Source organism: Inquilinus sp. CA228, from assembly GCF_052078665.1.
GTDB lineage: Bacteria > Pseudomonadota > Alphaproteobacteria > DSM-16000 > Inquilinaceae > Inquilinus.
In genome coordinates this window covers 1-55,466 of record NZ_JBQJIK010000006.1, presented here as the reverse complement: position 1 = coordinate 55,466, position 55,466 = coordinate 1, and the positions used below count along the sequence as shown (strand labels likewise).

Genomic DNA, 55,466 nt, shown 5'->3' with positions numbered 1-55,466 from the left:
TGCCGGCCTTGGGTCTGATAGGATCATTCCGGGAACTGGCCGGGGGGACCGATCATGACCATCGATACGACTGGAAAATACTGGGTCGGCACGCACCCGCTGGACATCAAGGCCTATCTGCGGGCCTACGTCGAGGGCATGCCGATTTCGGCGTTCCGCCTGGCGCAATGTCCCTGCTCTTCGGTCGACTTCAGGGTGGAAGCCGATGCCGACGAAGGCTGCGTGCGGCGCAGCTGCGCGCGATGTTCGACCGCGCATTTCGTCTGCGACAGCGAAGAGTATTCGGCGGAGGCGGAGCTGAAACCGTGGCGCTGCAAATGCCGTTCCGATCAGGCCAATATCGGCGTCGGCTTCTCGCTGCATGACAGCGGAGACGTGCGCTGGCTCTATGTCGGGCTCCGGTGCCGCAAATGCGGCACGCTCGGCTGCATCGCCGATTGGCAGGTGAAGTACGCGCCGTCGGGCCATCTGCAGGACGCGGTCTGACGCCGCCTCGGCGCGACCGCCTTGCCGCGCCCTGCGCTTTCCGACAAGAAGGACGGATGCGGATCCTTCTGGTCGAAGACAATCCCGATCTCGGGGAGGCGGTGGAGAACCGGCTGCGCAAATCCGGCCATTCGGTCGAATGGGTGCGCGACGGGCTGGCGGCGGTCGAGGCCGCCGGCCACGATGCCTTCGACGCCGTGCTGCTGGACATCATGCTGCCCGGCCAGGACGGCTTCGCCGTGCTGCGCGACCTGCGCCGCCGCGGCGTCGACGCCCCGGTGCTGGTGGTCACCGCCCGGTCCGAGATCGACGACAAGGTCGGCATCCTCGACCTCGGCGCCGACGACTATCTGGTCAAGCCGTTCGACCTGCGCGAGCTGGAAGCGCGGCTGCGGGCCCTGCTGCGGCGGCCGGCGGGCCAGACCAGCAGCACCGTGGCGCATGGCAACGTCACCCTGGACCTGGCCGGGCGCGCCGTCACCGTCGCCGGCCAGCATGTCGAGTTCGGCCGCCGCGAGTTCCGCCTGCTGGAGATCCTGCTGACCCGCGCCGGCCAGGTCGCGGCCAAGGACAGGCTGATGATGCAGCTGTTCGGCGACGAGGCCGAGGTGTCGGTCAACGCGCTGGAGCTGCTGGTCTCGCGCGTCCGCCGCAAGCTGGAGGGCGCCGATATCGACATCGTCACCCTGCGCGGCACCGGCTATCGGGTGCAGCCGCGCGGAACCCGCGAGTGAGTGCGAAGGCCGGCCGCGCCTCGATCCGGCGGCGCATGCTGGCGCTGACCGTGCTGGCGCTGCTGCTGGCCGGCATTGGGCTGGTCGCCCTGATCCGCGACTATGCCCGCGGCGCCTCAGACAGCGCCTTCGACCGGCTGCTCGCCGCCTCGGCCTTCACCATCGCCGGCGCGGTGCAGATCGAGGACGGCGCGGTCACGGTCGAGCTGCCCACCGCCTCGCTGGCGATGCTCGACTTCTCCGACGACGACCGGGTGTTCTACGAGGTGGCGGCGCCGGACGGCGCCTTCGTCACCGGCTACCGCGACCTCGGCGCCGGGCTGCCGCAGGCGGCCTCGGCCACGCCCGGCTTCACCGAGGGCACCTATCACGGCGAGGCGGTGCGGATCGCGACGGTCGGCCGGCTGGTCTTCGTCGAGGGCAAGGCCGGCTGGGCCACCATCCGCGTCGCCGAGACCCGCGGCGCCCGCGCGGCGCTGGCGTCGGAGATCCTGGGCCAGGCCGCCCTGCCCCTCGCCGCCCTCGGCCTGGTCGCCATCGCCCTGGTCTGGTTCGGCATCCGCTATGCCTTCGCGCCGCTGGTGGTGATGGAGCGCGAGCTGCGCCGCCGCGCGCCGGAGGATCTGTCGCCGGTGCAGGTCCCGGTGCCGGTCGAGGTGCAGCAGCTGGCCGGGGCGCTGAACGACTTCATCGGCCGGCTGCGCAGCGTGATGGAGCGGGTCAGCGGCCTGGTCGCCGACGCCGCCCACCAGGTGCGCACGCCGCTGGCCTCGCTGCGCGCCCAGGCCGAGGTCGCGGTCGACGAGGAGGATCCCGCCAAGCTGCGCGACCGCGTCGTCCGCATCCACCAGAATGCGGTGCAGGCCAGCCATCTGGTCAACCAGCTGCTGATGGACGCGACCGTGCGCCACCGGCTGGAGGCGCGCGAGGCGACGGTCGTGGCGCTCGACGCCATCGTCGAGGATGTGCGCCAGCGCCTGGATTTCGAGGAGGCCGGCCGGCTGGCCGTGGCGCTGGCGCCGGAGGCGGCGCGGGCCGAGATCAGCGGCGACCGCGTGGCCCTGCGCGAGATGCTGTGGAACCTGGTGCACAACGCCCTGACCCACGCGCCGGGCGGCACGGTCGAGATCGAGGCGGCGGTCGAGCGCGGCCGGGCGGTGCTCCACGTCTCCGACCGGGGGCCGGGCATCCCGGCGGCGGAGAAGGACCTGGTGCTGGAGCGCTTCGCCCGCGGCGAGGGCAGCCGGGACCGCCCGGGATCGGGGCTGGGCCTGTCGATCGTCCGCACCGTGGCCGCGGCCCATGGCGGCACGCTGGCCCTGCTGGACCGGCCGGGCGGCGGGCTGCAGGTCGAGGTCGCATTGCCGATGGCGGAGCCGGCACGGCGGCGGCCGCACGGCCCGGCCGCGGCGGTGCTGCTGGCCGCGGCCCTGCTGGCGGGATCGGTCGAACCCGGCCGGGCCGCGCCCGGCACCACCGTCTACCCCGCCCCGGCCGGCGGCGAGCGGACGCTGACCATCCTCGGCGCCACCGACACCCCGCTCTTCGCCCGCTTCATCGCCGATTTCCAGGCGCTGCGGCCGGACATCCGGGTGGTGTACCAGGAGACCGACACGCTGCCGATGTACCAGGCGGCGTCGAGTGGGCAGTTGTCGCCCGTGCCCGACCTGATGATCAGCTCCGCCCCCGACCTGCAGGTGAAGCTGGCCAATGACGGCTTCGCCCAGGCCTATGCCTCGCCCTGGCTCGACCGGCTGCCGCACTGGGCGCAGTGGCGGGCCGAGGCGATCGGCTTCACCTTCGAGCCGGCGGTGATCGCCTACAACCCCGACCTGCTGGCCGAGGCCGAGGTGCCGCGGTCGCATGCCGAGCTGATCGCGCTGCTGGAGGCGCAGCCGGAGCGGTTCCGCGGCCGGGTCGCCACCTACGACATCGCGGTCAGCGGCATCGGCCACCTGCTGGCCAGCCAGGACGCGCTCATCTCCTCCAACTTCTGGCGGCTGGCCGCGGCCTTCGGCCGGGTCGACGCCAAGCTGAGCGGCAGCAGCCCGGAGATGCTGGACCGGATCGTCAGCGGCGAACTGATCCTCGGCTACAACCTGCTCGGCTCCTACGCCTTCGCGCGGCAGGCGGCGGGGCTGCGCCTGGGCGTGGTGGTGCCGGAGGACTATGCCCTGGTGATGACCCGGGTGGCGCTGATTCCCCGCGCTGCCCCGGATGCCGAGCTGGCCCGCGCCTTTGTCGACTACCTGCTGTCGCCGCGCGGCCAGGCCCTGGCGGCGGGCGTCACCGGCCTGGGCGCGATCATGCCCGACATCTCCGGCCCCTGGTCCGCCGGCAGCATCGCCGGCAAGACCGAGGGCGCGCTGCAGCCGATCCCGCTGGGGCCGTCGCTGCTGGTGGCGCTGGACGAGCGGCGCCGCGAGCGCTTCCTCGAGACGTGGCGGCGCCTGGTCTCCAACGGCGCCGAGCCGATGACAGGACGCTGACGCCCAAGCCATGGACACCGAGGCCCGCCGCCGCCATATTTCCAGCATGACGGACGAGCTCGACAACCTGATGCTGGTCTATCTCCGCCGCATCGACGAGAAGATCGATCGGGTGATCGAGACGCAGCAGGACCATGGCCGACGCCTGACCTCTCTGGAAACCCAGGTGGCCGGGCTGCACGCCGATTTCGCCGGCCAGTCCGCTCGCATCGACCGCATCGAAGCCCGGCTCGACCGGATCGAGAAGCGGCTCAATCTGATCGCGGCCTGACCCAATCCTCGCCACCTGGGACCTGACGTCGGGCACCGAGCCGATGACAGGACGCTGACAGGTTCGGCGGCTAGACTGATCCCTGCAACCGGGCCGATCGCGATGCCCGGGCAGAAGCAACAGGCCAGGGAGGTCCCGATGTCACCCGAGAGGCAAGAGCCCCGCGACCGGCGGCGGCCCATCCGAATTCCGTCCATCAGCAACGGCCGATAAGCGACCATCCTGTGCGCCGCGCGCACGGGGCGCTATGCTTTCGGCCAAAACCAGATCGACAAGGGGGAGGACACTCATGAAGACATTCGCGATCGCCGCATTGGCGGCCGTCCTGGCGCTGCCGCTGGCGGCCCGGGCCAACGACTACACCATCATCGCGCCGGCCGCGCCCGGCGGCGGCTGGGACCAGACCGCGCGGTCGATGCAGGCCGCGCTGCAGACCGAGGGCATCTCGCGCAGCGTCCAGGTCGTCAACGTGCCCGGCGCCGCCGGCACGATCGGCCTGGCCCAGTTCGTGAGCCAGAACAAGGGCGACCCCAAGGCCCTGATCGTCGGCGGCTACGTCATGGTCGGCGGCATCATCACCAACAAGTCGCAGGTCACCCTGGCCGACGTCACCCCGATCGCCCGCCTGACCGGCGAGTACGAGGCGATCGTGGTGCCCAAGGATTCGCCGCTGAAGACGGTGCAGGAGCTGGTCGAAGCCCTGAAGAAGGATCCGGGCGGCGTGACCTGGGCCGGCGGCTCGGCCGGCGGCACCGACCACATCGCGGTCGGGCTGATCGCCAAGGCGGCCGGGGTCGACCCGACCGAGATCAACTACATCGCCTATTCCGGCGGCGGTGAGGCCCTGGCGGCGGTGCTCAGCGGCCAGGTGACGGCCGGCATCTCCAGCTATGGCGAGTTCGACTCCCAGGTGAAGGCCGGGGCGCTGCGCGTCCTGGCGGTGTCCAGCGCCGAGCGGCTGCCGGGCGTCGAGGCCCCGACCCTGAAGGAATCCGGGCTCGACGTGGTGGTGCAGAACTGGCGCATGGTCGCCGCGGCGCCGGGGCTGAGCGCCGAGCAGAAGGCCGCCGTCGCCGCCGATATCGAGAAGCTGGCCAAGTCCAAGACCTGGCAGGACACGCTGAAGACCAAGGGCTGGATCGACACCTACCTGGCCGGCGACGCGTTCGACAAGCAGCTCGCCGCCGACATCGGCACCACCGGCCAGATCCTCAAAGACATCGGTCTGGCCGAATGAGCGCCGCCCCGGAACACGCCACGCCGAAACATGCTGAGGGGCGTCGGCCGGACTGGCCGGTCCTGGGGATCGCCGCGGCCCTGGCTGTCGCCGCCGTGGTGCTGTTCTGGGACGCCAGCCAGCTCAATGTGAGGGGATTCGCGGCCCGGTTCGGGCCCGCGATCTTCCCCCGCCTGATCGGCGGCCTGCTGCTGATCATGGCGGCGTGGACGGCGGTCGCCGCCTGGCGCGGCGACCCGCCGGCGCGCGAGAAGGACAACCTGCCGCCGATCATCTGGATCATCGGCGGCCTCGCCGCCCAGATGCTGCTGCTGAACACGGCCGGCTTCTCGATCGCCACCGGCCTCCTGTTCGCCGCGACCGTGAAGGCCTTCGGCCGCGGCCCGCTGTGGCGGACCATCCCGATCGGCATCGTTTTCGCCTTCGTGGTCTGGTTCATCTTCAGCACCGGGCTGGACCTGACCCTGCCGGCGGGCCCGCTGGAAAAGCTGTTCTCGTGATCGGGGCCTGACGCATGGACACTTTCGGCTTCCTCGCCCAGGGCTTCACCGTCGCCCTGCAGCCGGTCAACCTGCTGTACGCCCTGATCGGCGTCATCCTCGGCACCGCGGTCGGCGTGCTGCCCGGCATCGGCCCGGCCCTGACCGTGGCGCTGCTGCTGCCGGTGACCTACTCGCTCGACCCCGGGGGCTCGCTGATCATGTTCGCCGGCATCTACTACGGCGGCATGTATGGCGGGTCGACCACCTCGATCCTGCTCAACACCCCGGGCGAGAGCGCCTCGATCATCACGGCGCTGGAGGGCAACAAGATGGCCCGCGCCGGCCGCGGCGGCCCCGCCCTCGCCACGGCGGCGATCGGGTCCTTCGTGGCCGGCACGATCGCGACGGCGGGCCTGGCCTTCGTGGCGCCCGAGATCGCCAAGATCGCGATCTCCTTCGGCGAGCCGGAGAAGTTCGCGCTGATCATCCTGGCCTTCGTCACCGTCTCCGCCGCCTTCGGCGATTCGCCGATGCGCGGCCTGACCTCGCTGGCCATCGGCCTGGCCATCGGCCTGATCGGCCTGGACGAGCTGAGCGGCCGGGCACGGCTGACCTTCGGCAGCCCGGAGCTGCTGAGCGGCATCGGCGTCACCATCCTGGCGGTCGCCCTGTTCGCCATCGGCGAGGCGCTGTCGGTCGCCGGCAGCCAGGGCCGCACCGAGGAGCATATCGAGGCGATCCGCGGCTCGATCTGGATGAGCAAGTCGGACTGGAAGCGGTCCTGGAAGCCGTGGCTGCGCGGCACCCTGTTCGGCTTCCCGATCGGGGCGATGCCCGCCGGCGGCGCCGAGATCCCGACCTTCCTGTCCTATGCCACCGAGAAGAGGCTGTCGAAGCATCCCGAGGAGTTCGGCCATGGCGCCATCGAGGGCGTGGCCGGGCCGGAGGCGGCGAACAACGCCTCGGCCGCCGGCACGCTGGTGCCGCTCTTGACCCTCGGCCTGCCGACCTCGGCCACGGCGGCGATCATGCTGGCCGGGTTCCAGCAGTACAACATCCAGCCAGGCCCGCTGCTGTTCCAGAGCAATCCGGACCTGGTCTGGGGCCTGATCGCCAGCCTGTTCGTCGCCAACGCCATGCTGCTGGTGCTGAACCTGCCGCTGGTCGGGCTGTGGGTCCGGCTGCTGTCGATCCCCCGCCCCTGGCTGTATGGCGGCATCCTGGTGTTCGCCACGCTCGGCACGATCGGGTCCAACCCGTCGTCGTTCCAGCTGGGGCTGCTGCTGGCCTTCGGCCTGCTCGGCTACATGCTGCGCCGCTTCCACTACCCGATCGCGCCGGTGGTCGTCGGGTTCATCCTGGGGCCGATGGCGGAGCTGCCGCTGCGCCGGGCGCTGCAGAACAGCCGCGGCGACCCGATGATCCTGATCTCCTCGCCGATCTCGATCACCCTGCTGGCGATCACCGTCCTGGTCGTGGTTGTGCCGCTGGTGCTGCGCCAGATGGGCAAGGGCCGCATCCTGGCCCAGCTGGCGGCGGAGGAGGACTGAGAGACCGGCAGAACCGCCCGGGCCTTAGGACTGGGCGGCCAGGGCCTCGCCGATCGCATAGAAGTGACCGCCCGAGACATGGTGCAGGCTGCGCCATTCCGGTCCGGCGCTCTCGAAGTGCCATCGGCCGTCGCGGAACACGCGGGTGTCGGCCCAGGCGCCGACGACCTCGCCGATGAACAAATCGTAGGCCTGCTGGATATGCGGCTCTGGAATGAGCCGGCACGCCAGCCACGCCGAGCACCCCGCGACGAAGGGGAGATCGTGGCCGGCGAACTGGAACAGCTCGACGCCGATGCGCTCCAGCTTGTCCGGCTCGGCGGCCAGGCTCCGGGTGCCCGCCGCCCGCGTCAGCTCGAGCTGGGCGGCGGTCGGGACCTGGATGACGAAGGTGGCGCTCTCCTCGACCAGCACCCGCGTCCGGGCGATCTTGTCCAGCACCACGGTCAGCTTGGGCGGTGCGAAGTCGAGCGCGCAGGCCCAGGCCGCGGCCATCACATTGTCCACGCCGCCGGAGCGGGCGGAAACGAGCACCGTGGGGCCGTGGTTGATCAGCCTGGACGCCTTGTCGAGGGCGACAGGAGCGACGTGCGGGTCCATGCGCCGGATCACCCCTGCCCCGCCGCGATCCGCTGCCAGATCGCCAGCGGCGTCGCCGGCATGTCGATGTGGCGGATGCCCAGGCCGGAGAGCGCGTCGACCACGGCGTTCATCACCGCCGGCAGCGACCCGGCGCAGCCGGCCTCGCCGCAGCCCTTGGCGCCCAGCGGGTTGGTCGCGGTCGGCTGCGGCCGGCTCTCGAAGGTGAAGACCGGCGGGGCGTCGGCGGCGCGCGGCATCTGGTAGTCGACGAAGGAGCCGGTGGTCAGCTGGCCCTCTCCGTCATAGACCGTGCGCTCCATCAGCGCTTGGCCGACGCCCTGCATGACGCCGCCATGCAACTGGCCCTCGACCAGCAGCGGGTTCACCACCGTGCCGAAATCATTGACCATCACATAGCGCACCACCGAAGTGATGCCGGTGTCCGGATCGATCTCGACCTCGGCGACGTGGCAGCCATTCGGATAGGCCGATGGCGCCTGCTTGAAGATGTGGTCCACGTCGAGCGAGTCCGGCACGTCGGGCGGCAGCTGCAGCCCCGCGGTCAGCCGGCCGGCCAGTTCCATCAGGCCGATGCCGCGGTCAGTGCCGGCCACTGTGAAGCGGCCGTTGCGGAACTCGACGTCGAAGGCGCCGGCCTCCAGCAGGTGGCCGGCGATCTGCCTTCCCTTCTCGATCACCAGATCGCCCGCCTCCAGGATCGCGGCGCCGCTGGCCATGATCGATTTCGAGCCGCCGGTGCCGCCGCCCGCGATCAGGCGGTCGCTGTCGCCCTGGACCAGGCGGATGCGGTCGAGCGGGATGCCGAGCTTCGAATGCAGCACCTGGGCGAAGGGCGTCCAGTGGCCCTGGCCGTAGTCGAGCGTGCCGGTGACGATGGTGACGGTGCCGTCCGGCTCGAAATGCAGGCCGCCCATCTCGTTGGCCGGCGGCGCCGTGACCTCGAGATAGCAGCCGATGCCGCGGCCGCGCAGCTTGCCGCGGGCGGCGCTCTCCTCCCGGCGGGCGGCGAAGCCGTCCCAATCCGCGGCTTCGACGGCGCGGGTGAGCAGGCCCGGGAAGTCGCCGCTGTCATAGGCCGTACCCGCCGGGGTCTGCCAGGGCAGCTCGCCCGGCGCCACCATGTTGCGGCGGCGCAGCTCGACCCGGTCCATGCCGAGCTCGGCGGCGGCCGTGTCGATCAGCCGCTCCATGTAGTAGTTGCCCTCCGGCCGCCCGGCGCCGCGATAGGCGCCGATCGGCACGGTGTTGGTGACGGCGCAGATCGTGTTCACCTCGACCAGCGGGGTGCGGTACATGCCGATCGAGTTCTTGGCGATGTTGAGCGTGGTCATCATCGGGCCGACCGGCGAGACATAGGCGCCGAGGTTGCCGTAGCCGGTGAAGCGGGTGGCGAGGAAGCGCCCCTCGGCGTCGAGCGCCAGCTCGCCCACCACCTCCATGTCGCGGCCGTGATGGTCGGAGACGAAGCTGTCGGAGCGCTGGTCGGTCCATTTCACCGGCCGGCCGAGCGCGCGGGTGGCGTGCAGCAGGCAGACATATTCCGGGAACACCGCGCCCTTCATGCCGAAGGAGCCGCCGACATGGCCGGTGATCAGATGGATCCGGTCGGGCGGCAGGCCCATCGCCTCGGCCAGGTTGTTGCGCTTGCCGAACACGCCCTGGCTCGGCGCATGGACGGTGAAGCGGCCGGTTTCGGCATCAAAGGCGACCACGGCCGCGCGCGGCTCCATGGCGTTGACGACGATTCGGTTGTTCAGGATCTCCAGCCGGGTGACATGGGCCGCCTTGGCGAAGGCTTCGGTCACCTTTTCGGTGTCGCCGAAATGGTAGTCGAGCACCAGGTTGCCGGGCGCGTCGTCGTAGAGAAGCGGTGCGCCGGGCGCGACCGCCTCCGCGACGCGCGTCACCGCCGGCAGCGGGTCGATGTCGAGCGCGACGGCCTCGGCGGCGTCGCGCGCCTGATCGGCGGTCTCGGCGATCACCACCGCGACCGGGTCGCCGACGAAGCGCACCTTGCCCACGGCCAGCGCATGGCGCAGCGGCACCGCCATCGGCGAGCCGTCGCGATTCTGGAACGCGAACACGCATTTCAGCGGCCCGTAGCCCATCGGGGCGAGGTCGGAAGCGGTGTAGACCGCGAGCACGCCCGGCATAGCGCGGGCCGCCTCGGTGTCGATGCCGGCGATGACGCCATGGGCATGGGGGCTGCGCACGAAGGCGGCATAGGCTTGGCCGGGCAGGCTGACATCGTCGGTGTAGCGGCCTTCGCCCCGGAGCAGGACCGGGTCCTCCATCCGGGACACCGGCTGGCCGATGCCGAATTGCAGGGCGGCGGAATCCTCGGCCTTGAAGACGTCGTTCATCGGCGGAGCCTCGATCGCTGCGGAGGGAGCCAAGGCGTCACGCTCGATGGCGAGGCGTCGGCCATGGCTCTCGAGAATTGGTGGAATCCAGACTAGGGGCGGGCCCCGGGTTGAGAGACGCCGTTTCGGCAACGCTCCCCCCGGCCGGGCGCAGGCCTCGCCAGGATAGAGGCTCGGCCGGCCCGGATTCCAGCCCGAATCGTGGTGAGGGTTGCGCGGGAGGACAGAAATGCTACCCCTGCCCGGCCGATCCCCAGGACCAGCTGTCGAGGTCGACATGAGACGTACCGCCCTTTTCCGTGCCGCCGTCTGCACGCTCGCGATCGCGGCCGCCGCGCCCTCGGTCGCCGGCGAGAAGAAGGGTGTGGCGATCGGTCCCGGGGACGCCGGCGCGGCCGAAACCATCAGGCTGCTCAAGGCGAGCTGGTACTACACCTGGAATACCGAACCGATCGAGTCGGCGGGGCCGGCGCAGTTCGTGCCGATGATCTGGTCCGACGGCGCGAAAGCGGACCGGCAGGTCGCGCAGCTCGAGGCCGGACCGACGCCCTGCGCGCTGCTGGCCTTCAACGAGCCGGACGGGCGGCGCCAGGCCGACATGTCGGTCGACCAGGCGGTCGGCGCCTGGGACCGGCTCAGGCCGCTCGCCCGCCGCATCGGCAGCCCGGCCGCCGTCAACGCGCTCGGCCCCTGGTTCGAAGGCTTCTCCGCCCGGATGGCCGAACAGGGAAAGGACTATGATTTCGTCGCCGTCCACTGGTACGGGGCGCCGTCGGCCAAGAGCTTCCTGCGCAAGATCGACGACATCCACCAGACCTACAAAAAACCGATCTGGATCACCGAATTCGCCGTCTCCGACTGGGCCGCGCGGGACGGACGCAAGAACCGGTACAGCACCGCGGCGACGGAACGGTTCATGACGACCGTCCTGCCCGAGCTGGAGCGCCGCCCCTATGTCGAGCGCTATGCCTGGATGGGCGCCGGCGCCTATCGCGAGGCCACCGTCACCTCGCGGCTGGTCGACGACACCGGCGCGCTGACCACCCTCGGCCGGATCTATGCCGAGTTCGACGGGGATGCCGCCGGATCGGTCAGCACCGAGCCGCCCTGCGCCGGCGGGAACTGAGGCTGGTTCCCTACTCCACGCAGTCCAGCAGGTCACCGAGCTGGCCGATCCGGCGCTGGATGGTGGCGGCACGGCCGGCGACATAGCGCGACGGCTTGGCGGCCGACCAGCCGCGCGGGTTCGGCAGCACCGCGGCCAAAAGCGACGCCTCGCGCGCCGAAAGCTGCGCCGCACTCTTGCCGAAATAGGCCTGCGACGCCGCCTCGACCCCGTAGATGCCGGGGCCGAGCTCGACCACGTTGAGATAGACCTCCATGATCCGGCGCTTCGGCCACAGCGCCTCGATCATCACGGTCAGATAGGCCTCGAACCCCTTGCGGATGAAGGTGCGGCCGTCCCACAGGAAGACGTTCTTCGCCGTCTGGTTCGAGATGGTGCTGCCGCCGCGCAGCCGGCCGACGCCGGACTGGTAGCGGTCCCAGGCCTGCTGCATCGACTCCCAGTCGAAGCCGTCATGCCGGCAGAACAGATTGTCCTCCGCCGCCACTGCGGCCTTGGCCATCACCGGCGCGATCCCGCTCCACGGCACCCAGTCGCGATGCCAGCCCTCGCCCTCGAACAGGCGCAGCACCATCAGCGGCGTCGCCGGCACCGGCAGCACGCGGTAGACGACCGTCAGCGCCAGCGGCGCCAGCACCAGCAGGGCGAACAGGCCCCACAGGATCTTCGACCACCAGCGCCGGCGGCCCCACCAGCGGCCGAGCGCGCCCGGCAGAGCGAGTCGCGGCAGAGGCAGGCGCGGCAGCCGCCAGCGGGACGCCCGGCGCCGCGCCGCCCTTGCCATCTATCGCAGCCAGCGGTGCAGCCGGTCCGCCGCCTCTTCCATCTCCTCGGTCGCGCCGGCGAAGGAGAAGCGCATGGTCGCGTGGCCGCGCACCGGGTCGAAATCGACGCCCGGCGTCGCCGCCACCCCGGTCTCGGCCAGCATGCGCCGGCAGAACTCGACGCTGTCGTTGGTCAGGTGGCCGATCTCGGCATAGAGGTAGAAGGCGCCGTCGGCCGGGGCCATCCGGTCGAAGCCGGCGCGCGGCAGCGCTTCCAGGAGCAGGCTGCGGTTGCGGGCGTAGCGGACGACGTTGCGGTCCAGCTCCTCGCCGCAATCGAAAGCCGCCACCGCCGCGTGTTGCGACAGGGTCGGCGGCGAGATGGTGAAATTCTGCGCCAGGCATTCGACCGGCCGCAGCAGGTCCTCCGGCAGCACCAGCCAGCCCAGGCGCCAGCCGGTCATCGAATAGTATTTCGAGAAGCTGTTGACGATGATGGCGCTGCCGCTGGTCTGCAGCGCCGTGGCCGTGCCCATGCCGTAGGTGATGCCGTGGTAGATCTCGTCCGACACCAGCCGGATCGAGCGCGAGTCGCAATAGGCGGTCAGATCGGCCAGCGCCTCGGGCGACAGCATGGTGCCGGTCGGGTTGGCCGGGCTGGCGATGATCAGCCCGTCCAGCTTGCCGCCATGCTTCTCCAGCAGCTCGGGCGTCGGCTGGTAGCGGGTCTCCGGCCCGGCCGGGATCTCCACCACCTCGATGCCCAATGCGGTCAGGATGTTGCGGTAGGCCGGATAGCCCGGCGCGGCCAGCGCCACCCGGTCGCCGACGTCGAAGGCGGCCAGGAAGGCCAGCAGGAAGGCGCCGGAGGAGCCGGTGGTGACCACCACCTGCCCTGGCGCCACCGCGGTGCCGTAGGCCCGGCCGCAATGGTCGGCGATGGCCTGGCGCAGCGGCGGGATGCCCAGCGCCACGGTGTAGCCGATCCTGTCGTCGCGCAGCGCCGCCTGCGCCGCCGCCAGCACGCCGGCCGGCGCCGGGGTGCTGGGCTGGCCGACCTCGAGATGCAGCACGTCGCCATGCGTCTTCTCGCGCGCCGCGGCGGCGGTCATCACATCCATGACGATGAAGGGCGGCACCTGGCCGCGGCGGGAGATCTTCATGACGGGCGTGTGCTTCGGGTGGAGGGCAGGACGCCACCGGGTCGACACAGTCGGCCGCTAGCGTGATGATCCAGCGGAACGGATCGCCGGCACGGGGGGAGCGGAGCGTTGGGACGGGTCATTCGGATCTTGGTGCTGGCCCTGGCGGCGGTCATCGTCGGGCCCCTCGCGGCAGCCCAGGCGCAACGCATTCCGGTGGTCCGCGACGCCGAGATCGAAACTAGCATCCACAAGATGCTGACGCCAATCTTCCGGGCGGCCGGGCTGAACCCGGCGGCGGTCAGCATCCTCCTGGTCAATGACGACGACGTGAACGCCTTCGTCGCCGGCGGCCAGAACATCTTCGTCTATTCCGGGCTGATCCTGCAGACCCGCAGCGCCGGCGAGCTGATGGCCGTGCTGGCGCACGAGACCGGCCACATCGCCGGCGGCCATCTGGTGCGCGGGGCGGAGCAGATGGAGCGCAGCCGGCTGATCGCCACCATCGGCTCGCTGCTGGGCGCCGCCGCCGGCGCCGCGGCCGGCCGCGGCGACGCCGGGATGGCCGGCGCCATCACCGCCCAGGACATCGCCCGGCAGAACATGGTCAACTTCACCCGCGGGATCGAGAGCTCGGCCGACCAGGCGGGTTTGCGCTTCCTGGCCCAGGCCGGCATCCCGGCCGACGGCATGCTCAGCTTCCTCAAGCGCATGCAGGATGCCGAGCTGGCCCGCCCGACCGGCTCGGAATACACCCGCACCCATCCGCTGACACAGGACCGGATCGAGGCGGTGCAGGAGGCGGTCGAGAAGTCGCCGCTGCGCGGCCATCCCATGCCGGCGGGCTATGACGACATGTTCGCGCGGATGCGGGCCAAGCTGTTCGGCTTCACCGAGCCGCAGAGCGTGGCCCGGGTCTACCCGTCAAGCGACACCGGCATCCCGGCGCAATACGCCCGGGCGATCGCGGCCTATCGCAACAACATCTTCGCCGACGCGCTCGGCCGCACCGACGCGCTGATCAAGGCGGAGCCGCGCAACCCCTACTACCTCGAGCTGCGCGGCCAGATCCTCTTGGAGACCGGGCGCCTGGCCGAGGCCCGGCCCTATTACGAGCGCGCCCTGGCGCTCTTGCCGAACGAGCCGCTGCTGCTGATCCCGCTGGCCCAGACCAAGATCGACCGCGGCTCCGACGCCGAGCTGCGCAGCGCCATCCGCGACCTGGAGCGCGCCAGCATCGACCCGGAGAAGACGCCGCCGATCGTCTGGCGGCTGCTCGGCACCGCCTATGGCAAGGTCGGCGACATGGGCAAGGCGTCGCTGGCCCTGGCCGAGGACAACCTGGCCCGCGGCGACAAGCCGAACGCCCGGGCCCAGGTCGACCGGGCGCTGCAGCTGCTGCCGCGCGGCTCGCCCGGCTGGCGCCGGGCCCAGGACCTGCAGCGGCAGGCCGAAGACAAGCCGCGCTGAGAGCCGGCTCCGAGCCATGCCGCCGGCGCAGACCGTTGCGGTCGAATGCCGCCGGAGCCCCGGTAACCCTTGATCATCCCGTCGCGAAAGGCGACTAGTGGGACATGTTCCAGCGAAAGGATACCCCGATGCTCCGCCCCCACCTCGCCAGCCTGGCCGTCCTCGCCGCGGTGGCGGTCGCCTCGCCATCGGTATGGGCCCAGCAGAGCACGCCCGCGGTCGATCCGATCCAGAAGGAGGCGATCGAGCAGGTCGTGCGCGACTACATCCGCGCCCATCCCGAGATCGTGGTCGAGGCGCTGGACGCCTATCAGGCCAAGAAGGACGAGGAGGAGCGCTCGGCCCAGGCCAAGACGCTGACCAGCCGGGCCGACGAGCTGTTCCGCAGCGCGTCCTCGCCGGTGATCGGCAACGCCCAGGGCGACGTGACGCTGGTCGAGTTCTTCGACTACCAGTGCGGCTACTGCAAGCGGGCCCAGCCCGATTTGGAGCGGCTGGTGAAGCAGGATGGCGGGCTGAAGGTGGTGCTGAAGGAGTTCCCGATCCTCGGGCCGGCCTCGGTAACCGCGGCCCGCGCCTCGCTGGCGGCGCAGATGCAGGGCAAGTATCTCGACTTCCACACCAAGATGATGGGCCTCAAGGGCCAGTTGACCGACGAGGTGATCTACGACACCGCCAAGCAGGTCGGGCTCGATGTCGACAAGCTGAAGCAGGACATGAACGACCCGTCGGTGGTGGCGGAGCTGCGCGCCAACATGGACCTGGCCGAGGCGCTGGGCGTGCGGGGCACGCCGGCCTTCGTCATCAACGACCAGATCATCCCGGGCGCGGTCGGCTTCGACGCGCTGAAGAGCGAGATCGACAAGGAGCGGGCGGGCTGAGAGAGACCGCCTGAAATGCTACTGGTGCGGCCGTCTGACGGCGGACTCGAAGCTTCCGGTGCTCACGGACCCAAACGTCCGCTGCGCGCCGGTTCTCGAAACCACCGCCAGCCGACTCACACCAGCGCATTTCCAAACGGTCTCTGAGGCGGCCATCAATTCAGCCCCGGCCGCCGATTCCGCGCCGGGGATGCCGGAGCCTCCTCATCGATGAGGTCGAGGCGGGATTCCAGCTCGCGGATGGCGCTGCGCTGGGTCAGGACCTGGACGCCGAGCCAGATCATGGCGGCGATCATCAGCAGGAACACGATCGGGTCGATCATGGACGTCTCCTCGCGCTGAGACGGATGGGGAATGCGGGTCAGGCGGCAGGGCCGCCGAGAGCCCGCAGGATGGCGCCGGCGATCTCCGGCGCGCGGTCGGCCAGGCCGCCCTCGAGCCGGCCGTAGAGCAGGAACACCGCCGGCTGCAGCACGCAGCCGAAGGCGATGGCGGTGGCCAGCCGGGGGTCGGCGATGGTCACGGCGCCCTCGCGGATGCCGTCGGCGATCACGGCGCCGATGACGTCGCCGGGGTTGGGCTCGCCCAGCGCCAGGCTGGGCAGCGCCCGGTGCTGGACGATCAGCAGGAAGCGGAACAGCGATGGGTCGCGGTCGTGCAGCCGGCAGCAGGTCTCGACCATCGCCCGCATCCGGGCGGCGAAGCCGGTCAGCCCCTCCTGCGCCGCATGGACCTGGCGGCCGAGCTCGACATAGCGGTCGGCGAACAATCCGGCCACGAACTCGTCCTTCGAGGTCAGGTGGCGGTACAGCGCCGCCTCGGTGACGCCGACCGCGGCGGCGATGTCGCGCACCGAAGTGCCCTCGACCCCGCGCTCGGCGAACAGGCGGATGGCCGCCTCCTCCATCCGCGCCCTGGTGTCCCTGCCTTTGCCGGCCATGTCCGTGACTCAGGAAGTTAGTGATCGTTAACTAACTTATGGCGAGATGGACGGGGATGTCAATGACGGTTTGGGAGCTCTCAGTCCTTAGCGGCCAGGAACCGCAGGATCGCCTCGGCGACGGCGTTCGGGGCTTCGCGTTGGGGGAAATGGCCGATCCCGGGCAGCACGCCCCGCTCGTAGCGGCCGCGGAAGAATTTCTCCTTCCCGGCCGAGGTCGAGGGGTCGTTGCAGGGGTCGGAGCCGCCGTGCAGGACCAGAGTCGGGACGTCGATTTCAGGGTTCCCGGCCAGCCGCGCCTCAAGGGTCTCGTAGAGCGGGTCATGCGGCGCCAGGCCCCAGCGCACGCGGTAGGAGTGCAGCACGACCTCCGCCCAGTCCGGATTGTCGAAGGCGGCGGCCGTGTCCTCGAACTCCGCGTCCGACAGCTCCCAGCCCGGGGTCCAGATCCGCCAGATGTGGCGGGTGAAGCCGCGGCGGTCGCTGCGCACCAGATCGGCGCCCCGGTCGAGCGCCATGTACCAGTGGTACCAGTAGTTCTGGACCTGGGTCAGGCCGAGCGGCTGGTCCGGCGCGTTGGTGCCCCAGCCGACCGACATGGCGATGCAGTGCGACACCCGCTGCGGCGCCAAAGCGCTGGCGATGTAGGCGGCGCGGGCACCCCAGTCATGACCGACCACGGCGAAGCGGCCGAGGCCGAGCGCGTCGGCGAAGTCGAGCAGATCCTGCCCGAGCGCCACGAGCTGGCCCGAGCGCATGGTGCCGGGGTCGCGAAAGGTGGTGCCGCCGAAGCCGCGGAGATTCGGCACCAGGGTGCGGAACCCGGCCTTATGCAGCACCGGCAGGACGCGATCCCAGGTGCGGAGATGGTCCGGCCAGCCATGCAGCAGCACCAACGGCGGGCCGTCGGCGGCCCCCGACTCCTCATAGGCAACGCGCAGCAGCGGGGTGTCGGCGGTCCGGGTCACGGCTTTCTCCCTGGCCTCATTCCTTCACGGCGCCGGTCATGCTGGAGACGTAGTGCTCGACGAAAAAGGAGTAGAGCAGCACCACGGGCAGCGAGCCCAGCAGGGCGCCGGCCATCAGCGCCCCCCATTGGTAGGTGTCGCCCTGGACCAGCTCGGTCAAGACCCCGACCGGCACGGTCTTGCGCTCCGAATCCGAGATGAAGGTCAGGGCGTAGATGAACTCGTTCCAGGACAGGGTGAAGGCGAAGATCCCGGCCGAGATCAGGCCGGGCACGGCCAGCGGCAGGGTGATCCGGCGCAGGATCTGCAGCCGCGAGGCGCCGTCGATGATGGCGCATTCCTCCAGCTCGAACGGGATCGAGCGGAAATAGCCCATCAGCAGCCAGGTGCAGAACGGCACCAGGAAGGTCGGGTAGGTCAGGATCAGCGCCCATTGGCTGTTCAGCAGGCCGAGCTGGCCGAGCTGGACCGCCAGCGGGATGAACAGGATCGAGGGCGGCACCAGATAGGCCAGGAAGATGGCGAGGCCGACGAAGCGCGCCCCGGTGAAGCGCAGCCGCTCGATCGCATAGGCGGCGAGGACCGAGCAGACCAGCGCCAGCGCGGTCGACCCGACGGCGATCACCATCGTGTTCCACAGCCAGGCGGGATACGAGGTCTCGAACAGCAGGAAGCGGATGTGCCGCAGCGTCGGCTCGGCCACCCAGAGCGGGTTGAAGTCCTTGTAGTTGTACAGCTCGGCGTTCGATTTCACCGAGGTGACCGCCATCCAGTAGAACGGGAACAGCAGCACGAAGACGAACACCGCGAGCGGCAGGTAGACCGTCACCACCCGGCGCGGCAGCCGCTCCAGATAGCCCATGCCGCCTTCGTCGCCGACGACGTCGCTCTTGATCGCCATCAGTCGCGCCCTCCCTGCTGCCAGCGCTGCCGCTGCAGGCCGAAATAGCTGAACATCACCGCCGCCAGCAGGAACGGGATCATGGCCGAGGCGATCGCCGCCCCCTCCCCCAGCTGGCCGCCGGGGATGGCGCGCTGGAACGACAAGGTCGCCATCAGATGGGTGGCGTTCAGCGGGCCGCCGCGGGTCAGCACGTAGATCAGCTGGAAGTCGGTGAAGGTGAACAGCACCGAGAAGGTCATCACCACCGCGATGATCGGCGACAGCATCGGCAGGGTGATCCAGCGGAAGCGCTGCCAGTTGCTGGCGCCGTCCAGCACCGCCGCCTCGTACAGCGATTGCGGGATGGTCTGCAGCCCGGCCAGCAGCGTGATGGCGACGAAGGGGATGCCGCGCCAGATGTTGGCGGCGATCACCGAGGCCCGGGCGTTGGCGACGTCGCCCAGGAAGTTGATCGGCGTGTCGATCAGCCCGAGCTGGATCAGGCTCCAGGAGATCACCGAGAACTGGGCGTCGAAGATCCACCAGAAGGCGATGCCCGACAGCACGGTCGGCACCACCCAGGGCAGCAGCACGATGGCGCGCAGGAAGGCCTTGAACGGCAAATGCTGGTTCAGGAGCAGCGCCAGCCACAGGCCGAGCACGAATTTGAAGACGCTGGCGACGGTGGTGTAGAGGATGGTGTTGAACACCGCCAGCCAGAAGATCGGGTCCTCCCAGAGGAACTCGTAGTTCTCGGCGCCGATCCAGATGCCGGGCCGGCCGAGGCGCGTGTCGGTGAAGCCGAGCCAGAGGCCGAGGCCGAGCGGATAGGTCAGGAACAGCAGCAGGATCACCGCGGCCGGCAGCAGGAAGGCCAGCCCCAGCGCGTTGCGGCTTTCCATCATCCGCGCCATCCACGACGCGGTCGGGGGCGGCGATCTTCGCTGCGCGATCGTCGACATCTGTCCTCCACGAGAGGCCGGGCGCCCTCCGCGGGCGGCCCGGCTTGCGGCCTCAGGCCGCGCTGAACGTTACCCGCCTCGCGGCGCTATCGGCGCGGGACCGCGGGGTCCAGCCCTTTGACCGTGTCGAGGCCGACGACGCCGGTCAGGATCGCCTGGCCGAAATCGGCCCCGGTAGCGTCGGCACCGGTGAGGTCCGCCCCGGTGAGGTCGGCGCCGGAGAAGTCGACATGCAGCAGGCTGGCCCCGGTGAAGCGCGCCCCCTGCAGCTTGGCGAAGCGGAACCAGGCGCGCCCGAGATCGGCCCGGGTGAAGTTGGCGCCCTCCAGCCGGGTGCTCGAGAAGTCGGCCCGCATGATCCCCATCGACTGGTTGCGCATGTCGACCGCCAGCCTGGCGTCGGTGAAGTCGGCGCCGCGCAGGTCGAAGCCGCCGAAGCGGGCGATCACCCGCGCCCCCAGGAACTTGGTGCGAGCGAAGACCGGGGCCTCGGCCGAGTTGGTCTGCATGCCCGAGGCGACGACCAGCCCTTGGACATTCGCGCCGGACAAGTCGGCATCGGAGAAATTCGCCCGGATCACCCAGGCGAGGCCGAGATTGGCGCCGGTCAGGTCGGCCCTGGTCAGGTTGCTGTCCTCCAGCTTGGCCGCAAACAGATCGGCGCCGGCGAAGTTCGCGCCCGACAGGTCGAGCCTGCTGAGATCGACCTTCTGCAGCGACCGGCCGGAGAGATCGGCCGGCGCGGCCGGGGAGGCGCGGGACAGCATCGCGACCACCTGGTCCCGCGTCAGATCGGCGCTCCAGCCCGGTGCGGCCAGGGCGGCGAACAGCAGCGCCAGCAGGATCCGACAGCCGAACACCATCCACCCTCCCCGGCCGGCCGGTCACGTCACGGCCGACAGCTTACACCCGATAGTACCGCTCGGCCCGCTTCTGGGCCCGCGCCGCCGCTTCCTCCGGCGTGCGCTGGCCGGTGGCGGCCTCGGCGACCATGTTGACGACGATGTAGTCCGCCATCGCCGCCGCCGAGGCATAGCCCAGCGGGCCGGCATAGCCGTTCGGGCGCAGCCGGGCCGAGGCGCCGGCATAGGCGGCGTGGTTCGGATCCTCCTTCCACACCGGATGGTCGGCATAGCCCTTCAGCGGCTGGCAGCAATAGCCGCTCGACGCCTCCATCCAGGGGAAGAACTGCTCCTTCTCCCACATGAAGCGCAGGTACTCCTTCGCAGCGTTCGGATACTTGGTGTAGTTGAACACCACCGCCGAGGTGGTCTGGCACAGCTCGACCGACTGGCCGACCGGGCCGATCGGCAGCGGCACGCAGCGGATGTCCTTGGCCATCTCCTTCAGATTGTCATCCCTCTTGGCGGCGTAGTACAGCGACACGCCGTTCGCCGTAACGCTGACCTCGCCGGCCAGGAAGGCCCGGTTGTTGTTGGTGTCGAGCCAGGCCTCGGTGCCGGGGATGAAGGTCTTGTACAGCTCGGCCGCATAGTTCAGCCCGGCGATCGTCTCCGGGCTGTTGATGACGACGTTGCCCTGCTCGTCGACCATCTTGCCGCCATGGCTCCACATGATCCAATGGCCGAAATTGTTGCCGTCGCCGACGCCGTTGCCGAGGGTGAAGCCAGGCGGATGGCCGTTCTCCTTCAGCTTGCGGCACAGCGCCAGGAAGCCGTCGGTGTCCTTCGGGAACTCGGCGAAGCCGGCTTCCTTCACCCAGCTCTCGCGGTAGCAGATGGCGTTGCCGATCGCGGCCAGCGGCAGGCCGACGAACTTGCCGTCGCGCTGGGCGTAGCCCTGCAGGCCCTCGTACCAGCCGCCGTATTTGTTGCCGAGATAGTTGGCCAGCTCGGTGACGTCGAGCAGCTTGTCGGGGTAGAGCTGGGCGTCGTCGAACCAGACCAGCACGATGTCCGGCCCGCTGCCGACATTGGCGGCGACCGCCGCCTTCGGCCGGATGTCCTCCCAGCCCTCGCTGTCGACCCGCACCGGGACGCCGTATTTGTCGCTGAACGCCTTGGTGTTGGCCAGCCACTGGGTCTCGTCGCCCTGCACGAACTTGGCCCAGCGCAGCACCCGCAGCGTCGCGCCGGATTCCGGCGTGTAGGACAGGTCCTGGGCATGGGCCGGCCTGATCAGGCCGCCCGAGCCGATGGCGCCGGCCGCGGCCAGCCCCGCCCCGGTCTTCAGAACGTCGCGCCGCGTGAACTCAGCCATGTTTCCTCTCCCATCTGTCTTTGCTTGAAAATCGCTGTCTGAAAACCGCCGCCGTCAGAGGCGGCGTTCGGTCTCCGCGTCGAACAGGTGGATGCGCGCCGCGTCGGGCAGCAGCCGGATGGTGTCGCCGGGGCCGAAGCTCTGGCGCTCGTTGAACATGGCGCAGATCTCCTGCCCCGCCATGCGGCCGTAGACGAAGGTGTCGTCGCCGGTCGGCTCCATCACCTCGACCTGGGTCGGCAGCCCGGACCCGTCGGCGGCGACGCGCAGATGCGACGGCCGCACGCCGTAGCGCACCCGCTTGCCGGCCGCGACCGGCGCGCCCTGCGGCAGCGGCAGCAGCGTGCCGTCGCCGGCGCGGACGCCGCCATCGGCCACGATGCCGTCGATGAAGTTCATGGCCGGCGAGCCGATGAAGCCGGCGACGAAGACATTGGCCGGGTGGTCGTAGAGATGCAGCGGCGCGCCCGACTGCTCGACCCGCCCGTCGCGCATCACCACGATCTGGTCGGCCATGGTCATGGCCTCGACCTGGTCGTGGGTGACGTAGATCGAGGTGGTCTTCAGCCGCTGGTGCAAAAGCTTGATCTCGGTGCGCATCTGCACCCGCAGCTTGGCGTCGAGATTCGACAGCGGCTCGTCGAACAGGAACACCTGCGGGTCGCGGACGATGGCGCGGCCCATGGCGACGCGCTGGCGCTGGCCGCCGGAGAGCTGGCGCGGATAACGGTCGAGCAGCGCCGACAGGCCGAGGATGCCGGCGGCGTCGCCGACCAGCCGGTCGATCTCGGCCTTGTCGGTCTTGGCCAGCATCAGGGCGAAGGCCATGTTGTCCCGCACCGTCATATGCGGGTAGAGGGCGTAGTTCTGGAACACCATGGCGATGTCCCGCTCCTTCGGCGCGACATCGTTGATGCGGCGGCCGGAGATCGAGATGTCGCCGCCGGTGATCCGCTCCAGCCCCGCGATCATGCGCAGCAGGGTGGACTTGCCGCAGCCGGACGGGCCGACCAGCGCCACGAATTCGTGGTCGCCGATCTCGATGTCGACGCCATGGATGATCGGAACGGTGCCGAAGCTCTTGGTGACACCACGGATCGAGACCGAGGCCATTCCCCCTCCCTCTGAGCGATGCCGGAAGCGACATGGCCGCCGATCGTTGCCGCAGAGGGTAGCGGATGGTCCGGACGGGTCAAACGGAATCGGTTCCTTTGGTCGTACAATTTGAGCGGAACGACGCACGGGAATCCGCAGATGGTGCCGAAAGCTGACAAAATATTCATGAAACTGATTTCGGATCCAATCCGAATACGCAGATACCGCTCAAAACCGCGCTCTACATACAGAGGCGATCGAGCGCCGCTTCCGGAGGGCCGGAGGCGCCCTGCCTATGGAGAGGACCATGCTGAACGCCATCGATCGCCGCGAGTTCCTGATGGGCCTGGCCGCCGCCGGCGGCGCCGCCGTGCTGGCGGCGGGCCACACCCGCGCCGCGGCAGCGGCTGCGCCGGTCGCCGTGCCCCGTGCCCGCAACGTCGTGCTGGTGCACGGCGCCTATGCCGATGGCTCCTGCTGGCAGGAAATCATCCCGCGGCTGCAGCAGGCGGGCCTCAACCCGACGGCGGTGCAGAACCCGCTGCAGTCGCTGGCCGAGGACTGCGCCTTCACCCAGCGCATCCTCGACCTGCAGGACGGCCCGACCGTGCTGGTCGGCCATTCCTATGCCGGCGAGGTGATCACCCAGACCGGTGTCCATCCCAAGGTCTCGGCCCTGGTCTACTGCTCGGCCCGCGCGCCGGACGCGAATGAGGACTACACGGCGCTGGCGAAGACCTACCCGACCCCGCCGGCGAGCGCGGGCGTGGTCCATGGCGGCGGCTATGCCTGGCTCGGCGAGGAGGCGTTCCTGCGCGACTTCGCCGGCGACGTCGACCCGGCGAAGGCCCGGGTGCTGTACGCCGTCCAGGGCCGCATCTCCGACACGCTGTTCGCGACCAAGGTGACGCAGGCGGCATGGCGGTCGAAGCCGAGCTTCTACCAGGTCTCGGCCCAGGACCGGACGATCAACCCCGACCTGGAGCGCTTCATGGCCAAGCGGATGGGCGCGACGACGATCGAGCTGCCGTCGAGCCATCTCGGCATCGTCTCGCATCCCCGCGAGATCACGGCGCTGATCCTGCAAGCCGCCGGCGCGGCGTGAACAACAGCCAGCCGTAGGTTGGGTTCGCGGCCGCGAACCCAACATTGCGCCGGTATCGAGATGTTGGGTTCGCCCGCAGGCGAACCCAACCTACGCGTCAATGACGGCTGGGCAGGAAGTCCTCGATGTAGTCCTCGACCACCCGGTCGATGCTCTCGTCGATCGGCAGGCCCAGCGCCTTGGCCCGGTCCCAGGAGGCGTCGGTGGCCCAGCCGTCGACGATCGCCTGGATCACCGGGTCGGGCTTGGTCGTGATCGGCCCGAGCTTGATCTGGTACTTCTCGGCCACCCGCTTCACCGACGCGACCATGTCCTCGACCGTATAGGCGCGGCTGGGCAGGTTGACGGCGCGGTCGTCGCCCAGCGCAGCGGCCGGGGCCTCGTGCAGGCCGATGAAGCTGGCGACGCAGTTGCGGTAGCCCAGCATCGGCAGCTGCGCCCGGGTCACCGGCAGCACGCATTCGACGCCGTTCAGCGGCTCGCGGAACACGCCGGAGCAGAAGCTGGAGGCGGCGGAATTTGCCTTTCCGGGACGGACGAAGATGGTCGGCAGCCGGGCCGCGCGGCCGTCGAAGAAGCCCTTGCGGCTGTAGTCGTTGATCAAGAGCTCGGTGATCGTCTTGGTGACGCCGTAGGTGGTCTGGCTGGTCTGCTTGGTGGCGTCGGTCACCGTCTTCGGCATCACCGAACCGCCGAACACGGCGATCGAGCTGGCGGCGACCAGGCGCTGCGCCCCGCCCGCCCGCGCCCGCAGCGCCTCGAACACGTTCAGCCCGCCGTCGAGATTGACCCTGAGCGCCAGGTCGAAATCTTTCTCACCGCCGCCCGACAGGATCGAGGCGAGGTGGAACACCGAGATGTCGTCGCGGTCGACCAGGCTGGAGACGGTGGCGCGGTCGGAGATGTCGCCGGTGACGATCGACACCCGGTCGTCGAGCCCGTCCGGCCGCTGGTCCGGCGCCGCCATGTCGAACAGGGTGATCGCATCGATCGGCTCCGGTTGGCCGGAGATGCCGGTCAGCGTGCCGCGCTTCAGCAGCGCCCGGGCGAGGTTCAGCCCGACGAAACCGAGACCACCGGTGATGACGACCTTCATCCTGCGTTTCCCCTGAACCTGCCGCCGTCGATCGGCGGCTCTATTGTACGACTTATACGGTTTAGATCGACCCCGCCCCCACGGCAAGAAAAAGGGGCGCCCGGCCGGGGGCGCCCCATGGATGGCAGCGGTCCGGGTCAGGCCTTGCCGGCCTCGCCGACGGCCGCACCCGCAGTCTCGCCCACCGCCTGCTCGGCCGCCGCGATCTCGGCCTGGCGCTGGCGGATCATCTCGCCGATCGGCGGGCCTTTGAACCGCTCGCGCTCCAGCCCGAACCAGACGCCGGCGGTGATCACCAGGAAGCCAAGCGTGATCCACAGCGCCTTGTCGTTCGGCGGCTGCACGCCGATGGTGAAGATCAGGATCACCGACAGCACGCAGAGCAGCGCCACCAGCCGGTAGGCGCCGCCCAGCGTCCACGGCCCCATCTGGGTCCAGGTCCGGCCATAGGCGATGGCGCCGAGCGCGATCGGCAGGCCGTAGGAGATGAACAGGAAGATCACGGTCACCGACACCACGGTGGTGTAGACCGGTGTGTAGACGGTGAAGAGCACGGCCAGCGCGGCGCCGGTCCAGATCGCCGCGACCGGGGTGCGGAAGGTCGGGCTGACCTTGCGCAGCGAGGACGAGGCCGGCAGGCCGCCGTCGCGGGCGAAGGCGAAGATCATGCGCGACACCGAGGTGACCGTGGCCAGGCCGCACAGGTACTGGCTGATCGCGATGCCGACATAGAGCACGATCTTCAGCCCGGCCGGCAGCACCGCATCCGAGGTCCAGAAGAACACGTTCCAGCCCTGGGCCGCGGCCTCGTCCATGCTCGGGATCGCCAGCACGAAGGCGACCAGCATGGCGTAGCCGAAGACGGCGGACAGCACCACCGACCGCACCATCGACCGCGGCACGTTGTAGGAGGCCCGCACCGTCTCCTCCGAGGTGTGGGCCGAGGCGTCGAAGCCGGTGATGGTGTAGATCGGCAGCAGCAGGCCGAGCAGGAACACCATCAGCAGGCCGCTGTGCTGCGGCCAGACATCGCCGCCGGCGGGGCCGCTGTAGTTGGTGAAGGTCCACAGCCGCGAGATGTCGATCGCCGGGGCATAGGCCAGGAAGGCGATGGTCAGGGCGATCGCGACCAGGAAGATCAGATAGCCGCTGAGGTCGGTCAGCAGGGTGGTGACCCGGATGCCGAGATGGTTCAGCAGCGCCTGGCTGCCGGTCAGGAGCGCCAGGAAGATCACCTGGGTCCAGAACGTGCCTTCGAGGCCGAGCTGGGCGCCGAAGGCGCCGACCACGAACAGGAAGGTGCCGACATTGATCGCGCCGAGCACGGTGATCAGGCCGAGCAGGTTGAACCAGGCGGTGACCCAGCCGAGCGCCCGGCCACCGAGGATCGAGCCCCAGTGGTAGAGCCCGCCGGCGGTCGGATAGGCCGAGGCGATCTGGCCCATGCCGAGGGCGAAGACCAGCGAGACGAGGCAGCCGAGCGGCCAACCGATGCCGATCGCGGCGCCGCCGACCCCGCCGATCGCCTGCCCCAGCGAATTGATGCCGCCGGACAGGATGCAGATGATCGAAAAGGAAATGGCGAAGTTGGAGAAGCCGGACATCCGCCGCAGCAGTTCCTGGGCGTAGCCCATGCCGTGCAGGACCTTCACATCCTCCGCAATGTCGTGCTCGCCTCCCGAACGATGACCGTCCTGGGACATGATGGACACCCCCTGTTTGCCGGTTCTGGACTGCTTCTTGGACCGCTCCCCACACCCCGAATCGGGCCAAATCCCACGCGGATCGGCTCGGATCCGGCAGAAACAGTCTCACCGAACCAAAGCTCCGGCAAGCATGTTGCGCAAGCCCGGACCACCCGGGTCGCGGCCTCTCTTGCCGCCGCTTCGCCGGACATGCTCTGAATAGATCGCATCGACCCGCCGGATCATCCGAACCAAGCAGCGGGCGGCACGGAAACGGGAGACTTCGACTGATCATGGCGCAACCGACCCCACGGGCCGCGGCCCGCTTCACCGCCGACGATGCCCGCAAGCTGGTGCAGGACGGGGGCTACAACCACGTCAAGGTGGCGCTGACCGATGTCGACGGCATCCTGCGCGGCAAGTACATCTCCCGCGAAAAATTCCTGTCGGCGCTGGAGAAGGGCTTCGGCTTCTGCGACGTGATCGTCGGCTGGGACAGCCACGACCAACTCTACGACAACGCCCGCTACACCGGCTGGCACACCGCCTATCCGGACGCGCCGGTGCGCCTGCTGCCGGAGACGATGCGCCGCCTGCCCTTCGAGAACGACCTGCCCTTCTTCCTGTGCGAGCTGGCCGACCAGGCCGAGGCGGTGTGCCCGCGCGCCCTGCTGCGCCGGATGCTGGACAAGGCCGCCGACATGGGCTTCAGCCTGAAGGCGGCGTTCGAATACGAGTTCTTCCTGTTCGACGAGACGCCGCATTCGGTGCGCGAGAAGCACTACCGCAACCTGACCAGCCTGACGCCGGGCTTCTTCGGCTATTCGACGCTGCGCAACACGGTGTGGTCGGACCTGTACCACGAGCTGCTCGGCACCATGCAGGCGCTGGACTGCGAGATCGAGGGGCTGCACACCGAGACCGGGCCGGGCGTGCTGGAGGCGGCGATCGCGGTCGATGACGGCCTGGCCGCCGCCGACAAGGCGACGCTGTTCCGCACCTTCACCAAGGTGATCGCCCAGCGCAACAATCTGATGGCCACCTTCATGTCGAAGTGGTCGAACGAGGTGCCGGGGCAGAGCGGCCACATCCACATGTCGCTGATCGACGGCAAGGGCAAGCCGGCCTTCCACGACCCCAAGGACTCGCATGGGATGAGCGCGACCATGCGCCATTTCGTGGCCGGCCAGCAGGCGCTGATGCCGGAGTTCCTGGCCATGATCGCGCAGACGGTGAACGCCTATTCCCGGCTGATCCCGGGCTTCTGGGCGCCGACCTCGGCGACCTGGGGGGTGGAGAACCGGACCACGGCGCTGCGCGTGATCCAGGGCGGGCCGAAGAGCCAGCGGGTCGAGTTCCGCATCGCCGCTGCCGACGCCAACCCCTACATCGTCCTGGCCGCGGCGCTGGGCGCCGGGCTGTGGGGCATCGAGCGCAAGCTGGAGCTGGGCGAGCCGGTGAAGGGCAACGCCTACGCCAAGTCCTTCCCGCGCAAGTCGGAGCTGCCGCGCACGCTGTGGGACGCAGCCCAGCGGCTGCGCGCGTCGAAGACGGCGCGCGGCCTGTTCGGCGACGACTGGGTCGAGCACTACGCCGCCACCCGCGAATGGGAGGAGCGCGAATTCCGCAAGCACATCACCGATTGGGAGCTGGCACGGTACTTCGAGATCATCTGAGAGACCGCTTGGAAATGCTACTGGCGCGGCCGTCTGATGGCGGCTTCTGCGCTTCCGGTGCTCACGGACTCAAACGTCCGCTGCGCGCCGGTTCTCGAAATCACCACCAGCCGACTCACGCCAGCGCATTTCCAAACGGTCTCTGAGGCCTGCGCCTGAACCCAATCCGAAGGAGCGTTCCATGGATCTCGGCCTGACCGGAAAGACCGTGCTGGTGACCGGCGGATCGAAGGGCATCGGCCTGGCTTGCGCCCGCGCCTTCCTGGCGGAAGGCGCCAAGGTGGCCATCGTCTCGCGCAGCCAGGCCAACCTCGACCGCGCCGCCGCCGGGCTGCCGGGCGTCGTCGCCATCGCCGCCGACCTGACCGACGCCGCGGCGGCGCTGTCGGCGGTGGAGGCGGCGGAGCGTCAGCTCGGCCCGATCGACGTGCTGGTCAACTCGGCCGGCGCCGCCCGGCGCACTCCGGCGGAGGAACTGACCCCGGCCGCCTACAAGGCGGCGATGGACGCCAAGTTCTTCTCCTACATCAACGTCATCGATCCGGTGGTGAAGCGCATGGGCGCGCGCGGCACCGGCGTCGTGGTCAACGTCATCGGCAATGGCGGCAAGGTGCCGGCGACGGTGCACATCGCCGGCGGCGCCGCCAACGCCGCACTGATGCTGGCCACGGCCGGCCTCGCCACCGCCTATGCCGGCAAGGGCATCCGCGTGGTCGGCATCAACCCCGGCCTGACCGAGACCGAGCGGGTGGCCGAGGGGCTGCAGGCCGAAACCCGGCTGCACGGCATCACCCTGGAGGAGGCGCGGCAGCGCGCGGTGTCGCGGATCCCGCTCGGCCGCGGGGCGCAGCCGGAGGAGATCGCCGACGCCGTGCTGTTCCTGGCCTCGGCCAGGGCGGCCTACATCACCGGCGTCACCATCACCATGGATGGGCTGCAGAGCCCCGTGATCGTCTAGCGGGCCGGCGACCGGATGGTGACGAACGCCGCACCAAGGGCTCCGGGGGTCTCGGTCCAGGGGCTGGGCCTGCTGGTCGCGACCAGCCTGATGTGGGGCTTCAACTGGCCGCTGGTGAAGTATCTGGTGGCGGTGCTGCCGCCCTTCTCGGTGCGGGCGGCGAGCGGCCTGATCGGCACCGCCCTGGTGCTGGCGATCGCCCTGGCGCGGCGCGAATCCCTGATGCCACCGCGCGGCCAATGGGGCCGGCTGTGCCTGGCCGCCGCGCTCAACGTCACCGCCTGGATGGCGCTGACCACCCTGTCGCTGCTGTGGCTGCGGGCGTCGGAGACCACGATCCTGGCCTACACCCTGCCGATCTGGGCCGCGCTGCTGGCCTGGCCGCTGCTGGGCGAGCGGCCGACCATGCGCCGCGGCGTCGGCCTGGTGCTCGGCCTGTCCGGCATCGTGCTGCTGGTGGCGCACAGCACGCCGGGCGAGGCCGATCTCGCCGCCAAGCTGCCCGGCGTGGCCTTCGCCCTGGCCGGGTCGATGCTGTTCGCGCTCGGCACCGTGCTGGCCAAGCGGGCGCCGGTGGCGATGCCGCCGACCGCCCTGGTGGCGTGGCAGACCGGGCTCGGCCTGCTGCCGCTGCTGCTGCTGTGGCAACTGCTCGAACAGCCGGATTTCGCGGCGCTGGAGGCCAGGGCCTGGGCGGCGCTGGTCTATGGCGGCGTCCTCGCCTTCGGCCTCGCCTATGTCTGCTGGTTCGCGGCGCTGCGCCGGCTGCCGGCCTCGGTCGCCACCATCGGGTCGCTGCTGGCGCCGGTGGTCGGCGTGCTCGCCTCGGTGGCGCTGCTGGGCGACCCGTTCGGCCTGCGCGAGATCGGCGCCCTGGCCCTGACCCTCGGCGGTGTCGCCCTCGCCACCTTCGCCCGGTGAGGCGGTCAGTCCTCGTCGTCGTCGTCGCGCGGCGGCAGGACGATCACCACCGGCGGCGGCCGGGAGCGGCGCCGAGGCTGCTCGTCCCAGGTCTCCACCCGGGTCCAGCCGTAGCTGCCGTGACGGTCCTCGACGTCATAGGTCTCGACCCGCGTGCAGCGGCCGTTGGAGCAGTTGGAGGAGGAGTTGCTGGACTGGCTGTCGGCCAGCGCCGGGCCGGCGGCGGCCAGAAAGAGCACGAGAGCGGCAGGCGCGAGTGTATGTCGAGTCATCGGTCGTCACTCCACCATTCGCGGCCAGCCTGCCCCGGCAATGCGGCCGGATAGTGGCGGCGGCGCGGGACGGGCCGGCCTGCGGACTCCGATTCTGGAATAGAACACGACCCCGGATCGTCTCTCTCTTGGGGGGTGCGAGAGCTCCCTTCCACCACTGGACCCCTCAGCCCCGCCTCTCCGGCGGGGCTCTCTTTGTGAAAACCTTCGCCAGCGCCTCGGCACAGGGGCGACGGCGCGGGCCTGGCGCAGCATGGCCAGCTCGGGCGGGCTACAGCACGAAGTCGCCGGCGGTCAGGGCGTGGTCGGAGGTGACGTTGATGGCGAAGTCCGAGACCTTGTCGCCATTGACGTCGACATAGACCACCTGGATCGAGCCCGCCGTCACCACCCGCAGCTCGCCGGCATGACGGGTGTAGTCGCCGGTGCCGAAGGTGAAGGCGGTGTCGCCGTTCGACGAATTGCCGTCCGCGTCGATCGCCGAGAGGTCGATCTCGTCGCCGGCCGCGAAGTCCCGGATCGTGTCCTTGCCGAGACCGGAGACCGCGCTGTCGGACAGGACCGCATAGACGAAGCGGTCGGCGCCGACGCCGCCCTTCAGCACGTCGCCTCCCCCGCCGCCGGTCAGGACATCCCCGCCGCCCATACCCCACAGCGTGTTGGCGCTGGCGTCGCCGGTCAGGATGTCGGCCTGGGCCGAGCCCAGAACCTGCTCGATGCCGCTGAAGGTGTCGCCCACCGCGTCGCCGCCGGCGACGGCGCCCGTCGCGAGATTGACCGAGACCCCGGCGGCGGAGCCGGTGTAGCTGGCCGTGTCGATGCCGGCGCCGCCGGTCAGCGTGTCGAATCCCGCCGCGCCTTCGAGCGTGTCGTTGCCGTCGCCGCCGTCGAGTTGGTCGTCGCCGGCCCCGCCCAGGATGTTGTCGTGGCCGGCCTCGCCGAAGACCTGGTCGTTCTCGCTGCCGGCGTCGACCGAGTCATTGCCGATGCCGCCATGGATGGTGTCGATCCCGGCCCCGCCGACCAGCCGGTCGGCCCCATCGCCGCCGGTGAGGCTGTCGTTGCCGGCCTCTCCGGACAGGGAATCGTCGCCGCCATTGCCGATGAGGGCGTCGTCGCCGTTCTCGCCGCCGAGGACGTTGCGGCCGTTGTCGCCGGTCAACTGGTCGTCATGGCTGGACCCGTACAGGTTCTCGATCTCATGCACACCGTCGCCCTCCGCATCGCCACCGGAGGCGGTGTCAGCCAGCAGGTCGATCACAACGCCCGAAGCCGAGCCCTGGTAGTTGGCCTGGTCGATGCCGGCGCCGCCGACGAGGAAGTCGGCGCCGGCCCCTCCGCGCAGCACGTCGTCGCCGTCGAAACCGGCCAAGTTGTTGTCTCCGGCGTCGCCCGTCAGCCGGTCGGCGAAGTCCGAGCCCCAAAGGCTCTCGATGCCGATCAGCGTGTCGCCCGCGGCATCGCCGCCCGCCAGCGTGCCTGCCGCCAGGTCGATCCGGACCCCCGCCGATGACGTCCGGTAGTTTGCGATGTCCCTGTCATCTCCGCCATCGATCACGTCCGCCCCGGCGCCGCCCGTCAAGAGGTCCTCGTCGCCGCCGCCGGAGAGGGTATTGGCCCCGTCATTGCCGACCAGGACGTCGTTGAAGCCGGAGCCGACGAGATTCTCGATGTCGACCAGCGTGTCGCCCCGCGCCTCGCCGCCAACCGTGGCGCCGCTGTTCAGGTCGACCTCCACGCCCTCGGCCGCGGCGGCATAGGTGGCGGTGTCGATGCCGTCGCCCCCGATCATGATGTCGGCGCCCAGGCCGCCCCGGATGGTGTCGTCGCCGCTCAGGCCGATCAGCGTGTCGTCGCCGGCGAGCCCGTTGATGATGTCGATGCCGTCAGGATTGCCGACGTTCCCCACATCCGTACCGGTGAGCGTGTTGTCTCCGCCATCGCCATTGATGATCTGCGCCATGCGAGCCCCTCCCCCAATGCCCCGGGGACAGCCGGGTCCGCTGCCTGGACCGGTGGCGCCGCAACGCCGTGCCAACCCGAAGCAGTCTCTTCGGGACGGCGGATGGTGATAGCGACAAGTTTCCTAACATGCAACACAACAACATATGTTGCAGACCGGTCCCGTCGGTGGTGCCGGGTGCCTGGAGGCTGAATCGAAGGCCGGCGAAGCGGCGCAGCAGTTCCCGCCGGTCGAGTCCTTGCCAGGGTGAGACCAATGCCGAACAGATCCCGATATCAAATGATTTCAATTGCCAACAAAACGTCATCGGTCGATACTTCGATGGATGGTAGCCTCCGCAATGAATCTAAGGCGTGCCGGCAGTTACTTAAAACTTCTTTTCGGAATTGTCTAAAATTAGTTAATTCCAGACAGGAACTTGAACCCGATCGCGGCTGAAGCCGTGGGCATGCATGGCATGATGCTGATCGTCGATAGCGGCGGGGCTGGCGTGCTTGTGTTGCAATCCTGCCTTTAGCGCCCGAACTCTTGTTCTTTGTATAAAACTCAAAAATTGGAGTATCGTCCATGGCCAACATGACGGCGATTGATCGGTGCAGGAAATTCGGTGTCGCGAACATTCAGGGCATCGCGTATATGCCTGGGCCAAGCGACTATACTAAGACTTCCGGACCAGGAATGCTGTACGAAAATTCAGATTTCTATAATAATATCTTCGAGGAGCTTTGGGGATACACAAATCCGGACAATATGGGAGAGAAAGGACGGAAGGATCTCTATCGTTTTCAACAGAAATTGGGCATCAACTTCATTCATTGCTATGATTGGGCCGCGCCCGTCTCGCAGAAGGACCAAAGCGGGCGGCTATTGCTGTTCCTGGAACATGTCAAATTCCTCCGAGTTTGCGCCAATCTCGGCATGAGGGCGACCATTCCCATCAGCAACTACACGATGGATCTCCTCAGCCAAGGCAAGACCGTCCTGGCTCGACAGAATGTCGAGGCCATCATCGGCGAAATCTATACGCCCAACCCGCCCCCCGCCAAAGCGCCCATTCCGGGCGTCGGGATGTGGAAGATCTTCAACGAGTACGAATTGTGGCACGACCGGAAGCCTGAGCACGTGGTCACCGTCATGACCTGGATCGCCGAATGGGAGGCAAAGAACTCGGTCCTGGATCCGAACCGGCTGCCGATGATGGTGTGCACGTCATTCGGCACGGAGGACGGCATTCAGGGTGCGGCCTATCTCAAGAAGGTGCGCGACGTCCTCATGCGGCAGGGCAAGATCGGCAACATCGATGCGGCTGATTTCTGGAACCAGCGCATCGTGTTTTCGACCAATCCCCAGAACCCGGGTTCCGACATCCAGGACTTCCTGAACAACCGCCTGCCCAACTACTGGAAGAAATACAACATCCCGATTCCGCCGGTCATGTTCACCGAACTCGGCTCGAGCATCAAATACGCCGGCAGTGAAGCCCTGCAGGCAGAATTGCTCTCGCAACAGATCGCGGCGTCGAAGCCCGGCGGCAGCAATGGCATGATGCTGGGCGCCTGCGTTTTCCTGAACGAAGAGCGTCCCTGGGAAGCTGGTGCGGAGAAGACCTTCGGCATCATGCGCTTTGGGCAGGACAGCAGCTGGGGGCTTCCGAAACAGAATTATCAGGCAAAGACCGCATACCCGCGGTGGGATCCACCTCCAAACAACTGGTGGTGGCTGCAGCCCGCCACTTATCCGGTCGAACAGCAGGCCCCCAAGCTGAACTATCAATCGGTCGTCAAGGCGTGGGGACCGCGATAGCGATCGTGGTCCGGCCGTCCGCCGCCTGAGCCGACGTCGGGAGAGTCGTCACCTGGCCGGTCCTGACGCTACGCCAGCGCCTCGGCATAGGGGGCGACGGCGCGGGCCTGGCGCAGGGTGGTCGCCCACCAGCGCAGCGCCTTCAGCATCACCGCCATGGCGGCGGTGGTCTGCTCCGGCTCGATCAGCCGGCCGGCGGCGTCGAAGCGGCGCGGGGCGAAGGCCAGGCTGACCGTGTCGCGCAGCGTCACCGCATGCAGCTCGGCGAAGACCAGGCGCAGCTGCTCCACCGCCCGCAGGCCGCCGGAGATGCCGCCGTAGCAGACGAAGGCCACCGGCTTGGCCTGCCATTCGGCATAGGCGCAGTCGATCATGAACTTCAGCACGGCCGGATAGCCGTGGTTGTATTCCGGCGTGACCACGACGAAGGCGTCGGCCCGGTCGATGCGCTCGCGGAAGACGGCGACGCCCTCCCCGTCCCTTCGGCCGCTCCAGTCCGGCAGGCCGAGCCTGCGCGGGTCGATCGGGTCGAGCGCGAAGCCGCCGGCCCGCTCGATCTCGCCGGCCGCCCAGCCGGCGACGGTGTCGCAGAACCGGCCTTCGCGGACGCTGCCGTAGATCAGGCCGATGCGGAGTTGGTCCATGATGTGCCCCTCGATTGGTGGTGAGTCGAGGGGATGCTACAAGTTCAAGGAAACTTTAAGTCCAGAGCCCTTTTTCGCGCGGCCGGCGTTGTGAAGGATAGCCTCGGCCACAAGGTCGGGGACGAGGCGATCTGACCCAGGGCCTCTACAGAGTGATCATCGTGCCCCTGCCCAACCGGCGGGCGTGGCGATAGGCGAGGTCTGCCGCCACCATGTCCTCCATCGCCGTCCCCATCGCCTTGTAGACCGTGATCTGATCCGCCGAGACACGCCCCGGCCGTCGCGCGAGCAGCATGTCGCCGAGCGTGATGCCGGTGTTTGGGTCGAGGCCGGCCAGTTCGCAGGATCCCACCGGGGTGGGCTCGAAAGCGTCCCTGGTCTCGACATAGAGCGTAGCCGCGCGAACCAAAGCGACCGGCAATTCGCCGCCCGGCGGCGCGACCCCGACCGACGAGACATGCGTGCCCGGACGGACCCAGCCGGCGTCGATCACCGGCTCATAGGAATGGGTCGCCAGGCAGACCACGTCGGATGAGCGGACGGCCGTTTCCAGCTCGGCCACCGGGGTGACGCCGGGATGGCGCGCGGCCAGGGCCTCGGCATCCTCAAAGCGCTTCGAGGCGACGCGGATCTCGGCGAAGTCCCGCACCAGCGGCAGCAGGCGGAGATGCTGGTCGGCCTGCACGCCCGCCCCCACCACGGTGACAACCCTGGCGTTCCGGCGGGCGAGCTCGCGCACCGACAGCACCGCGGAGCCGGAGGTCCGGACCGCCGTGATGTAGGTGCCGTCCATGATGCAGACCGGCAGGCCGCTGGCCGGATCGAACAGGTGGATGGTGGCGAGATGGCTGGGAATGCCCCGGCCGATGTTGCCTTCGAAGACATTGACGATCTTCACCGTCAGATTCATGCCGTCCGTCCAGGCCGGCATCGCCAGGGAATAGCCGGCCTGCGGGATGTCGAGCTGCGGCCGCGCCGGGGTGACGACCCGGCCCAGCGCCAGGGCCTTGAAGCCGGCATCCAGGGCATCCAGCAACTGCAGCGGGTCGATGCATGCCCGGACATCCGCCTCGCTCAACGTCAAAACCCTGGTCTCTCCCTTCGACAGCGACGGGAGAGCGATCGAAGCAGCCTCGGCCTTCGGCATTCTCAACCTCCTGAGAGCCGGCCCCGGTCGGGAACGGCAAGAATGGTCTCGATGCCAACAAGGCTATTGCGACGATCCGCGCGACAAAATACGTTGAATTTACGATTTTTGAGTGAAATCAGAACTGAAGTGTCCGTTAGAAAGTGCTTTTGACATGAGCGACCTCGACGGAGTCGATCGCACTCTTCTGCGGTTGCTGCAGGAGGATGGACGCCGCACGACCCTCGACCTTGCCGGGCGGGTGGGCCTGTCCCCGACCGGCACCAGCCAGCGGGTCAAGCGGCTGTTCCGCGACGGGTTCATCACGGCGGTCCGGGCCGTGCTCGACCCTCGGAAGCTCGGGCGCGGGACGCTGGTGTTCATCCAGGTCCGGCTCGACCACACGGCCCCGCAGGTCTTCGATCATTTTGCCGAGGCCGTGCGGCGGGCGCCGGAAATCCTGGAGTGCCACATGGTGGTCGGCGGCTTCGACTATCTGGTCAAGGCCCGGATCGCCGACATGGCGGCGTTCCAGGACTTCCTGCAGCGGGTGATCCTGCCCCTGCCGGGCGTCAGGGAGACCCACACTTACGCGTCGATCGCCCATGTGAAGCCGGACGCGCCCCTGCCCGTCTGACTCGCCCGGATCTTGCTACCCCTTCACCCGCTCCATGCGCGGATCGTAGAGCGGGTCGAGATGCACGCGGCACGGCACCCGCTCGGTCGCGACCTCCAGCTCGTAGGTGCTGGCCAGCAGCGCCTCGCGGTCCAGCCCGGCCGGGTCGCGGACATAGCCGAGGCCGATCGGCTGGCCGAGGGTGTGGCCGAAGCCGCCGCTGGACAGCCAGCCGGCTGGCTTGCCGTCGCGCAGGATGGTCTCGCGCCCCAGCAGCACCACCGCCGGGTCGTCGACCGTGACGGTGGCGAGGATCTTCTTGAGCCGCTGGCCGCGCTGCGCCTCCAGCGCCTCCCGCCCCTGGAACGGGATGGCGGTCTTCAGCTTCACCGCCCAGCCCAACCCGGCCTCGAGCGGCGTGTGGTCGGGCCCGATGTCGCTGCCCCAGGCGCGGTAGCCCTTCTCCAGCCGCAGCGTCTCGATCGCACGGTAGCCGGCATTGGCGATGCCGAATTCTGCCCCCGCCGCCATCACCGCCTCATAGACCCCGACGGCGAATTCGGTCGGGATGTGCAGCTCCCACCCCAGCTCGCCGACATAGGTGATGCGCAGCGCCAGCACCGGGGCGCCGGTGACGGCGAGCTGTCGGACCCGGCCGAAGGGGAAACCGGCGTTGGAGACGTCGTCGCGGGTCAGCGCCTGCAGCACGTCCCGCGCCTTCGGCCCCATCAGGCTGAGCACGGCATATGAAGAGGTGACGTCGACCAGATGCGCGTCGACACCCCCCGGGATGCTGCGCGCGATCCAGTCGAAATCATGGGTGGCGAAGCCGGTGCCGGTGGTGAGGTGAACGCGGTCCGGCGCCAGCCGGGCGACGGTCAGGTCGCATTCGATGCCGCCCCGGCTGTTCAGCATCTGGGTGTAGGTCAGCGTGCCCGGCGGCCGCGACACGTCATTGGCGCAGATCCAGGACAGCGCCGCCTCCGCATCCCGGCCGACCAGGGCGAATTTGGCGAAGGAGGACTGGTCGAAGACGGTCACCGCCTCGCGCGTCGCCCGGTGCTCGCGCGCCACCGCCTCGAACCAGCTCGGCCGGCCGAAGCTCGGGATCTCCTCCGCCGCCTCCCCCGCGGCCGCGAACCAGTTCGGCCGCTCCCAGCCCAGCTTCTCGCCGAAGCAGGCCCCTTGAGCCTTCAGCCGGTCATACAGCGGCGACCGGCGCAGCGGCCGGGCGCTGGCATGCTCCTCGTTCGGCCAGGCGATGGTGTAGTGCTTGCCGTACAGCTCCAGCGTCCGCTTGCGCACCCAGTCGACATCGGCCTGGGCCCGGCCGAAGCGGCGGATGTCGACCGGCCACAGATCGTAGGGCGGCTCGCCGCCCGCGATCCATTCCGCCAGCGCCTTGCCGGCGCCGCCACCCGAGGCGATGCCGAAGGCGTTGAAGCCGGCGCCGACATAGAAGTCACGCAGCTCCGGCGCCTCGCCGAGGATGAAGTTGCCGTCCGGGGTGAAGCTTTCCGGCCCGGCGATCAGCTCCTTCACCCCGGCCGTCTCCAGCGCCGGCACCCGGCCCAGCGCCAACTCGACGATCTGCTGGAAATGGTCCCAGTTCGGCTGCAGGAGCTGGAAGTTGAAACCGTCGGGGATGCCGTCGACCGCCCAGGCGATCGGGTTCGGCTCGTAGCCGCCCATCACCAGCCCGCCGACCTCCTCCTTCCAGTAGGTCAGCCGGTCGGGGTCGCGCAGGGTCGGCAAAGTGCGGGTCACGCCCGCGATCGGCTCGGTCACCATGTACTGGTGCTCGACCGACACCAGCGGCACGTTGACCCCCACCATGCGGCCGAGCTCGCGCGCCCATTGCCCGGCGCAGTTCACCGCCGCCTCGCAGGCGATGCGGCCGCGGCTGGTCAGCACCGCCGACACCCGCCCGTCCTTGGTCTCGATGCCGGTGACCTCGGTATCCTCCCAGATCGTGGCGCCCGCCATGCGCGCGCCCTTGGCCAGGGACTGGGTGATGTCGGACGGGTTGGCCTGGCCGTCGGTCGGCAGGAAGGCGGCGCCGACCAGGTCGTCGACCCGCATCGGCGGCCACAGATCCTGCGCCTCCTGGGGCGACAGCAGGTGCATCTCCAGCCCGAAGCTGCGGGCCGTGGTGGCCTGGCGCTTCAGCTCGGTCCAGCGCGCCTCGGTGCAGGCCAGGCGCAGCCCGCCATTCATCTTCCAGCCGGTGGCCAGGCCGGTCTCGCGCTCCAGCTCGGTGTACAGCCGCACCGAATGGCCGAGCAGCTGGGTGATATTGGCGCTGGAGCGCAGCTGCCCGACCAGGCCGGCGGCGTGGAAGGTGGAGCCGGAGGTCAGCTTGTGCCGCTCGATCACCACCGTGTCCGCCCAGCCCAGCCGGGCGAGGTGATAGGCGGTCGAGACCCCGACGATGCCGCCGCCGATGACCACGGCGCGGGCCTGGGTGGGAAAGGCGTTCATCTCACATCCTCTGGAAGTCGTCCCAGGCGCCCTCGAAGCGCCGCAGATTCTCGTCGGTATAGGCGGCGTAGTCGAAATCCAGCGTCGAGTGGATCTCCGACACCATGCTCCACAGCGTCTCGCGCAGCAGCGACGCCGCCTTCATCGCGGCGTAGCGCCGGCGCAGATCGGCCGAGGTCGGGGCGCCGAAATAGGCGTCCAGCATCGCCGCCTCCTCCGCAGCCGAGAAGCCGTTGTTCGAGGCCAGGCCACCGAGGTCGAAGAGCGGGCTGTTGAAGCCGGCATAGTCCCAGTCGACCAGCCACAGCCGCTGCCCGTCGTCGATGAAGTTCGCGGCCAAGAGGTCGTTGTGGCCGAGCACCAGCTCGACCGGCCCGACCGCCGCCTCCAGCTGCGCGGCGCGGCCGAGCAGCCCGGCCAACTCCGCCGCCGGCCGCCGGCCTTCGAGCGCATGGGCGTAGTCGCGTACGACATGGAACACCCAGAAGGCCAGGACCGGGCCGCGCAGATGGGCCGGCATCTCGTGATGCACGCGGCGCACCAGCTCCAGCACCCGCGGCGCCTGCTGCCGCACCCGTTCCGGCGTCAGCGTCTCGCCGGCGACGAAGCGGGTCACCAGGATGCCCGGTTCGGCATGCTCGACCTCGGGCGAGATGCCGGCGGACGCGGCGGCCCGGCTGGCCGCCAGCTCGTTGAAGCGCAGGATGTGGTGGTGCGGGATGTCGGCGCCCAGCCGCACGACATGGGCCCCGGCGGCATCGTCGACCCGGTAGTTGCGGTTGGTCAGCCCGCCGGCCAACGGGGCGATGGTGACGCGCCCGCTCCAGCAGCCCAACCCCGCGATGATGTCCGACGCATCCGGCATTCCCACCTCCCCGCCGATACGATAGGGCAATTCTCCGGGGCGAGGGAACGCCGCAGCGGGCCGTGCGCGCGTCCGACAGTTACAGCATCGCCGAGCCGGCGCATCGCTTCGAGGTCTCGACCGAAACAATCCGGCGCAGCGTCAAGCCGCTGATCGAGACCGGCGCCGTGGCGCGCTTCCATGGCGGGGTGATGCTGCCGGACGGGCTGGAGGAGCCGCCGTTCCAGCGCCGGATGCAGCGCAACCGCGAGGGGCGAACGGGATGCTTGCCGCCGCTCACCATCGCCGACAACGTGGCATGCTCGGTTTGGCTCAACTCGACCCGATATCTTACATTCATCCGGACCATCTCCGCCGCTGACGAAGACCCGGATGAATCGGAAATGAATCAATTATTTGACCAGAGCCAAGAGCGCACGCCGACCCGCTTCACCGAAAAGCAGGGCCAGTACCTCGCCTTCGTCTGGGCCTACTGCCAGGTCAACGGACGCCCTCCGGCCGAACGCGATCTACAGCGCTATTTCCGCGTCACCCCGCCGTCCGTCCATCAGATGGTGCTGACCCTCGACCGCCTCGGCTTGATCCGCAGACAGCCGGGCGTCGCTCGCAGCATCGAACTCCTCGTCAATCCGAACGAACTCCCTCCTCTCGCACCTCAACAACCCGTCAAATCCTCCGTGCAGAGGTACTAGAGCCGGGCGGTGCGGCGGACGGCCTGCGGCGGAAGCCCGAAATTGCGCAGGAACGCCCGACGCATCCGCTCGCGGTCGCCGAAGCCGATCTCGTAGGCGACGGTCTCCACCGTGTGGCGCCCTTCCTCCAGCATCAGGCGGGCGGCCTCGACCCGCAGGCGCTCCACCGCCTTGGCCGGCGTCTGGCCGGTCTCTTCGCGGAAGGCGCGGCTGAACTGGCGCGAGCTGAGCCGGGCCGCCTCGGCGAGCTCGTCCAGGGTCAAGGGGTTCTTGAGGTTGGACCTGGCGTAGGTCAGGGCGGACTGGATGCGATCCGACTTGGGCTCCAGCTCGATCAGGGCGGAATGCTGCGACTGACCGCCGGAGCGGCGGTGGTAAAGCACCATGGTGCGGGCTGCCGAGCGGGCGAGCCCAGGCCCCAGGTCCTCCTCCACCATGGCCAGGGCGAGGTCGAGGCCGGCGGTCATGCCCGCCGAAGTCCAGACCCCCTTGTCGGCCACGAAGATGCGGTCCTCGTCGACGAGGGTGTCGGGGAAGCGCAGGGCGAGCTCGCGCGCCACCATCCAGTGGGTGGTGGCGCGGCGGCCCCGTAGCAGGCCGGCCTCGGCCAGGACGAAGGCGCCGGTACAGATCGCGCCGATCCGACGCGTGACGGGAACGGCGGCGCGGAGCAGGTCGAGCATCTCCGGCGAGGTCTGCGGCAGGTCATTGCCGACGCAGACGATCAGCGTGTCGTAGCCGCTCACATCGTCCAGCCGACGGGTTTCGACCGAGACGGCCGCCGAGCCGCGCACCAGGCCCCCGGCCTCGGACAGCACCGAGAGCTCATAGGCCGGCGTTTCGCTCAACAGGTTGGCGATCTCGAAGACGGAGGAGGCCATGAGGCCGATCGCCTGGAAGCCCGGGTAGACGATGAAACCGATGCGGCGCATGCGTTGGCCCCTCATGGCGAGAAAGGTGGCATATATGACATGTCGGCCAAAAGGGGCAAGGCGTATGAGTCCCGGGACACAGCGAACGCCCGTTCCGAAAGACCATCACAATGAAAGACGCCAAAGCCCTGCTGCTCGAATTCCTCGCCGCCGTCCCGCGCGGCCAAGACGTCGCCGCCCTGTTCGCCGAGGACGGGGTGTTCGAGCTGCCGTTCCTGCATTCGGTGGGCATCCCCTGGCGCCACCGGGGTCGCCAGGCGATCAGCGAACTCCAAGACCTCGTCGCCGGGCTCTATCCGGACTTCGCCTTCAAGCCCGAGGACACCCGCGTCCTGATCGACACCCCGGAGCAGGTGTTCGCCGAATACATGGCCCACACGACGGCGGCAGCGACCGGGCGCACCGCCCATCACCTGTTTGCTGCCCGTCTCGTGGCCGAGAACGGCCAGATCAAGCTGGTGCGGGAGTCTCTGAACGTGGTCGCCGCCGCCCAGGCCCTCCTGCCCGGCGGCGTCAAGGACCTGCCCGATCCGGAGAACGTGATCTTCTCGGTTCCCCCGGACTACCGGAGCTGAGGCGGTCGAGAGTCCTCTTCCAGCATCGTCAATCATCAACCTTATCGGGGAAGTACGACCATGGCCGACAACGTGCAGATCGTCCTGAGCGCCTTCGAGGCCCTCTTCAACAAGCGCAATTACGCGGTGGCGGAGCGCTTCTGGTCGCCGAACTACATCCAGCACAGCGCCCACATCGCGCCGGGCCGGGAGGGGCTGTTCGAGCTCGTGAAGACCCTGCCCGACACGCTGCGCTACGACAACCACGTCGCGGCCGCCTCCGGCGATTACGTCATCCTGCACGGGCGGTTCAGCGGCCACGGCCTGCCCGCGGCGTGGGTCGTCGCCGACATCCTGCGCCTGGAGGACGGGGTGCTCGCCGAGCACTGGGACGTGATCCAGGACGAGGCCACGCGTGAGCAGTCGCGGAGCGGCCTGCCGATGTTCGGCGACAGGTTCCCGGGATGATCCTGCCGCGCGCCGGAGAACCTCAAGGAATATCTTCATGTCCAATGCCACGCATGAGACGGCTCCCACCGAATTCGCTCAGGTCGGAGGCGTCCGGTTCGCCTATCGGCGCTTCGGCAGGCCTGGAGGCCTGCCCCTGCTGTTGCTCAACTACTTCGCCGCGACCCTGGACGACTGGGACCCCCTGGTGACGAACGGGTTGGCGCGCGAGCGTGAGGTCATCCTGTTCGACAACGCCGGCGTCGGCGGCTCGACGGGCGATACGCCGCCGACGGTCGCGGCGATGACACAGGACTGTGTCGACTTCTGCCGGGCGCTCGATCTCATGAGCTTCGACGCCATGGGATTCTCGCTCGGCGGCATGATCGCCCAGCAATTGGCGCAGGATCATCCGGAGATGATCCGGCGGATGATCCTGCTGGGCGCGGGACCGCGGGGCGGAGAAGGCATGACCTTCACCGAACTTTCGGCCGACGAGCTGGACGATCCGGTCGCCCTGCTCATGGGGGCGTTCTTCACACCCGGCGAGGCCAGCCAGGCTGCGGGGCGAGCCTATATCGAACGGCTGAAGCTTCGCACCGCGGACCGCGATGCGCCGATCTCCAGGAAGGCCGCAGACGCCCAGTTGGAGGCGATCCGCGAGTGGGGCGCCGTTCCCTCGACGGACCGCTACGCGATGCTGGACAGGATCCGCCGGCCCGCCTTGGTCGTGCATGGGAACAGGGATGTCGTCGTCACGCCGATCAACGCCTTCATTCTGGCGCAGCACCTGCCTGACGCCCAGCTCGTGATGTATCCGGACGCCAGCCACGGGGCGCAGTCACAGCATGCGGGGGTCTTTCTGGAGCATGCGCGGGTGTTCCTGAACGGATGAGCTGCCGGGGCGCTCGCCCATTGTCGGAAAGGCGTGCTGCGCGATGACGGCGACCGGCCGAGCGCCGGTCTCCGGATTGGGCGCGATGCGGACGGCGCGAGTGAAAGGGCGCAGCGTCAGCTTGCCGCTCCAAGCGGGCTTACGGCTCCGGTACCAAGCGTCGGATTTTGTCACCAGGTCAGGCTTCCCCCGGGAAACCGCGCGGCGACGCCGGCGACCAGATCCTCGACGATCTCCTGCAGCTCCGCCGGCGTCGCGCCGTCGCGGGCCTGGATCGAGATGCCCTGCATGACCGCCGCCAGGTGCCGGGCCAGGCGGCGCCCCTCCTCCGCATCGGCGAAGGGCCGGAGGGCCTGTGTGATCCGCTCGCGCATGGCGTCGCGCCGGGCGGCGAGATCGCGGGCCAGCGCGGCGTGCTCGGGATGGCAGGTGGTCATCCCGCTGGAAATCATGCAGCTGCGCTCGCGATCGGGATGGGTGACGGCCCGGACCGCCGCCTCGAGCAGCCGCCGCACCGCCTCCGCCAGCGTGGCAGCCGCGGCGACGGGCGTCATGTCGAGCGAACCGAGGCTCTCCTCGTAGCGGTTCAGCGCCTCCTGGTAGAGCCCGGCCTTGCTGCCGAAGGCCGAATAGAGGCTCGGCGGCGCGATGCCGATGGCCTTGGTCAGGTCGCCGACCGACACCCCTTCATAGCCGTGCCGCCAGAACAGCCGCATGGCGGTCTCGATCGCCCTGTCGCGGTCGAAGCTCCACGGCCGCCCGCCGCGCGATTTCGCATCCGGTTCCATATCGACCACTAAACAACATCTTGACGCCCGGCGTCAAACAGGTTGATTAGTGATCGATAAATAACATGGATGACACTGATGGATCGCTCACGACGCAGCTTCCTGGCCGGAACGATCGGCCTTGCCGCCCTCGCGGTTCACGCCAGGCTCGGATTCGCGGCCCCACAGGCCCGGGAGACCTTCTCCGCCCGGTCGTCGGACGGCACGATGCTGACAGGAGAGGCGCAGGGCAACCCGCAGGCGCCCGAAATCCTGTTCATCCACGGCCTGCGCCAGAGCCGGCTGAGCTGGGACAAACAGTTCGCCGACCCGGCCCTGGCCGGCTTCCGCCTGGTCCGGTTCGACCTGCGTGGCCATGGCGATTCGGACAAGCCGCCCTCCCCCGACGCCTATGCGGATGCCGACCGCTGGGCCGACGACGTCGCCGCCGTGATCGCCGCCGCGAAGCTGCGCCGCCCCGTCCTGGTGGGCTGGTCGCTCGGCGGCTACGTGGCCGGCGCGTATCTGCGGAAATACGGCGGCGCGCGGGTCGCCGGGATCAACCTGGTCGACGCGGTCACCCGGCTCTCGCCGGATCTGCTGACGCCGCTGGCGGGCACCTTCGCCCGGACCACCACCTCGCCCGACCTGGCCGAGCGGACGGCCGAGACGGCGCGCTTCCTCGAGGCCTGCTTCCACCAGCCGCCAACGGGCGCGGAGCTGCAGCGCATGCTGGTGGTCAACGGCATGACGGCGCGGGCCGTGGGCGAGGGCTTCGTCAGGACGGCCACGCCCGATCTCGAACCCGTGTTCCAGGCCTATGCCGGCCCGATCCTGCTGACGCATGGGGCGCATGACCGGCTGGTCCGCCTGGCCATGTCGGAGCGGATCAAGGCGATCCACTCGGGAAGCCGCCTCTCGGTCTATGCGGAGAGCGGCCACAGCCCCTTCTATGAGGAGCCCGACCGGTTCGGACGGGAGCTCGCCGCCTTCGTGACGGCCGGGGGCTGATCTGGGGGTCCGGGGGCTTGGCCTGTCCCCAAAAGAAAACAGGCCGCATCGCTGCGGCCCGAGTTTAGGGAGGAAACGCCCAAGAAGTGCGTTACGACAGCAGCTCATCACTGCATATCGCACTGCAACATAAGCATGCCGCGGCGAGGTTCGCAAGCGGAAAAAGATTAAAAATTGATCACGCTCGATTCTGCCCAAAATTTGCCCTGTTTCGGGGCGGATGCCAGCGGAATGGGCGCTCACAGCCGCTTGATCAGCCAGAGAACGAGGTCGTCGCCGACCGGCACCGATTCGCCCGGCACCGCCGACTTGTCAGGTGACCCGCTCATGATCTGCGCTGCGGCCGGTAACAGAAGCGTGCCATCGTAGGACACCGGACCGCCGGCGACTCGGATCGAAGGACGCGCGTCCGCACAGGAGGAGGCACAGGAATGCAGCGATGGATCGCCGCCGCGGTGGCGGCATGGGCGCTGGCCGCGGCACCGGCCGTGGCCGCCGAGAAGATCATCCTCGACACCGATTTCAGCACCGCCGGGGATGACGGCCAGGTCCTGATCATGGCCGCGCAACTCGACCACCAAGGGGTGATCGACCTGCTGGGCGTCACCGTGGTGACCGGCAACAACTGGCTGAAGCAGGAGGTGGCGGACGCGCTGCGCGCGGTCGAGCGCCTGGGCATCGAGGACAAGGTCGGCGTCTATGCCGGCGCCAACCTGCCGCTGGTGCACGACCCGGAGAGCTTCGAGAGCGAGCGCGCGCTGTACGGCTTCGGCGAGAGCTACAAGACCGCCTTCCACCGGCCGCAGCCGGCCGATGCCGACCTGGTGGCGCCGCCGGACGGCTTCGCCACCAAGGCCAAGCTGCGCGACCAGGACGCGGTCGACTTCATTGTCGACACGGTCAAGGCCAACCCGCATGAGGTGTCGCTGCTGGTGATCGGCCCGGCCACCAACATCGCCCTGGCCGTGCGCAAGAACCCGGAGATCGTGCCGCTGATCAAGCGGATCGTCTACATGGCCGGCGCGGTCGATATCCGCGGCAACACCACCCCGGCGGCCGAGATGAATGTCTGGATCGACCCCGAGGCGACGCGCATCGTCATGCGCGAGCCGATCGACCAGGCCATCATCCCGCTCGACGTCACCGACATCACCCAGCTGTCCAAGACCGATTTCGACCGCATCGTCGCCGGCGACGGGCCGATTCCGGCGCTGTTCAAGGACAGCTGGATGGCCAAGGCCTATGCCAGGGACGCGGCGGCGACGGTCAACGTCTTCGACACGCTCGCCCTCGCCTATCTGGTCGACCCCAGCTACGCCACCGAGGTCGAGGAGCTGTATCTCGACGTCGACATCGCCTTCGGCCCCGGCTACGGCCGCACCTTCGGCTATTGGCAGGAGCAGCCGACCAGGCTGCTGCAGAAGGTCAAGGTGGTGAAGCAGTTCGACAACCGCCGCTTCTTCGACCTCTATGTCGACCTGATGACCCGGCCGGTGCCGATCAAGCCGGCGACCTGACGGCCGGCCGGACAAGCCCGAGCGCGATCGAGGCGTCGAGCCGGTCGACCACGTCGCGATGCTCGGCCAGCAGGCCGTCGCGCAGGCGGTACAGGTCGGCGGTGGCGAAGCGCAGCACCGCGCCGGTCGGCGCCGCACCCAGCAGGAGGCCGCGATGGGTCCCCTGCCACTGCGCCATCGCCATCAGCCGATCGCCCTCGACCACCACGTCGTGGCGCAGGGCCTGCAGGTCCGGCAGCGCCGTCTGCAGCATCCGGGCGAATGCCTTGTAGCCGGCGATGCCGGGCGCGATCAGCGGGCTGTCGCTGGTGAAGTCCGGATGCACCATCTCGTCCACTGCGGCCAGGTCGTGCCGGCCGTACAGCCGCTCCCGGAACTCCAGGAACCGTTGCCGCACGTCTTCGCTGCTCATCACGTCCCTCCTCGGTTTCCGTCAGCCAAGGATCGCGGCCGTGTTATCCTGGAACCAGAGGACAAGTTATCCTGGTACTGGGAGCATCAGGCTGATGGCGGAGCAGCGGCGGGCCCGGGACCGGCAGGATCTGGCGGCGTTCCTGCGCGGCCGGCGCGAACGGCTGGAGCCGGCGGCCGTCGGGCTGCCGGCCACGGCGCGGCGGCGCACGCCGGGCCTGCGGCGCGAGGAGGTGGCGCAGATCGCCGGCGTCGGGGTCACCTGGTACACCTGGCTGGAGCAAGGCCGGGCCATCCAGGTCTCGGCCCATGTGCTGGAGCAGGTGGCGCGGGCGCTGCGGCTGGACGCGACCGAGCGCGCCCATCTCTTCACCCTGGCTCATGACCGGCCGCCGCCGATGCGGCCGGCGGAGAGCATCGGCGTCACCCCTGCCCTGCGGCGGATGCTCGAGGCGGTCGACGGCCCCGCCTATCTGGCCACGGCCTGCCTTGACGTGGCCGCCTGGAACACTGCGCTGGCGGCGGTGTTCGGCGACCTCGCCCCGCTGTCGCCCGAGGACCGCAACATGCTGTGGCTGGTCTTCGCCAGCCCGCCGCACCGCGCCGCGATCCCGAACTGGGAGGCGGAGGCGCGCGGCATGCTGGCCCGCTTCCGCGTCGAGTTCGGCCGCCACCGCGACGATCCGGCCTTCCTGGCCCTGATCCGCCGGCTGGACCAGGCCAGCCACGACTTCCACCGCTGGTGGCCGGAGCAGGACGTCACCCGGCGGCCGGACCCGGTCAAGCGCTTCAGCTCGCGGCACGGCCCGATGGCGCTGGAGCAGAGCGTGTTCCGGGTCGAGGAGGCGCCGGACCTGCGGCTGGTCGCCTATGTCCCGGTCGACGAGGACAGCCGCCGGATCGTGGCCCGGCTGCGGCGGGAATGGCAGCCCGATCACTGAGGATCCTTCTGGGAAATCCGGGGCGATGGCCGCAAGATGCGCGCCGCAGGGAGGCTGTCCCGAGACGACGAATGACCCAGATCCTGAAGACCATCACGCCGGTGAACGGCGGCGTCTATGTCGAGCGGCCGCTGGCGACGCCGGCCGAGGCCGAGGCGACGCTGGCCCGCGCCCGGGTGGCCCAGGCCGAGTGGCGGCGCGTGCCGGTGTCGGAGCGGGCGCGCCTGCTGTCCGCCGCGGTCGACGCCTTCGTCGCCGCCGGGCCGGAGATCGCGCGCGAGATCACCTGGCAGATGGGCCGTCCGGTCCGCTACACCCCCGGCGAGGTGCGCGGCTTCGAGGAGCGCGCGCGGTACATGATCTCGGTGGCCGAGGGCGCGCTGGCCGACATCGATGTCGGCCCGAAGGAGGGCTTCCGCCGCTTCATCCGGCGCGACCCGCTGGGCACGGTCTTCGTCGTCGCCCCGTGGAACTACCCCTACCTGACCGCGGTCAACGCCGTGGTCCCGGCGCTGATGGCCGGCAATGCGGTGATCCTGAAGCATTCGCACCAGACCCCGCTCTGCGCCGAGCGCTTCGCCGAGGCGTTCAGGGACCTGCCGGCCGGTGTGTTCCAGCACATCCATGCCGACCATGACACCACGGCGAAGATGATCGGCAGCGGCGCGGTCGACTTCGTCGCCTTCACCGGCTCGGTCCCCGGCGGCCGCGTGGTCGAGGAGGCCGCCGCCGGCCGCTTCGTCGGAATCGGGCTCGAGCTCGGCGGCAAGGACCCCGGCTATGTCCGCGCCGATGCCGACCTGAAGCACGCGGTCGAGACGCTGGTCGATGGCGCCTTCTTCAACTCCGGCCAGTCCTGCTGCGGCATCGAGCGGATCTATGTCCACGCCTCGGTCTACGACGCCTTCGTCGAGGGCGCGGTCGAGCTGACCCGGCAATACGTGCTGGGCGACCCGACCGAGGAGGCGACGACCCTCGGCCCCATGGTGCGGGCCGGCGCCGCGGACTTCGTGCGCGGCCAGACCGCCGAGGCGGTGCGCCAGGGCGCCCGCGCCCTGATCGACGCCAAAGGCTTCGCCGCCGACGCGCCCGGCACGCCCTATCTGGCGCCGCAGGTGCTGACCGGCGTCGACCATTCGATGCGGGTGATGACCGAGGAGAGCTTCGGCCCCGTCGTCGGCATCATGAAGGTGGCGTCGGACGAGGAGGCGGTGCGGCTGATGAACGACAGCCCCTACGGCCTGACCGCGTCGGTCTTCACCCGCGACGTCGACGCCGCCATCGCCATCGGCGACCAGGTCGCGACCGGCACCTGGTTCCTGAACCGCTGCGACTATCTGGACCCGGCCCTGGCCTGGACCGGCGTCAAGGATTCCGGCCGCGGCTGCACCCTCTCGACCCTTGGCTACGATTACCTGACCCGGCCGAAATCCTTCCACCTGCGGCTTCCCTGACCGGCGCCCCCTTTCCGCGAGACCAAGAATGCTCAAAGGCAACTGGAACTACCCGACCGCGGTGAAGTTCGGCCCCGGCCGGATCAAGGAGCTGCCGGACCTGTGCAAGGCCCATGGCCTGAAGCAGCCGTTGCTGGTGACCGATCCCGGCCTGGCGAAGCTGGCGATGATCGTCGATGCGGTCGCCGCCAACGAGGCCGCCGGCATCCCGACCGCAGTGTTCAGCGACGTCAAGCCGAACCCGACCGGCAAGAACGTCGCCGACGGCATCGCCGTGTATCGGGCGGGCGGCCATGACGGCGTCATCGCCTTCGGCGGCGGCAGCCCGCTGGACGCCGGCAAGGCCATCGCCTTCCACGCCGGCCAGTCGCGCCCGCTGTGGGATTTCGAGGATATCGGCGACTGGTGGACCCGCGCCGACGCCGCCAAGATCGCCCCGGTGATAGCGATCCCGACCACCGCCGGCACGGGGTCGGAGGTCGGCCGCGCCGGCGTCATCACCGACGAGGACGCGCATGTGAAGCGCATCATCTTCCACCCGAAGATGATGCCGGTCGTGGTGATCGCCGATCCGGAACTGTCGGTCGGCCTGCCGCCGCATGTCACCGCCGCCACCGGCATGGACGCGCTGGCCCATTGCCTGGAGTCCTTCTGCGCCCCCGGCTTCCACCCGATGGCCGACGGCATCGCGCTGGAGGGCATCCGGCTGATCCGGGAATGGCTGCCGGTCGCGGTCAAGGACGGCAAGAACCTGGAGGCGCGCAGCAACATGCTGGTCGCCGCCAGCATGGGCGCCACCGCCTTCCAGAAGGGGCTGGGGTCGATCCACTCCCTCGCCCATCCGCTCGGAGCGCTTTACGACGCCCATCACGGCCTGCTGAACGGCATCCTGATGCCCTACTGCATGGTCCACAACCGCGACGCCATCGAGGGCCGGATGGAGCGGCTGGGCCGCTACATCGACCTGTCGAACCCCAGCTTCGACACGGTCCTGATCTGGGTGCTGGATCTGCGCCGCGAGATCGGCATCCCGCACACGCTGAAGGAGATCGGCATCGGCGACAACCGCGCCGAGGAGATCGGCCGCATGGCCGAGGCCGACCCCTCGACCGGCAGCAACGCCAAGCCGGTCAACGCCGACGACCTGCGCGCCGTGTTCGTCGACGCGGTGAACGGGCGGCTGTAAGGCTGGCACCTTCCCCGTTCCCTGTCATGCCTGGGCTTGACCCGGGCATCCAGAGAGCGTCGACACCTTCTGGATTGCCGGGTCAAGCCCGGCTATGACAGTGAGGGGAGCGCCCCCTCCCCTCTCTTTCCGACCCGATACGGCTGCGCCGGTCGCCCTTTACTCGTGCGGCATTTTGCATTCCGTCGCATCGGTCGCATTGAAAATTATTAACCCCATCGCAGTGCACAAAAGTCTTACATGTCGGTGAGGCACCGGGGCGGGCAGGCCTTTTTACGGTGCGATCCGGCTGCGGGAATCAGGCCATGAAGCGCTCGGTTTTGGGGGTCGTCGCGGTCCTCGGCATCGTTGTTGCCGCCGTCGCATGGCAGCGCTTCGGCAACGCCGACGCGATCGAGCGCAGCGGCAAGACCGCCGAAGCCCCGGGCCAATCCGGAGCGAAGAACGCGGGCCGGTCGATCCCGGTGGTCACCGCCGCGGTCGAGCAGAAACCTGTCGCCACCACCATCTCCGCGATCGGCACGGTCGAGCCGATCGCGACCGTCCTGGTCACCTCCCGCATCGACAGCCAGGTGATGCAGGTGCATGTCGCCGACGGCCAGACCGTCCAGGCCGGCGACCTGCTGTTCACCCTCGACGACAAGCCGCCAAAGGCCGCCGTTGCCCTGGCCCAGGCCAATCTGGAGAAGGACCAGGCCGACCGCGACCAGACCGCGGTGGATGTCGAGCGCGACAAGCCGCTGGTCAAGACCGGCGCGGTCTCGCAGCAGGCCTATGACCTGGCGATCGCCGCCGCCAAACGGTCGGAGGCCAGCGTCGCCGCCGACCAGGCAAATCTCGACCAGGCCCAGCTGACCCTGTCCTACACCCAGGTCCGGGCCCCGATCACCGGCCGCCTCGGCGTCGTCTCGGTCACCGCCGGCAACCTGGTCAAGGCCAACACCACCAACAGCAACGCCACCAGCGGCGCGGTGACCAGCCTGGTCACCATCACCGAGATGACGCCGATCCGGATCGCCTTCACCGTGCCGGAGCGCAGCCTGGACGCGATCCGCGCGGCGATGACCGGCCCGACGCCGCCGAAGGTCGACGCCTTCGACAGCGACGGCCAGCGCCGCCTCGCCAGCGGCCAGCTGAGCTTCATCGACAGCACGGTCGACACCAAGTCGGGAACGATCCCGCTGAAGGCAACCTTCGACAACGCCGCCTTCGCCCTGTGGCCGGGGCAGTTCGTGCGGGTGGCGCTGCAGCTGGGCACCCAGGACAACGCCATCACCGTGCCGACGGTGGCGCTGCAGGCCGGCCAGGAGGGCCCCTTCGTGTTCGTCGCCAAGCCGGACGGCACCGCCGAGATGCGGCCGGTGACGGTGGCCCGCACGGTCGGCGACACCGCCGTGGTCGCCCAGGGCGTGAAGCCGGGCGAGAAAGTGGTGACCGAAGGCCAGCTGCGGCTGATGCAGGGCAGCCGCATCACCGAGAAGACGACCGGCATGGCCCCGGCGGCGCCGCGCGCGGACGGCGTCGCCTCCGCCGTCAGCCCGACCTGATCCGGGCGCGGGGGACACGAAAATGAATCTCTCGGAGCTCTGCATCCGCCGTCCGGTGATGACGACCCTGCTGACGGTCGCCATGGTCATGGCCGGGCTGTTCGCCTTCGGCCAGCTGCCGATCGCGGCGCTGCCCAACACCGACTTCCCGGTGATCAACGTCTCCGCCAGCCTGCCCGGCGCCAGCCCGGACACGATGGCGAGTTCGGTGGCGACGCCGCTGGAGAAGCAGTTCGAGACCATCGCCGGCATCCAGTCGATGTCCGCGACCTCGACCCAGGGGTCGACCACCATCACCCTGGAATTCGACCTGAACCGCGACATCGACGCGGCCGCCGCCGACGTCCAGTCTGCCATCACCGCGGTGCAGCGCAAGCTGCCGCCGGAGATGACCTCGCCGCCGAGCTACCGCAAGGTCAACCCGGCCGACGCGCCGATCATGCTGCTGTCGGTCAGCAGCGACACGCTGCCGCTGTCGACCCTGGACGCCTTCGCCGAGCAGGTGATCTCGCCCAGCCTGTCGACCCTGACCGGCGTGGCCCAGGTGTCGATCTACGGCAGCCAGAAATACGCCGTCCGCATCCAGATCGACCCCGACGCGCTGAACCATCGCGGCATCAGCGTCGACGACGTCCAGAACGCGGTCGCCGCCGCCAATGTCAACACGCCGGTCGGCACCCTGCAGGGTCCGCAGCAGCAGCTGATCCTGCAGGCCGACACCCAGATGTACGACGCCAAGGCCTTCGCCGACCTGATCGTGGCGTCGCCCAACGGCATGCCGGTGCGGCTGGGCGACATCGCCAAGGTGATCGATTCCGTCGAGAACGACCAGACGGCCAGCTGGTTCGACCAGAACCGGTCGATCGTGCTGGCGGTGCAGCGCCAGCCCGACGCCAACACCGTCGCCATCGTCGACGCGGTGAAGGAGCTGCTGCCGAAGTTCAGCGCCGACATGCCGCCTTCGGTGAAGATCAACGTGCTGAACGACCGGTCGACCTCGATCCGCCAGGCGGTCACCGACGTGCAGTTCACGCTGGGCCTGACCATCGCCCTGGTGGTGATGGTGATCTTCATGTTCCTGCGCCGCCTGTCGGCCACCATCATCCCGACGATCACGGTGCCGATCTCGCTGGTGGCCACCATCGCCGGCATGTATCTCTGCGGCTTCTCGATCGACAACATCTCGCTCTTGGGCCTGACCCTGTCGGTCGGCCTCGTGGTCGACGACGCGATCGTGATGCTGGAGAACATCGTCCGCTACATCGAGGAGGGCATGAAGCCCTTCGAGGCGGCGCTGAAGGGCAGCCGCGAGATCGGCTTCACCATCCTGTCGATCACCCTGTCGCTGGTCGCCGTGTTCATCCCGGTGCTGCTGATGGGCGGCGTGGTCGGCCGCATCTTCAACGAATTCGCGGTCGTCGTGACCATGTCGATCGCGGCCTCGGCCTTCGTCTCGCTGACGCTGACGCCGATGATGTGCTCGCGCTTCCTGCACGCCCATGACGAGGAGAAGCCGGAGGGCGCGATCGGCCGGACGCTGGAGCGCGGCTTCGACGCCATCCTCGGCTTCTATTCGCGGACGCTGCGCTGGTGCCTGGCGCACCGCCCGGTGATGCTGCTGGTGTTCTTCGGCACCATCGCCGGCACCATGCTGCTGTTCCAGGCGATCCCGAAGGGCTTCTTCCCGACCGAGGATCTGAGCCAACTGCAGGTCACCACCCAGGCGCGGCAGGACGTGTCCTTCGACGCCATGATCGGGCTGCAGAACCAGGTCCGCGACGTGTTCCGCACCTCGCCCTATGTCCAGGACGTGGTGTCGAGCGTCGGCACCAACGGCTATGGCGGCACGCTGAACTCCGGCCGGCTGTTCGTGCAGCTGAAGCCGAAGGACCAGCGCCCGCCGCTCGACACCGTGATCTCCGACCTGCGGCGCCAGCTGGGCCCGATCTCCGGCATCGACAGCTACATCGTGCCGGTGCAGAACCTGCGGGTCGGCGGCCGCTCCTCTTCCAGCCAGTACCAGTTCGTGATGCAGGGCCTGAACCAGCAGGAGCTGTACAACTGGGCCGGCAAGATGACGACCGAGATGCGAAAGTCGTCGGTGCTGCAGGACGTGGTCAGCGACCTGCAGCTCAACGCCCTGCAGGCGACGCTGAAGGTCGACCGCGACAAGGCGGCCCAGCTCGGCGTCACCAGCGACGCGCTGCGCTCGACCCTCTATGGCGGCTTCGGCACCGAGCAGATCTCGACCATCTTCACCTCGGTGGACAGCTACGAGGTGATCCTCGAGCTCGACCCGGCCTTCCCGTGGTCGGCGGATTCGCTCGACAAGATCTATGTCCGCTCCTCCAACGGCCAGCTGGTGCCGCTCGGCGCCTTCGCCACGGTGGAGCGCACGGCCGGGCCGCTGTCGGTCAACCAGCAGGGGCAGCTGCCGGCCGTCACCATCTCCTTCAACGTCGCCGGCGGGAAGTCGCTCAGCGACGCGACGGCAGATGTCGACCGGATCAAGGCCGAGATCGGCCTGCCGGTGACCATCACCACCGCCTATGCCGGCAACGCCCAGGTGTTCCAGCAGTCGCTGCAGAACCAGGGGCTGCTGCTGCTCGGCGCGGTGCTGACGATCTACATCGTGCTCGGCATCCTGTATGAGAGCTTCACCCACCCGCTGGTGATCCTCTCCGGCCTGCCCTCGGCGGCGATCGGCGCGCTGGGCACCCTGATGCTGTTCCGCACCGACCTGTCGGTGATCGCGATCATCGGCGTGCTGATGCTGATCGGCATCGTCAAGAAGAACGCGATCATGATGATCGACTTCGCGCTGAACGCGCAGCGCAGCGAGGGGCTGCCGGCGCGCGACGCGATCTACCGCGCCTGCACCCTGCGCTTCCGGCCGATCATGATGACCACCATGGCGGCGCTGATGGGCGCGCTGCCGATCGCGGTCGGCCAGGGGGCGAGTGCCGAGCTGCGCCAGCCGCTGGGCCTGGCGGTGGTCGGCGGGCTGATCGTGTCGCAGATGCTGACGCTCTACATCACCCCGGTGCTGTACCTCTATGTCGAGGACCTGACCCACGGCGCCCTGTCCTTCGGCCGCTGGCTCCGGCGCGGCGGCAAGGGCGGGGTCGTGCCTGGTCACGCCCCGGCGGAGTAGTCGCCGCCGGAGCCAGCCCCCTCACCCACCCGCCGCCAACGCGGCGGGCCCCTCCCTCTCCCCGAGGTGAGGGAAACAAGA

The 55,466-nt window shown here is 69.1% G+C and carries 50 protein-coding genes; 27 read left to right on the top strand and 23 right to left on the bottom strand.

The window, feature by feature from the left end; genetic code table 11:
* Positions 1–54 precede the first annotated feature (54 nt).
* The 7 genes from ACTOWL_RS04195 (at position 55) to ACTOWL_RS04165 (ending at position 7,249) form a co-directional block, all read left to right on the top strand.
* Positions 55–486, top strand: a complete 432-nt coding sequence (locus ACTOWL_RS04195) for a hypothetical protein (protein WP_441319934.1) — start codon at positions 55–57, stop codon at positions 484–486.
* 56 nt (positions 487–542) lie between these two features.
* Positions 543–1,220, top strand: coding sequence for a response regulator transcription factor (locus tag ACTOWL_RS04190; RefSeq protein ID WP_441319933.1), 678 nt, complete (start codon positions 543–545; stop codon positions 1,218–1,220).
* Positions 1,217–3,709: a sensor histidine kinase gene (locus ACTOWL_RS04185; RefSeq protein ID WP_441319932.1), complete on the top strand. Its 2,493-nt coding sequence runs from the start codon at positions 1,217–1,219 to the stop codon at positions 3,707–3,709. The genes ACTOWL_RS04190 and ACTOWL_RS04185 overlap by 4 nt, the downstream gene beginning before the upstream one ends.
* 10 nt (positions 3,710–3,719) lie before the next feature.
* Entirely contained in the window at positions 3,720–3,980 is a 261-nt protein-coding gene (locus ACTOWL_RS04180) for a hypothetical protein (protein WP_441319931.1), read from the top strand.
* 289 nt (positions 3,981–4,269) lie between these two features.
* Positions 4,270–5,217, top strand: coding sequence for a Bug family tripartite tricarboxylate transporter substrate binding protein (locus ACTOWL_RS04175; protein WP_441319930.1), 948 nt, complete (start codon positions 4,270–4,272; stop codon positions 5,215–5,217).
* Positions 5,214–5,717, top strand: coding sequence for a tripartite tricarboxylate transporter TctB family protein (locus ACTOWL_RS04170; RefSeq protein ID WP_441319929.1), 504 nt, complete (start codon positions 5,214–5,216; stop codon positions 5,715–5,717). Before ACTOWL_RS04175 ends, ACTOWL_RS04170 begins: the two co-directional genes overlap by 4 nt.
* Positions 5,718–5,731: 14 nt before the next feature.
* Positions 5,732–7,249 carry a tripartite tricarboxylate transporter permease gene (locus ACTOWL_RS04165; RefSeq protein WP_441319928.1) on the top strand — a complete coding sequence of 506 codons (1,518 nt, stop codon included), beginning with the start codon at positions 5,732–5,734 and terminating at the stop codon, positions 7,247–7,249.
* Between the two features lie 24 nt (positions 7,250–7,273).
* Here ACTOWL_RS04165 and ACTOWL_RS04160 read toward each other — a convergent pair whose 3' ends face one another.
* Positions 7,274–7,849, bottom strand: coding sequence for a flavin reductase family protein (locus tag ACTOWL_RS04160; RefSeq protein WP_441319927.1), 576 nt, complete (start codon positions 7,847–7,849; stop codon positions 7,274–7,276).
* 8 nt (positions 7,850–7,857) lie between these two features.
* The gene (locus ACTOWL_RS04155; RefSeq protein ID WP_441319926.1) at positions 7,858–10,215 is read right to left on the bottom strand and encodes a xanthine dehydrogenase family protein molybdopterin-binding subunit; all 2,358 of its coding nucleotides are present in this window, start codon (positions 10,213–10,215) and stop codon (positions 7,858–7,860) included.
* A 277-nt stretch (positions 10,216–10,492) separates the two neighbouring features.
* On the opposite strand from ACTOWL_RS04155, the gene ACTOWL_RS04150 reads away from it, so the two are divergent.
* A complete protein-coding gene (locus ACTOWL_RS04150; protein WP_441319925.1) occupies positions 10,493–11,341 on the top strand; it encodes a glycosyl hydrolase in 849 nt (282 codons plus the stop codon).
* Positions 11,342–11,351: 10 nt separating this feature from the next.
* Here the strand turns inward: ACTOWL_RS04150 and mtgA are convergent, their stop codons facing one another.
* Together mtgA and ACTOWL_RS04140 are read right to left on the bottom strand one after the other, a co-directional pair.
* Positions 11,352–12,125, bottom strand: coding sequence for a monofunctional biosynthetic peptidoglycan transglycosylase (gene mtgA / locus ACTOWL_RS04145; RefSeq protein ID WP_441319924.1), 774 nt, complete (start codon positions 12,123–12,125; stop codon positions 11,352–11,354).
* Complete coding sequence (locus ACTOWL_RS04140; RefSeq protein WP_441319923.1) at positions 12,126–13,268, bottom strand: aminotransferase class I/II-fold pyridoxal phosphate-dependent enzyme; 1,143 nt, start codon at positions 13,266–13,268, stop codon at positions 12,126–12,128.
* A gap of 108 nt (positions 13,269–13,376) precedes the next feature.
* On the opposite strand from ACTOWL_RS04140, the gene ACTOWL_RS04135 reads away from it, so the two are divergent.
* The gene (locus ACTOWL_RS04135) at positions 13,377–14,717 is read left to right on the top strand and encodes a M48 family metalloprotease (protein ID WP_441319922.1); all 1,341 of its coding nucleotides are present in this window, start codon (positions 13,377–13,379) and stop codon (positions 14,715–14,717) included.
* 128 nt (positions 14,718–14,845) lie between these two features.
* The gene (locus ACTOWL_RS04130) at positions 14,846–15,598 is read left to right on the top strand and encodes a DsbA family protein (protein WP_441319921.1); all 753 of its coding nucleotides are present in this window, start codon (positions 14,846–14,848) and stop codon (positions 15,596–15,598) included.
* Positions 15,599–15,753: 155 nt separating this feature from the next.
* Here ACTOWL_RS04130 and ACTOWL_RS04125 read toward each other — a convergent pair whose 3' ends face one another.
* The 8 genes from ACTOWL_RS04125 to ACTOWL_RS04090 form a co-directional block, all read right to left on the bottom strand.
* Positions 15,754–15,921 carry a hypothetical protein gene (locus tag ACTOWL_RS04125; RefSeq protein ID WP_441319920.1) on the bottom strand — a complete coding sequence of 56 codons (168 nt, stop codon included), beginning with the start codon at positions 15,919–15,921 and terminating at the stop codon, positions 15,754–15,756.
* Positions 15,922–15,959: 38 nt separating this feature from the next.
* A complete protein-coding gene (locus ACTOWL_RS04120) occupies positions 15,960–16,538 on the bottom strand; it encodes a TetR/AcrR family transcriptional regulator (protein ID WP_441319919.1) in 579 nt (192 codons plus the stop codon).
* Between the two features lie 80 nt (positions 16,539–16,618).
* Complete coding sequence (locus ACTOWL_RS04115) at positions 16,619–17,506, bottom strand: alpha/beta fold hydrolase (protein ID WP_441319918.1); 888 nt, start codon at positions 17,504–17,506, stop codon at positions 16,619–16,621.
* A 16-nt stretch (positions 17,507–17,522) separates the two neighbouring features.
* A complete protein-coding gene (locus ACTOWL_RS04110; protein WP_441319917.1) occupies positions 17,523–18,407 on the bottom strand; it encodes a carbohydrate ABC transporter permease in 885 nt (294 codons plus the stop codon).
* On the bottom strand, positions 18,407–19,294 hold the full coding sequence (locus ACTOWL_RS04105) for a carbohydrate ABC transporter permease (RefSeq protein ID WP_441319916.1): 888 nt from the start codon (positions 19,292–19,294) through the stop codon (positions 18,407–18,409). Before ACTOWL_RS04105 ends, ACTOWL_RS04110 begins: the two co-directional genes overlap by 1 nt.
* 143 nt (positions 19,295–19,437) lie before the next feature.
* Positions 19,438–20,214 carry a pentapeptide repeat-containing protein gene (locus ACTOWL_RS04100; protein WP_441319915.1) on the bottom strand — a complete coding sequence of 259 codons (777 nt, stop codon included), beginning with the start codon at positions 20,212–20,214 and terminating at the stop codon, positions 19,438–19,440.
* 40 nt (positions 20,215–20,254) lie between these two features.
* Entirely contained in the window at positions 20,255–21,571 is a 1,317-nt protein-coding gene (locus ACTOWL_RS04095) for an ABC transporter substrate-binding protein (RefSeq protein WP_441319914.1), read from the bottom strand.
* A 54-nt stretch (positions 21,572–21,625) separates the two neighbouring features.
* On the bottom strand, positions 21,626–22,684 hold the full coding sequence (locus tag ACTOWL_RS04090; RefSeq protein WP_441319913.1) for an ABC transporter ATP-binding protein: 1,059 nt from the start codon (positions 22,682–22,684) through the stop codon (positions 21,626–21,628).
* Between the two features lie 289 nt (positions 22,685–22,973).
* Between ACTOWL_RS04090 and ACTOWL_RS04085 the strand changes: the two genes are divergently transcribed.
* Positions 22,974–23,771: an alpha/beta hydrolase gene (locus ACTOWL_RS04085; RefSeq protein WP_441319912.1), complete on the top strand. Its 798-nt coding sequence runs from the start codon at positions 22,974–22,976 to the stop codon at positions 23,769–23,771.
* A 97-nt stretch (positions 23,772–23,868) separates the two neighbouring features.
* On the opposite strand, the gene denD is transcribed toward ACTOWL_RS04085, so the two are convergent.
* Together denD and ACTOWL_RS04075 are read right to left on the bottom strand one after the other, a co-directional pair.
* A complete protein-coding gene (denD, locus tag ACTOWL_RS04080) occupies positions 23,869–24,867 on the bottom strand; it encodes a D-erythronate dehydrogenase (RefSeq protein WP_441319911.1) in 999 nt (332 codons plus the stop codon).
* Between the two features lie 137 nt (positions 24,868–25,004).
* Positions 25,005–26,570 carry an amino acid permease gene (locus ACTOWL_RS04075; RefSeq protein WP_441319910.1) on the bottom strand — a complete coding sequence of 522 codons (1,566 nt, stop codon included), beginning with the start codon at positions 26,568–26,570 and terminating at the stop codon, positions 25,005–25,007.
* A gap of 275 nt (positions 26,571–26,845) precedes the next feature.
* On the opposite strand from ACTOWL_RS04075, the gene ACTOWL_RS04070 reads away from it, so the two are divergent.
* From ACTOWL_RS04070 to ACTOWL_RS04060, 3 genes are all read left to right on the top strand, one after another.
* Positions 26,846–28,228 carry a glutamine synthetase family protein gene (locus ACTOWL_RS04070; RefSeq protein ID WP_441319909.1) on the top strand — a complete coding sequence of 461 codons (1,383 nt, stop codon included), beginning with the start codon at positions 26,846–26,848 and terminating at the stop codon, positions 28,226–28,228.
* A gap of 181 nt (positions 28,229–28,409) precedes the next feature.
* Positions 28,410–29,186 carry an SDR family oxidoreductase gene (locus tag ACTOWL_RS04065; RefSeq protein WP_441319908.1) on the top strand — a complete coding sequence of 259 codons (777 nt, stop codon included), beginning with the start codon at positions 28,410–28,412 and terminating at the stop codon, positions 29,184–29,186.
* Between the two features lie 15 nt (positions 29,187–29,201).
* A complete protein-coding gene (locus ACTOWL_RS04060; RefSeq protein WP_441319907.1) occupies positions 29,202–30,107 on the top strand; it encodes a DMT family transporter in 906 nt (301 codons plus the stop codon).
* A 5-nt stretch (positions 30,108–30,112) separates the two neighbouring features.
* Here ACTOWL_RS04060 and ACTOWL_RS04055 read toward each other — a convergent pair whose 3' ends face one another.
* On the bottom strand, positions 30,113–30,379 hold the full coding sequence (locus ACTOWL_RS04055; protein WP_441319906.1) for a hypothetical protein: 267 nt from the start codon (positions 30,377–30,379) through the stop codon (positions 30,113–30,115).
* A 271-nt stretch (positions 30,380–30,650) separates the two neighbouring features.
* Positions 30,651–32,342: a calcium-binding protein gene (locus tag ACTOWL_RS04050; RefSeq protein WP_441319905.1), complete on the bottom strand. Its 1,692-nt coding sequence runs from the start codon at positions 32,340–32,342 to the stop codon at positions 30,651–30,653.
* 567 nt (positions 32,343–32,909) lie between these two features.
* On the opposite strand from ACTOWL_RS04050, the gene ACTOWL_RS04045 reads away from it, so the two are divergent.
* Positions 32,910–34,145 (top strand): hypothetical protein, encoded by a 1,236-nt coding sequence (locus ACTOWL_RS04045; protein WP_441319904.1) that lies wholly within the window; start codon positions 32,910–32,912, stop codon positions 34,143–34,145.
* Between the two features lie 68 nt (positions 34,146–34,213).
* Here the strand turns inward: ACTOWL_RS04045 and ACTOWL_RS04040 are convergent, their stop codons facing one another.
* Both ACTOWL_RS04040 and ACTOWL_RS04035 read right to left on the bottom strand, forming a co-directional pair.
* Positions 34,214–34,789 (bottom strand): NADPH-dependent FMN reductase, encoded by a 576-nt coding sequence (locus ACTOWL_RS04040; protein WP_441319903.1) that lies wholly within the window; start codon positions 34,787–34,789, stop codon positions 34,214–34,216.
* Between the two features lie 145 nt (positions 34,790–34,934).
* Positions 34,935–35,936, bottom strand: a complete 1,002-nt coding sequence (locus ACTOWL_RS04035) for an ornithine cyclodeaminase family protein (protein ID WP_441319902.1) — start codon at positions 35,934–35,936, stop codon at positions 34,935–34,937.
* Positions 35,937–36,090: 154 nt separating this feature from the next.
* On the opposite strand from ACTOWL_RS04035, the gene ACTOWL_RS04030 reads away from it, so the two are divergent.
* Positions 36,091–36,552, top strand: a complete 462-nt coding sequence (locus ACTOWL_RS04030) for an Lrp/AsnC family transcriptional regulator (RefSeq protein WP_441319901.1) — start codon at positions 36,091–36,093, stop codon at positions 36,550–36,552.
* 15 nt (positions 36,553–36,567) lie between these two features.
* Here ACTOWL_RS04030 and ACTOWL_RS04025 read toward each other — a convergent pair whose 3' ends face one another.
* Both ACTOWL_RS04025 and ACTOWL_RS04020 read right to left on the bottom strand, forming a co-directional pair.
* A complete protein-coding gene (locus tag ACTOWL_RS04025; protein WP_441319900.1) occupies positions 36,568–39,012 on the bottom strand; it encodes a GcvT family protein in 2,445 nt (814 codons plus the stop codon).
* Between the two features lies 1 nt (position 39,013).
* Positions 39,014–39,877, bottom strand: coding sequence for a phosphotransferase (locus tag ACTOWL_RS04020; protein ID WP_441319899.1), 864 nt, complete (start codon positions 39,875–39,877; stop codon positions 39,014–39,016).
* Positions 39,878–39,939: 62 nt separating this feature from the next.
* Between ACTOWL_RS04020 and ACTOWL_RS04015 the strand changes: the two genes are divergently transcribed.
* Positions 39,940–40,569 (top strand): DeoR family transcriptional regulator, encoded by a 630-nt coding sequence (locus ACTOWL_RS04015; protein WP_441319898.1) that lies wholly within the window; start codon positions 39,940–39,942, stop codon positions 40,567–40,569.
* Here the strand turns inward: ACTOWL_RS04015 and ACTOWL_RS04010 are convergent.
* Positions 40,566–41,501 carry a GlxA family transcriptional regulator gene (locus ACTOWL_RS04010; protein ID WP_441319897.1) on the bottom strand — a complete coding sequence of 312 codons (936 nt, stop codon included), beginning with the start codon at positions 41,499–41,501 and terminating at the stop codon, positions 40,566–40,568. The two genes, ACTOWL_RS04015 and ACTOWL_RS04010, sit on opposite strands and share 4 nt — an antisense overlap.
* A gap of 110 nt (positions 41,502–41,611) precedes the next feature.
* Here ACTOWL_RS04010 and ACTOWL_RS04005 point away from each other — a divergent pair, with 110 nt between their 5' ends.
* The 3 genes from ACTOWL_RS04005 to ACTOWL_RS03995 are packed head-to-tail and all read left to right on the top strand — an operon-like array spanning position 41,612 to position 43,397.
* The gene (locus ACTOWL_RS04005) at positions 41,612–42,076 is read left to right on the top strand and encodes a nuclear transport factor 2 family protein (RefSeq protein ID WP_441319896.1); all 465 of its coding nucleotides are present in this window, start codon (positions 41,612–41,614) and stop codon (positions 42,074–42,076) included.
* Between the two features lie 60 nt (positions 42,077–42,136).
* Entirely contained in the window at positions 42,137–42,523 is a 387-nt protein-coding gene (locus tag ACTOWL_RS04000; RefSeq protein WP_441319895.1) for a nuclear transport factor 2 family protein, read from the top strand.
* Between the two features lie 37 nt (positions 42,524–42,560).
* A complete protein-coding gene (locus ACTOWL_RS03995) occupies positions 42,561–43,397 on the top strand; it encodes an alpha/beta fold hydrolase (protein ID WP_441319894.1) in 837 nt (278 codons plus the stop codon).
* Between the two features lie 170 nt (positions 43,398–43,567).
* Here ACTOWL_RS03995 and ACTOWL_RS03990 read toward each other — a convergent pair whose 3' ends face one another.
* A complete protein-coding gene (locus tag ACTOWL_RS03990) occupies positions 43,568–44,185 on the bottom strand; it encodes a TetR/AcrR family transcriptional regulator (RefSeq protein ID WP_441320021.1) in 618 nt (205 codons plus the stop codon).
* 78 nt (positions 44,186–44,263) lie between these two features.
* Between ACTOWL_RS03990 and ACTOWL_RS03985 the strand changes: the two genes are divergently transcribed.
* Positions 44,264–45,175, top strand: a complete 912-nt coding sequence (locus tag ACTOWL_RS03985; protein ID WP_441319893.1) for an alpha/beta fold hydrolase — start codon at positions 44,264–44,266, stop codon at positions 45,173–45,175.
* 431 nt (positions 45,176–45,606) lie between these two features.
* Entirely contained in the window at positions 45,607–46,692 is a 1,086-nt protein-coding gene (locus tag ACTOWL_RS03980) for a nucleoside hydrolase (protein ID WP_441319892.1), read from the top strand.
* Here the strand turns inward: ACTOWL_RS03980 and ACTOWL_RS03975 are convergent.
* Entirely contained in the window at positions 46,676–47,104 is a 429-nt protein-coding gene (locus ACTOWL_RS03975) for an ester cyclase (RefSeq protein WP_441319891.1), read from the bottom strand. The two genes, ACTOWL_RS03980 and ACTOWL_RS03975, sit on opposite strands and share 17 nt — an antisense overlap.
* A gap of 94 nt (positions 47,105–47,198) precedes the next feature.
* Between ACTOWL_RS03975 and ACTOWL_RS03970 the strand changes: the two genes are divergently transcribed.
* The 5 genes from ACTOWL_RS03970 (at position 47,199) to ACTOWL_RS03950 (ending at position 55,385) form a co-directional block, all read left to right on the top strand.
* Positions 47,199–48,044, top strand: a complete 846-nt coding sequence (locus ACTOWL_RS03970; RefSeq protein WP_441319890.1) for a helix-turn-helix transcriptional regulator — start codon at positions 47,199–47,201, stop codon at positions 48,042–48,044.
* A gap of 71 nt (positions 48,045–48,115) precedes the next feature.
* Positions 48,116–49,498 carry an aldehyde dehydrogenase family protein gene (locus ACTOWL_RS03965; protein ID WP_441319889.1) on the top strand — a complete coding sequence of 461 codons (1,383 nt, stop codon included), beginning with the start codon at positions 48,116–48,118 and terminating at the stop codon, positions 49,496–49,498.
* A 28-nt stretch (positions 49,499–49,526) separates the two neighbouring features.
* Positions 49,527–50,684 carry an iron-containing alcohol dehydrogenase gene (locus ACTOWL_RS03960; RefSeq protein WP_441319888.1) on the top strand — a complete coding sequence of 386 codons (1,158 nt, stop codon included), beginning with the start codon at positions 49,527–49,529 and terminating at the stop codon, positions 50,682–50,684.
* A 305-nt stretch (positions 50,685–50,989) separates the two neighbouring features.
* Complete coding sequence (locus ACTOWL_RS03955; protein WP_441319887.1) at positions 50,990–52,231, top strand: efflux RND transporter periplasmic adaptor subunit; 1,242 nt, start codon at positions 50,990–50,992, stop codon at positions 52,229–52,231.
* A gap of 22 nt (positions 52,232–52,253) precedes the next feature.
* Positions 52,254–55,385: an efflux RND transporter permease subunit gene (locus ACTOWL_RS03950; protein ID WP_441319886.1), complete on the top strand. Its 3,132-nt coding sequence runs from the start codon at positions 52,254–52,256 to the stop codon at positions 55,383–55,385.
* The last annotated feature ends 81 nt before the right edge of the window (positions 55,386–55,466 follow it).

Bases quoted from the DNA above. Each gene is read 5' to 3' on its own strand.
- ACTOWL_RS04195 (WP_441319934.1), top strand. From the start codon at position 55: ATGACCATCGATACGACTGGAAAATACTGGGTCGGCACGCACCCGCTG.
- ACTOWL_RS04190 (WP_441319933.1), top strand. From the start codon at position 543: ATGCGGATCCTTCTGGTCGAAGACAATCCCGATCTCGGGGAGGCGGTG.
- ACTOWL_RS04180 (WP_441319931.1), top strand. From the start codon at position 3,720: ATGGACACCGAGGCCCGCCGCCGCCATATTTCCAGCATGACGGACGAG.
- ACTOWL_RS04175 (WP_441319930.1), top strand. From the start codon at position 4,270: ATGAAGACATTCGCGATCGCCGCATTGGCGGCCGTCCTGGCGCTGCCG.
- ACTOWL_RS04170 (WP_441319929.1), top strand. From the start codon at position 5,214: ATGAGCGCCGCCCCGGAACACGCCACGCCGAAACATGCTGAGGGGCGT.
- ACTOWL_RS04165 (WP_441319928.1), top strand. From the start codon at position 5,732: ATGGACACTTTCGGCTTCCTCGCCCAGGGCTTCACCGTCGCCCTGCAG.
- ACTOWL_RS04160 (WP_441319927.1), bottom strand. From the start codon at position 7,849: ATGGACCCGCACGTCGCTCCTGTCGCCCTCGACAAGGCGTCCAGGCTG.
- ACTOWL_RS04155 (WP_441319926.1), bottom strand. From the start codon at position 10,215: ATGAACGACGTCTTCAAGGCCGAGGATTCCGCCGCCCTGCAATTCGGC.
- ACTOWL_RS04150 (WP_441319925.1), top strand. From the start codon at position 10,493: ATGAGACGTACCGCCCTTTTCCGTGCCGCCGTCTGCACGCTCGCGATC.
- mtgA (WP_441319924.1), bottom strand. From the start codon at position 12,125: ATGGCAAGGGCGGCGCGGCGCCGGGCGTCCCGCTGGCGGCTGCCGCGC.
- ACTOWL_RS04140 (WP_441319923.1), bottom strand. From the start codon at position 13,268: ATGAAGATCTCCCGCCGCGGCCAGGTGCCGCCCTTCATCGTCATGGAT.
- ACTOWL_RS04130 (WP_441319921.1), top strand. From the start codon at position 14,846: ATGCTCCGCCCCCACCTCGCCAGCCTGGCCGTCCTCGCCGCGGTGGCG.
- ACTOWL_RS04125 (WP_441319920.1), bottom strand. From the start codon at position 15,921: ATGATCGACCCGATCGTGTTCCTGCTGATGATCGCCGCCATGATCTGG.
- ACTOWL_RS04120 (WP_441319919.1), bottom strand. From the start codon at position 16,538: ATGGCCGGCAAAGGCAGGGACACCAGGGCGCGGATGGAGGAGGCGGCC.
- ACTOWL_RS04110 (WP_441319917.1), bottom strand. From the start codon at position 18,407: ATGGCGATCAAGAGCGACGTCGTCGGCGACGAAGGCGGCATGGGCTAT.
- ACTOWL_RS04105 (WP_441319916.1), bottom strand. From the start codon at position 19,294: ATGATGGAAAGCCGCAACGCGCTGGGGCTGGCCTTCCTGCTGCCGGCC.
- ACTOWL_RS04100 (WP_441319915.1), bottom strand. From the start codon at position 20,214: ATGGTGTTCGGCTGTCGGATCCTGCTGGCGCTGCTGTTCGCCGCCCTG.
- ACTOWL_RS04095 (WP_441319914.1), bottom strand. From the start codon at position 21,571: ATGGCTGAGTTCACGCGGCGCGACGTTCTGAAGACCGGGGCGGGGCTG.
- ACTOWL_RS04090 (WP_441319913.1), bottom strand. From the start codon at position 22,684: ATGGCCTCGGTCTCGATCCGTGGTGTCACCAAGAGCTTCGGCACCGTT.
- ACTOWL_RS04085 (WP_441319912.1), top strand. From the start codon at position 22,974: ATGCTGAACGCCATCGATCGCCGCGAGTTCCTGATGGGCCTGGCCGCC.
- denD (WP_441319911.1), bottom strand. From the start codon at position 24,867: ATGAAGGTCGTCATCACCGGTGGTCTCGGTTTCGTCGGGCTGAACCTC.
- ACTOWL_RS04075 (WP_441319910.1), bottom strand. From the start codon at position 26,570: ATGTCCCAGGACGGTCATCGTTCGGGAGGCGAGCACGACATTGCGGAG.
- ACTOWL_RS04070 (WP_441319909.1), top strand. From the start codon at position 26,846: ATGGCGCAACCGACCCCACGGGCCGCGGCCCGCTTCACCGCCGACGAT.
- ACTOWL_RS04065 (WP_441319908.1), top strand. From the start codon at position 28,410: ATGGATCTCGGCCTGACCGGAAAGACCGTGCTGGTGACCGGCGGATCG.
- ACTOWL_RS04060 (WP_441319907.1), top strand. From the start codon at position 29,202: ATGGTGACGAACGCCGCACCAAGGGCTCCGGGGGTCTCGGTCCAGGGG.
- ACTOWL_RS04055 (WP_441319906.1), bottom strand. From the start codon at position 30,379: ATGACTCGACATACACTCGCGCCTGCCGCTCTCGTGCTCTTTCTGGCC.
- ACTOWL_RS04050 (WP_441319905.1), bottom strand. From the start codon at position 32,342: ATGGCGCAGATCATCAATGGCGATGGCGGAGACAACACGCTCACCGGT.
- ACTOWL_RS04045 (WP_441319904.1), top strand. From the start codon at position 32,910: ATGGCCAACATGACGGCGATTGATCGGTGCAGGAAATTCGGTGTCGCG.
- ACTOWL_RS04040 (WP_441319903.1), bottom strand. From the start codon at position 34,789: ATGGACCAACTCCGCATCGGCCTGATCTACGGCAGCGTCCGCGAAGGC.
- ACTOWL_RS04035 (WP_441319902.1), bottom strand. From the start codon at position 35,936: ATGCCGAAGGCCGAGGCTGCTTCGATCGCTCTCCCGTCGCTGTCGAAG.
- ACTOWL_RS04030 (WP_441319901.1), top strand. From the start codon at position 36,091: ATGAGCGACCTCGACGGAGTCGATCGCACTCTTCTGCGGTTGCTGCAG.
- ACTOWL_RS04025 (WP_441319900.1), bottom strand. From the start codon at position 39,012: ATGAACGCCTTTCCCACCCAGGCCCGCGCCGTGGTCATCGGCGGCGGC.
- ACTOWL_RS04020 (WP_441319899.1), bottom strand. From the start codon at position 39,877: ATGCCGGATGCGTCGGACATCATCGCGGGGTTGGGCTGCTGGAGCGGG.
- ACTOWL_RS04010 (WP_441319897.1), bottom strand. From the start codon at position 41,501: ATGCGCCGCATCGGTTTCATCGTCTACCCGGGCTTCCAGGCGATCGGC.
- ACTOWL_RS04005 (WP_441319896.1), top strand. From the start codon at position 41,612: ATGAAAGACGCCAAAGCCCTGCTGCTCGAATTCCTCGCCGCCGTCCCG.
- ACTOWL_RS04000 (WP_441319895.1), top strand. From the start codon at position 42,137: ATGGCCGACAACGTGCAGATCGTCCTGAGCGCCTTCGAGGCCCTCTTC.
- ACTOWL_RS03995 (WP_441319894.1), top strand. From the start codon at position 42,561: ATGTCCAATGCCACGCATGAGACGGCTCCCACCGAATTCGCTCAGGTC.
- ACTOWL_RS03990 (WP_441320021.1), bottom strand. From the start codon at position 44,185: ATGGAACCGGATGCGAAATCGCGCGGCGGGCGGCCGTGGAGCTTCGAC.
- ACTOWL_RS03985 (WP_441319893.1), top strand. From the start codon at position 44,264: ATGGATCGCTCACGACGCAGCTTCCTGGCCGGAACGATCGGCCTTGCC.
- ACTOWL_RS03980 (WP_441319892.1), top strand. From the start codon at position 45,607: ATGCAGCGATGGATCGCCGCCGCGGTGGCGGCATGGGCGCTGGCCGCG.
- ACTOWL_RS03975 (WP_441319891.1), bottom strand. From the start codon at position 47,104: ATGAGCAGCGAAGACGTGCGGCAACGGTTCCTGGAGTTCCGGGAGCGG.
- ACTOWL_RS03970 (WP_441319890.1), top strand. From the start codon at position 47,199: ATGGCGGAGCAGCGGCGGGCCCGGGACCGGCAGGATCTGGCGGCGTTC.
- ACTOWL_RS03965 (WP_441319889.1), top strand. From the start codon at position 48,116: ATGACCCAGATCCTGAAGACCATCACGCCGGTGAACGGCGGCGTCTAT.
- ACTOWL_RS03960 (WP_441319888.1), top strand. From the start codon at position 49,527: ATGCTCAAAGGCAACTGGAACTACCCGACCGCGGTGAAGTTCGGCCCC.
- ACTOWL_RS03955 (WP_441319887.1), top strand. From the start codon at position 50,990: ATGAAGCGCTCGGTTTTGGGGGTCGTCGCGGTCCTCGGCATCGTTGTT.
- ACTOWL_RS03950 (WP_441319886.1), top strand. From the start codon at position 52,254: ATGAATCTCTCGGAGCTCTGCATCCGCCGTCCGGTGATGACGACCCTG.